Annotated in this window: 58 protein-coding genes, 1 tRNA gene and 2 pseudogenes (1 of these 61 running past the window's edge); 31 read left to right on the plus strand and 30 right to left on the minus strand. The window is 52.1% G+C overall.

The window, feature by feature from the left end; all coding sequences use genetic code 11:
• Both dnaA and ispD read left to right on the plus strand, forming a co-directional pair.
• Nucleotides 1–1362 (plus strand): chromosomal replication initiator protein DnaA, encoded by a 1362-nt coding sequence (gene dnaA / locus RHK62_RS00005; RefSeq protein WP_206200529.1) that lies wholly within the window; start codon nt 1–3, stop codon nt 1360–1362.
• 51 nt (nt 1363–1413) lie between these two features.
• A complete protein-coding gene (ispD, locus tag RHK62_RS00010; RefSeq protein ID WP_302678509.1) occupies nt 1414–2121 on the plus strand; it encodes a 2-C-methyl-D-erythritol 4-phosphate cytidylyltransferase in 708 nt (235 codons plus the stop codon).
• Here ispD and RHK62_RS00015 read toward each other — a convergent pair.
• Nucleotides 2118–2507, minus strand: a complete 390-nt coding sequence (locus RHK62_RS00015; RefSeq protein ID WP_302678510.1) for a hypothetical protein — start codon at nt 2505–2507, stop codon at nt 2118–2120. The two genes, ispD and RHK62_RS00015, sit on opposite strands and share 4 nt — an antisense overlap.
• Before the next feature lie 99 nt (nt 2508–2606).
• Nucleotides 2607–3788 (minus strand): aldo/keto reductase, encoded by a 1182-nt coding sequence (locus tag RHK62_RS00020; protein ID WP_315863536.1) that lies wholly within the window; start codon nt 3786–3788, stop codon nt 2607–2609.
• Nucleotides 3789–3943: 155 nt separating this feature from the next.
• Here RHK62_RS00020 and RHK62_RS00025 point away from each other — a divergent pair, with 155 nt between their 5' ends.
• From RHK62_RS00025 to lipA, 5 genes are all read left to right on the plus strand, one after another.
• The gene (locus RHK62_RS00025; RefSeq protein WP_310437769.1) at nt 3944–4978 is read left to right on the plus strand and encodes a PstS family phosphate ABC transporter substrate-binding protein; all 1035 of its coding nucleotides are present in this window, start codon (nt 3944–3946) and stop codon (nt 4976–4978) included.
• Nucleotides 4979–5073: 95 nt separating this feature from the next.
• A complete protein-coding gene (locus tag RHK62_RS00030; RefSeq protein WP_206200533.1) occupies nt 5074–5778 on the plus strand; it encodes a helix-turn-helix domain-containing protein in 705 nt (234 codons plus the stop codon).
• A 167-nt stretch (nt 5779–5945) separates the two neighbouring features.
• Nucleotides 5946–7091, plus strand: a complete 1146-nt coding sequence (locus RHK62_RS00035; RefSeq protein WP_206200534.1) for a sugar phosphate nucleotidyltransferase — start codon at nt 5946–5948, stop codon at nt 7089–7091.
• Nucleotides 7092–7107: 16 nt separating this feature from the next.
• The gene (locus RHK62_RS00040; RefSeq protein ID WP_206200535.1) at nt 7108–8112 is read left to right on the plus strand and encodes a permease; all 1005 of its coding nucleotides are present in this window, start codon (nt 7108–7110) and stop codon (nt 8110–8112) included.
• Between the two features lie 2 nt (nt 8113–8114).
• Nucleotides 8115–9011: a lipoyl synthase gene (gene lipA, locus RHK62_RS00045; RefSeq protein ID WP_302678512.1), complete on the plus strand. Its 897-nt coding sequence runs from the start codon at nt 8115–8117 to the stop codon at nt 9009–9011.
• A gap of 136 nt (nt 9012–9147) precedes the next feature.
• Here the strand turns inward: lipA and RHK62_RS00050 are convergent, their stop codons facing one another.
• A complete protein-coding gene (locus RHK62_RS00050) occupies nt 9148–9678 on the minus strand; it encodes a Dps family protein (RefSeq protein ID WP_310453052.1) in 531 nt (176 codons plus the stop codon).
• 105 nt (nt 9679–9783) lie between these two features.
• On the opposite strand from RHK62_RS00050, the gene RHK62_RS00055 reads away from it, so the two are divergent.
• Nucleotides 9784–10032 carry an Asr1405/Asl0597 family protein gene (locus RHK62_RS00055; protein ID WP_310437771.1) on the plus strand — a complete coding sequence of 83 codons (249 nt, stop codon included), beginning with the start codon at nt 9784–9786 and terminating at the stop codon, nt 10030–10032.
• Here RHK62_RS00055 and RHK62_RS00060 read toward each other — a convergent pair.
• From RHK62_RS00060 to RHK62_RS00080, 5 genes are all read right to left on the minus strand, one after another.
• Nucleotides 10021–11184, minus strand: a complete 1164-nt coding sequence (locus tag RHK62_RS00060; protein WP_399377858.1) for a PQQ-dependent sugar dehydrogenase — start codon at nt 11182–11184, stop codon at nt 10021–10023. The two genes, RHK62_RS00055 and RHK62_RS00060, sit on opposite strands and share 12 nt — an antisense overlap.
• 28 nt (nt 11185–11212) lie before the next feature.
• Nucleotides 11213–11548, minus strand: coding sequence for a hypothetical protein (locus RHK62_RS00065; RefSeq protein WP_206200539.1), 336 nt, complete (start codon nt 11546–11548; stop codon nt 11213–11215).
• 10 nt (nt 11549–11558) lie between these two features.
• On the minus strand, nt 11559–12728 hold the full coding sequence (rpoD, locus tag RHK62_RS00070; RefSeq protein WP_310453054.1) for an RNA polymerase sigma factor RpoD: 1170 nt from the start codon (nt 12726–12728) through the stop codon (nt 11559–11561).
• A gap of 486 nt (nt 12729–13214) precedes the next feature.
• Nucleotides 13215–13988 (minus strand): PH domain-containing protein, encoded by a 774-nt coding sequence (locus RHK62_RS00075; protein WP_310453055.1) that lies wholly within the window; start codon nt 13986–13988, stop codon nt 13215–13217.
• A 47-nt stretch (nt 13989–14035) separates the two neighbouring features.
• The gene (locus RHK62_RS00080) at nt 14036–15049 is read right to left on the minus strand and encodes a PstS family phosphate ABC transporter substrate-binding protein (RefSeq protein WP_399377843.1); all 1014 of its coding nucleotides are present in this window, start codon (nt 15047–15049) and stop codon (nt 14036–14038) included.
• Between the two features lie 749 nt (nt 15050–15798).
• Between RHK62_RS00080 and pstS the strand changes: the two genes are divergently transcribed.
• From pstS to pstB, 4 genes are all read left to right on the plus strand, one after another.
• Entirely contained in the window at nt 15799–16845 is a 1047-nt protein-coding gene (pstS, locus tag RHK62_RS00085) for a phosphate ABC transporter substrate-binding protein PstS (RefSeq protein WP_310453056.1), read from the plus strand.
• Between the two features lie 105 nt (nt 16846–16950).
• Nucleotides 16951–17919 carry a phosphate ABC transporter permease subunit PstC gene (gene pstC, locus RHK62_RS00090; protein ID WP_206200544.1) on the plus strand — a complete coding sequence of 323 codons (969 nt, stop codon included), beginning with the start codon at nt 16951–16953 and terminating at the stop codon, nt 17917–17919.
• A gap of 8 nt (nt 17920–17927) precedes the next feature.
• Nucleotides 17928–18815, plus strand: coding sequence for a phosphate ABC transporter permease PstA (gene pstA, locus RHK62_RS00095; protein ID WP_302678519.1), 888 nt, complete (start codon nt 17928–17930; stop codon nt 18813–18815).
• A 22-nt stretch (nt 18816–18837) separates the two neighbouring features.
• Nucleotides 18838–19638 (plus strand): phosphate ABC transporter ATP-binding protein PstB, encoded by an 801-nt coding sequence (gene pstB / locus RHK62_RS00100; protein ID WP_206200546.1) that lies wholly within the window; start codon nt 18838–18840, stop codon nt 19636–19638.
• Nucleotides 19639–19641: 3 nt separating this feature from the next.
• On the opposite strand, the gene gatA is transcribed toward pstB, so the two are convergent.
• Nucleotides 19642–21090: an Asp-tRNA(Asn)/Glu-tRNA(Gln) amidotransferase subunit GatA gene (gene gatA / locus RHK62_RS00105; RefSeq protein ID WP_310453057.1), complete on the minus strand. Its 1449-nt coding sequence runs from the start codon at nt 21088–21090 to the stop codon at nt 19642–19644.
• Nucleotides 21091–21293: 203 nt separating this feature from the next.
• Here gatA and RHK62_RS00110 point away from each other — a divergent pair, with 203 nt between their 5' ends.
• From RHK62_RS00110 to RHK62_RS00125, 4 genes are all read left to right on the plus strand, one after another.
• Nucleotides 21294–21677 carry a hypothetical protein gene (locus RHK62_RS00110; protein WP_302678521.1) on the plus strand — a complete coding sequence of 128 codons (384 nt, stop codon included), beginning with the start codon at nt 21294–21296 and terminating at the stop codon, nt 21675–21677.
• Nucleotides 21674–23224, plus strand: a complete 1551-nt coding sequence (locus RHK62_RS00115; protein WP_310453058.1) for a DUF697 domain-containing protein — start codon at nt 21674–21676, stop codon at nt 23222–23224. Before RHK62_RS00110 ends, RHK62_RS00115 begins: the two co-directional genes overlap by 4 nt.
• Nucleotides 23225–23303: 79 nt before the next feature.
• Complete coding sequence (locus tag RHK62_RS00120) at nt 23304–24779, plus strand: hypothetical protein (protein ID WP_310437777.1); 1476 nt, start codon at nt 23304–23306, stop codon at nt 24777–24779.
• Between the two features lie 41 nt (nt 24780–24820).
• A complete protein-coding gene (locus RHK62_RS00125; protein WP_310437778.1) occupies nt 24821–25564 on the plus strand; it encodes a hypothetical protein in 744 nt (247 codons plus the stop codon).
• Here the strand turns inward: RHK62_RS00125 and RHK62_RS00130 are convergent.
• From RHK62_RS00130 to RHK62_RS00150, 5 genes and pseudogenes are all read right to left on the minus strand, one after another.
• On the minus strand, nt 25561–26703 hold the full coding sequence (locus RHK62_RS00130; protein WP_206200552.1) for a GNAT family N-acetyltransferase: 1143 nt from the start codon (nt 26701–26703) through the stop codon (nt 25561–25563). The two genes, RHK62_RS00125 and RHK62_RS00130, sit on opposite strands and share 4 nt — an antisense overlap.
• Before the next feature lie 105 nt (nt 26704–26808).
• On the minus strand, nt 26809–27105 hold the full coding sequence (petF1, locus tag RHK62_RS00135) for a ferredoxin PetF1 (RefSeq protein ID WP_011056851.1): 297 nt from the start codon (nt 27103–27105) through the stop codon (nt 26809–26811).
• A gap of 198 nt (nt 27106–27303) precedes the next feature.
• Entirely contained in the window at nt 27304–30684 is a 3381-nt protein-coding gene (locus tag RHK62_RS00140; protein WP_302678525.1) for a glycosyltransferase, read from the minus strand.
• A 170-nt stretch (nt 30685–30854) separates the two neighbouring features.
• Nucleotides 30855–30959: pseudogene (locus tag RHK62_RS00145) on the minus strand (IS630 family transposase); the annotation flags it as partial.
• A 120-nt stretch (nt 30960–31079) separates the two neighbouring features.
• A complete protein-coding gene (locus tag RHK62_RS00150) occupies nt 31080–31538 on the minus strand; it encodes a type IV pilin-like G/H family protein (RefSeq protein WP_302678526.1) in 459 nt (152 codons plus the stop codon).
• A gap of 235 nt (nt 31539–31773) precedes the next feature.
• On the opposite strand from RHK62_RS00150, the gene RHK62_RS00155 reads away from it, so the two are divergent.
• Nucleotides 31774–32052: a hypothetical protein gene (locus tag RHK62_RS00155; RefSeq protein WP_149817044.1), complete on the plus strand. Its 279-nt coding sequence runs from the start codon at nt 31774–31776 to the stop codon at nt 32050–32052.
• 106 nt (nt 32053–32158) lie between these two features.
• On the opposite strand, the gene psaC is transcribed toward RHK62_RS00155, so the two are convergent.
• Nucleotides 32159–32404, minus strand: a complete 246-nt coding sequence (gene psaC, locus RHK62_RS00160; RefSeq protein ID WP_011056855.1) for a photosystem I iron-sulfur center protein PsaC — start codon at nt 32402–32404, stop codon at nt 32159–32161.
• Between the two features lie 314 nt (nt 32405–32718).
• Here psaC and RHK62_RS00165 point away from each other — a divergent pair, with 314 nt between their 5' ends.
• The 3 genes from RHK62_RS00165 to RHK62_RS00175 are packed head-to-tail and all read left to right on the plus strand — an operon-like array spanning nt 32719 to nt 34857.
• Nucleotides 32719–33138: a DUF4168 domain-containing protein gene (locus tag RHK62_RS00165; RefSeq protein WP_206200556.1), complete on the plus strand. Its 420-nt coding sequence runs from the start codon at nt 32719–32721 to the stop codon at nt 33136–33138.
• Between the two features lie 4 nt (nt 33139–33142).
• Nucleotides 33143–33910 carry a glycosyltransferase gene (locus tag RHK62_RS00170; protein ID WP_310453059.1) on the plus strand — a complete coding sequence of 256 codons (768 nt, stop codon included), beginning with the start codon at nt 33143–33145 and terminating at the stop codon, nt 33908–33910.
• A complete protein-coding gene (locus tag RHK62_RS00175; RefSeq protein ID WP_310453060.1) occupies nt 33865–34857 on the plus strand; it encodes a glycosyltransferase family A protein in 993 nt (330 codons plus the stop codon). The genes RHK62_RS00170 and RHK62_RS00175 overlap by 46 nt, the downstream gene beginning before the upstream one ends.
• On the opposite strand, the gene RHK62_RS00180 is transcribed toward RHK62_RS00175, so the two are convergent.
• From RHK62_RS00180 to RHK62_RS00190, 3 genes are all read right to left on the minus strand, one after another.
• Nucleotides 34849–35850: a permease gene (locus RHK62_RS00180; protein WP_310453061.1), complete on the minus strand. Its 1002-nt coding sequence runs from the start codon at nt 35848–35850 to the stop codon at nt 34849–34851. The genes RHK62_RS00175 and RHK62_RS00180 overlap by 9 nt on opposite strands.
• Before the next feature lie 101 nt (nt 35851–35951).
• Nucleotides 35952–36191, minus strand: coding sequence for a thioredoxin family protein (locus RHK62_RS00185; protein WP_190278283.1), 240 nt, complete (start codon nt 36189–36191; stop codon nt 35952–35954).
• 174 nt (nt 36192–36365) lie between these two features.
• Nucleotides 36366–36533 (minus strand): metallothionein, encoded by a 168-nt coding sequence (locus tag RHK62_RS00190; protein WP_206200560.1) that lies wholly within the window; start codon nt 36531–36533, stop codon nt 36366–36368.
• Between the two features lie 117 nt (nt 36534–36650).
• Between RHK62_RS00190 and RHK62_RS00195 the strand changes: the two genes are divergently transcribed.
• Nucleotides 36651–37043 carry a metalloregulator ArsR/SmtB family transcription factor gene (locus tag RHK62_RS00195; RefSeq protein WP_310453062.1) on the plus strand — a complete coding sequence of 131 codons (393 nt, stop codon included), beginning with the start codon at nt 36651–36653 and terminating at the stop codon, nt 37041–37043.
• Here RHK62_RS00195 and RHK62_RS00200 read toward each other — a convergent pair.
• Nucleotides 37017–37490 (minus strand): type IV pilin-like G/H family protein, encoded by a 474-nt coding sequence (locus tag RHK62_RS00200; RefSeq protein ID WP_149817058.1) that lies wholly within the window; start codon nt 37488–37490, stop codon nt 37017–37019. The genes RHK62_RS00195 and RHK62_RS00200 overlap by 27 nt on opposite strands.
• Nucleotides 37491–37566: 76 nt before the next feature.
• Entirely contained in the window at nt 37567–40896 is a 3330-nt protein-coding gene (locus RHK62_RS00205; protein ID WP_310453063.1) for a tubulin-like doman-containing protein, read from the minus strand.
• A 274-nt stretch (nt 40897–41170) separates the two neighbouring features.
• On the opposite strand from RHK62_RS00205, the gene RHK62_RS00210 reads away from it, so the two are divergent.
• Entirely contained in the window at nt 41171–42502 is a 1332-nt protein-coding gene (locus RHK62_RS00210) for a MotA/TolQ/ExbB proton channel family protein (protein WP_302678535.1), read from the plus strand.
• Here RHK62_RS00210 and RHK62_RS00215 read toward each other — a convergent pair.
• The 4 genes and pseudogenes from RHK62_RS00215 to RHK62_RS00230 form a co-directional block, all read right to left on the minus strand.
• Nucleotides 42499–42645, minus strand: a pseudogene (locus tag RHK62_RS00215) (ABC transporter ATP-binding protein); the annotation flags it as partial. The gene RHK62_RS00210 and the pseudogene RHK62_RS00215 sit on opposite strands and share 4 nt — an antisense overlap.
• A gap of 68 nt (nt 42646–42713) precedes the next feature.
• On the minus strand, nt 42714–43058 hold the full coding sequence (locus RHK62_RS00220) for a histidine triad nucleotide-binding protein (protein WP_302676923.1): 345 nt from the start codon (nt 43056–43058) through the stop codon (nt 42714–42716).
• 29 nt (nt 43059–43087) lie between these two features.
• Nucleotides 43088–44296 (minus strand): (E)-4-hydroxy-3-methylbut-2-enyl-diphosphate synthase, encoded by a 1209-nt coding sequence (gene ispG / locus RHK62_RS00225; RefSeq protein ID WP_206200565.1) that lies wholly within the window; start codon nt 44294–44296, stop codon nt 43088–43090.
• Nucleotides 44297–44417: 121 nt separating this feature from the next.
• A complete protein-coding gene (locus RHK62_RS00230) occupies nt 44418–44849 on the minus strand; it encodes a helix-turn-helix transcriptional regulator (protein ID WP_310453097.1) in 432 nt (143 codons plus the stop codon).
• 74 nt (nt 44850–44923) lie between these two features.
• On the opposite strand from RHK62_RS00230, the gene RHK62_RS00235 reads away from it, so the two are divergent.
• The 5 genes from RHK62_RS00235 (at nt 44924) to RHK62_RS00255 (ending at nt 48796) form a co-directional block, all read left to right on the plus strand.
• Entirely contained in the window at nt 44924–45163 is a 240-nt protein-coding gene (locus RHK62_RS00235; RefSeq protein ID WP_310453064.1) for a helix-turn-helix domain-containing protein, read from the plus strand.
• 144 nt (nt 45164–45307) lie between these two features.
• The gene (locus RHK62_RS00240; RefSeq protein ID WP_310453065.1) at nt 45308–46297 is read left to right on the plus strand and encodes a GGDEF domain-containing protein; all 990 of its coding nucleotides are present in this window, start codon (nt 45308–45310) and stop codon (nt 46295–46297) included.
• Nucleotides 46298–46376: 79 nt separating this feature from the next.
• Nucleotides 46377–46574, plus strand: coding sequence for a hypothetical protein (locus RHK62_RS00245; RefSeq protein WP_225901602.1), 198 nt, complete (start codon nt 46377–46379; stop codon nt 46572–46574).
• A gap of 15 nt (nt 46575–46589) precedes the next feature.
• Nucleotides 46590–47981 carry an argininosuccinate lyase gene (gene argH / locus RHK62_RS00250; RefSeq protein WP_310437790.1) on the plus strand — a complete coding sequence of 464 codons (1392 nt, stop codon included), beginning with the start codon at nt 46590–46592 and terminating at the stop codon, nt 47979–47981.
• A gap of 98 nt (nt 47982–48079) precedes the next feature.
• The gene (locus RHK62_RS00255; protein ID WP_302678539.1) at nt 48080–48796 is read left to right on the plus strand and encodes a heme oxygenase (biliverdin-producing); all 717 of its coding nucleotides are present in this window, start codon (nt 48080–48082) and stop codon (nt 48794–48796) included.
• Between the two features lies 1 nt (nt 48797).
• On the opposite strand, the gene RHK62_RS00260 is transcribed toward RHK62_RS00255, so the two are convergent.
• Nucleotides 48798–50120 carry a TldD/PmbA family protein gene (locus RHK62_RS00260; protein ID WP_399377861.1) on the minus strand — a complete coding sequence of 441 codons (1323 nt, stop codon included), beginning with the start codon at nt 50118–50120 and terminating at the stop codon, nt 48798–48800.
• A gap of 149 nt (nt 50121–50269) precedes the next feature.
• On the opposite strand from RHK62_RS00260, the gene RHK62_RS00265 reads away from it, so the two are divergent.
• Nucleotides 50270–51142, plus strand: a complete 873-nt coding sequence (locus RHK62_RS00265; protein ID WP_302676930.1) for an SDR family oxidoreductase — start codon at nt 50270–50272, stop codon at nt 51140–51142.
• Here the strand turns inward: RHK62_RS00265 and RHK62_RS00270 are convergent.
• Nucleotides 51139–52005, minus strand: coding sequence for a peptidoglycan recognition family protein (locus RHK62_RS00270; RefSeq protein ID WP_310437792.1), 867 nt, complete (start codon nt 52003–52005; stop codon nt 51139–51141). The genes RHK62_RS00265 and RHK62_RS00270 overlap by 4 nt on opposite strands.
• Before the next feature lie 69 nt (nt 52006–52074).
• On the opposite strand from RHK62_RS00270, the gene aroF reads away from it, so the two are divergent.
• Together aroF and RHK62_RS00280 are read left to right on the plus strand one after the other, a co-directional pair.
• A complete protein-coding gene (gene aroF, locus RHK62_RS00275; protein WP_310453067.1) occupies nt 52075–53106 on the plus strand; it encodes a 3-deoxy-7-phosphoheptulonate synthase in 1032 nt (343 codons plus the stop codon).
• Nucleotides 53107–53115: 9 nt separating this feature from the next.
• Complete coding sequence (locus RHK62_RS00280) at nt 53116–53616, plus strand: GNAT family N-acetyltransferase (RefSeq protein ID WP_302676933.1); 501 nt, start codon at nt 53116–53118, stop codon at nt 53614–53616.
• Here RHK62_RS00280 and RHK62_RS00285 read toward each other — a convergent pair.
• Entirely contained in the window at nt 53597–53923 is a 327-nt protein-coding gene (locus RHK62_RS00285) for a hypothetical protein (RefSeq protein WP_206200573.1), read from the minus strand. The two genes, RHK62_RS00280 and RHK62_RS00285, sit on opposite strands and share 20 nt — an antisense overlap.
• A 3-nt stretch (nt 53924–53926) precedes the next feature.
• Entirely contained in the window at nt 53927–54475 is a 549-nt protein-coding gene (locus RHK62_RS00290) for a thioredoxin family protein (protein ID WP_149817090.1), read from the minus strand.
• Nucleotides 54476–54738: 263 nt separating this feature from the next.
• On the opposite strand from RHK62_RS00290, the gene RHK62_RS00295 reads away from it, so the two are divergent.
• Nucleotides 54739–54811: transfer RNA gene (locus RHK62_RS00295), tRNA-Val, on the plus strand.
• Between the two features lie 16 nt (nt 54812–54827).
• On the opposite strand, the gene RHK62_RS00300 is transcribed toward RHK62_RS00295, so the two are convergent.
• Nucleotides 54828–55526: an OB-fold-containig protein gene (locus RHK62_RS00300; protein ID WP_206200575.1), complete on the minus strand. Its 699-nt coding sequence runs from the start codon at nt 55524–55526 to the stop codon at nt 54828–54830.
• Between the two features lie 4 nt (nt 55527–55530).
• Nucleotides 55531–55541: the 3' portion of a TIGR03943 family putative permease subunit gene (locus RHK62_RS00305; protein ID WP_302678543.1), read on the minus strand. 778 nt of this gene lie beyond the right edge of the window; 11 of the gene's 789 nt are visible here — the last part of the coding sequence; its start codon lies off the right edge, out of view — the gene reads right to left on this strand; the stop codon is at nt 55531–55533.

A 55541-nucleotide genomic window follows, 5' to 3' on the forward strand; every position in this document is an offset into this window, starting at 1 on the left:
GTGATTAGCTCTGCCGAAGATCTCTGGCACCAAATTTTGGAGCGGTTGCAACTGTTGCTCAGTCGCCCGACGTTTGAAACTTGGATTAAGACAGCAACGGTGCAGTCCTTTGATGGCCAGACCCTGACGATTTGCACCCCCAATCCCTTTGCCCGCAATTGGCTGCAAAAGTACTATTTGAAAACCATTGCCGATGTGGCACGGGAAATTGTCGGTGAGGCGGTGGAGATTGAGCTGGCGATCGCCCAAGGGGCAGAGCATGACACCAGCATTCGCCCCACCAGTCGTGCTGAAGTAGAGGCTACCACCCCGCCCGCTCGTCATCGCGGCAGTGAACTGAATCCCAAGTATGTCTTTTCCCGCTATGTCGTTGGCCCCAATAATCGCATGGCCCATGCGGCCTGCTTGGCAGTGGCGGAATCACCGGGGCGGGAGTTTAATCCTCTCTTTCTCTGTGGCGGCGTTGGCTTGGGCAAGACCCATCTCATGCAGGCGATCGGTCACTATCGCTTGGAAATTGATCCCAATGCCAAGATTTTCTATGTCTCGACCGAGCAGTTTACGAATGATTTGATTGCCGCCATCCGCAAAGACAGTATGCAGAGCTTTCGCGAGCACTATCGGGCGGTGGATGTCATGCTCGTGGATGATATTCAATTTATTGAGGGCAAGGAATACACCCAAGAGGAGTTTTTTCACACCTTCAATACACTGCACGAGGCCGGTAAGCAGGTGGTTTTGGCCAGCGATCGTCCCCCCAGTCAAATTCCCCGCCTGCAAGAGCGCCTCTGCTCCCGCTTTTCCATGGGGCTGATCGCCGATATTCAACCTCCGGACTTGGAAACCCGCATGGCCATTCTCCAGAAAAAAGCGGAGTACGAAAATATCCGCCTGCCCCGCGATGTGATTGAGTATATTGCCGCCAGCTACACTTCCAATATTCGGGAACTAGAGGGGGCACTGATTCGAGCGGTGGCCTACATTTCCATTTCTGGGTTGCCGATGACGGTGGAAAATATTGCCCCCGTTCTGAGTCCAGCCATCCGCAAAATTGAGACCTCCCCAGAGGTGATCCTGAATGTGGTCTCTGAAGCCCTGAATGTGTCTATTAGTGATCTCAAGGGCAACTCCCGCCGTCGCGAAATTAGCATGGCGCGTCAAGTGGGTATGTATCTGATGCGCCAATACACGGGCTTGAGTCTGCCGAAAATTGGTGAAGAGTTTGGCGGCAAGGATCACACCACCGTCATGTATAGCTGTGACAAGGTGGCCGAACTGCAACGTACCGATCCAGAAATGGGCAGCCTGCTGCGACAACTCAGCGATCGCATTAACTTGGCCAGCCGTCCCACAGAGCCATAGTGCGCAGAGCCTTCCTATGCCAAGATAAAAACAGTCTTGAAAGGGGTATGAATGCACATCCTCATTCCCGCCGCCGGCATGGGTAAACGCATGGGGGCAGGCCACAATAAACTGCGCTTGCAACTCTTGGGTAAACCCCTGTTGGCATGGACATTGGCAGCGGTGGCTGCTGCGGAAGCGATTGAATGGATTGGCGTTATTGGCCAGCCAGAGGATTTTCCCACTTGGGAAGCACTCCTTGGGGACTTGAACCTACGGCAGCCCGTCCAGCTCATCGAAGGGGGTGAGACCCGTCAAGCCTCCGTTTTTAATGGGTTACAGGCACTTCCCGAAAGGGCTGAGCAGGTGCTGATCCACGATGGTGCCCGCTGCCTTGCCACCCCCGATCTGATCAACCGCTGTGCCCAAGCCCTAGAGACCTATGCCGGACTCATTGCCGCCGTGCCGGTCAAAGATACGATTAAAATCGTCAACCATGAAGGGGTTGTTGTCCAAACCCCAGAGCGGGACTCCCTGTGGGCGGCTCAAACTCCCCAAGGCTTTCGCGTCGAACCCTTGCGTATTGCCCATGAAATGGCGGTGGTCAAAGGCTGGGAAGTTACAGATGATGCTGCCCTCTTTGAACGCCTAGGCTATGCCGTACATATTGTCTTGGGCGAAGAAACCAATCTCAAGATCACCACTCCCAGCGATCTCCCCCTTGCAGAACGAATCTTGCAGCATCGCCGGGAGCAAGGCCAAGGGGACACGATGCCCTAGGCCAAGGTTTCGGGACAGTAGCCCAAGCCTTGAATGAACTGCTTGCGAAACGCTTCGATGTCATCGTAGTTGGGGTAGCCGTGGGAAACAATCGCCACTTGATAACGGCGCATCACCTCCACCATTGACTGTCCGGTTTCCAGTGCCCACAGTGCCATTTTCAGCGAAATCCCCGGTGTGTAGGGGAATCCCAATTCGTTCAAGAAGGCGCGGAAATTCCCTGCTTGTTCGTTGGAGAGGGGCGAATGCATTTTAATGCGAATCACCCACCCATCCACTTGATGAATGACTGTAACAAACTGTATTGGTAGCTTGGCGTATTCATGCAAGAATTGCACAACCCGCAGGGTAAGGCTGGCATTGCTGAGGTGATAGATGAAATCCATGGTGTTGACCTCTTACCCTTGATACTTTTATTGTCGGTGGCACCTAGAGCGATCGCCTAGGGGAATTGTCCGCGATTTGCTGGGGGAACCCCCCTATCCTCAAGATTGAGATAATCGCTGCTGCGGCGTGCCACTGAGCAGATCATGGGCTGCCTGCAAAATCCTTGGAATCTTCTGCCGATGGGGACTCTTTTGCAAACAGGGGTCTAAATCCAAGTGCTTGACTTGGGCTGCATTGGCTCCAGGAAACCAGTGGCCGCCGTTGCCAAGCAAGTTATAGCGCATCCGCGCATAGTCCAGCAAATCGTAGGCCTGCACCAGATTCCACAGCCAGAGAATGGTGGGGATATTCACCTCACCGGGGGTGTGGCGATAGTCGGGCAATCCCTGATGCCAAGTGTGGTACCAGTCTTCCCCCAACCGCTCAATGGCGGCTTGCTCCAGTCGCGCCAAGATCGGCGGCAAAATTTCAGCGGCCTGATCCAACAGATCGAGCACCTTGAGATGCTCATCAAAATCACTGGGGCGAGCAGCACCGACACTCAGGGTATGCACTTGGGGATGGGAGAGGCAAAACAGATCGTTAAAGACCATTGGGCTTAAGGGGGCACACAGTTCCACTAGGCGTTGGGGTGGTTTGTAGAGCATCCCCCCCTTATCCGCAGGGCTAATGATAAAGACGCCCATATCACGGGCTTGGGCATCGAGAATCGCCGGCCAATTCTGCTGATTGATGTAGTACCAGTGCAGGTTGACATAGTCAAAGGCATCACTGGCGATCGCCCGGCGGATCACCTCCAGACTGCCGTGGGTAGAAAAGCCAATGAAGCGGATCTTTCCTGCCGCTTGCCAGTCCCGTGCCACCTCTAGGCATCCCCCCGGTCGCAGCACCTGTTCCAGATGCTCTGGCAAATTAAGGCCATGAATCGCCAGCAAATCGATGTAGTCCAGCCGCAGATTACGCAGCGAAGTTTCCAAGGTTGCCCGAAATTCCTTGGCGGTGGGTCGCGGCCCCACTTTGGTTTGCACGATCAGCTTTTCGCGAGGCAGCCGCGGCAGAATTTTGCCCAACTGCACTTCTGAGGTGCCATAGCCACGGGCGGTTTCAATATGATTAATGCCTAGCTCGACGGCTCGGCAAATCGTCGCCTCTAAACTGCGTTGATTTTCTTCTGGAATCGTACTCGGGCTGACATCCTGCCATGAAAACTGATAGCGCATGCCGCCACAGGAAAAGACAGGCATTGGTAATTGGGTACGACCAAAGCGACGGTAGCGCATGTTGAACTCAATGAACGTTTCTTCATCATTGTCGCGGAATTCCCGATCCTTCGCTAACGGGGGCATGAGGGGCTGAGGCAGCGGCACTGAAGAGAGTATCCCCAACATCCCTTGGTTTGGGCTAGGCTGGAAAAAAATGACAGCAATTATTTTGTATGTTCCAAGGGAAAAGCAATTCTCTCCTGCCTCTACTCCTTTCCTTGCTGGCCACCCTCGGCCTTTTGGGCATTGGTGCAGGGCTGGTGCTTCGCCTCATCAATAACGGCGAAATCATTGGCAATGGTGGTCTCAATCTCGGAACCAAGGGTCAATCCACGTTTACCCAAGTCAAGAATGTCCCCAGTGGTCTTTTTAATTATGGCGGTAGCACCACTTGGGCACCCATTCGCCGCGATGTGGATCCGCTGCTGCAAGCGGCTTGGCCCAATTTTCAACTGCGCTATGTGGATCCGCCCACAGGAACGCCGGGGTCGGGCAGTGGGATCCGCATGTTACTGAATCATCAATTGTCTTTCTCCCAATCTTCCCGTTCCCTCAAGGACGAAGAGCTAGCCAAGGCAGCGGCTCAGGGTATTAAATTAACTGCCATTCCTGTTGCTATTGATGGGCTGGCGATCGCTGTCAATCCGAGGCTAGAAATTCCCGGACTGACGGTGCAACAAGTGGTGGATATTTACACCGGCAAAGTAACCAATTGGCAGCAGGTGGGCGGCCCCAACCAAAAGATTACCCCCTTCTCTCGCCGTCCGGAAGATGGTGGTACCGTTGAATACTTTATTCAGGAAGTGCTAGGGAAGCAGCCTTTTGGTCGCAATGTGGTCATGGTTCGCGATACCACCGATGGCCTACGGCGCGTCGCCGCGACACTGGGGGGTATTTATTATGCCTCTGCGCCGGAGGTCGTGGGTCAGTGCAGCATCCACCCGCTTCCCCTCGGCCGCCAAGCCAATGAGTACGTGCCTCCCTATCAAGACCCCTATGTTCCCCCTGAGCAGTGTCCCCAACAGCGCAACCAACTGAATCAGCGTGCATTTCAAGAGGGGACGTATCCCATCACCCGCCGCCTATTTGTCATTACCAAGGAGGACAATAGCCTCGATGCCCAAGCAGGACGTGCCTACGCTGCACTCTTGCTCACGGATCAAGGGCAAGCCGCCATTGAAAAGGCAGGATTTGTGCGCCTGCGCTAGCGATCGCCCACTGAACAGGGTTTTGGCTGAAATCAATATTCTGGCACCGCCACCCCAGATAATAGATCTGGCCACCTGCTTCTTAATCTGAATCCATGACCTACAAGCGACTCAGTGACAGCGAACGCCAGCGTGTCTTTCAACAGTACACCGCCGGACAAACGATCAAAGCTCTAGCAGCGGAATTTGGTGTGAGTGAAAACACCATTCGGCGTGTGATCAAACAAATGGAAGAAGAAGCGGCTGCCCCTGAAGCTCCCCTATTGGCGGTGGCTGCAACGGATGACATGCCAGAGGAAGAGGATCTAGAAGATGTAGAGACGGCAGAGGCCGTTGTCCTCGATGAGGATGACTACAGTGATGCAGAGGATGACGATCTCGAAGATGACGATGACGAGGAACTTGAGGGGGATATTCCCTTACCGGATCTCGCCGATGTAGAAGTGGTGCAGTCGGTGGAGGTCATTCCCCTTGCAGAAGCAGTGCTGCCCCGTCCTTGTTATGTTGTTGTGGATCGGCGGGCGGAACTGCTCACCCGTCCCCTAGAAGCCTTTCGCGGTTTAGGTGCCCTCTCTAGTGAGGAAGCGCAACAAAGTACCCTACCCATTTTCGATAGCCGCCCCGTGGCTCTACGCTATTCCCAGCAAAATCAACGCCTCTATAAGGCCAGTGATGTCCAGTGGCGCAAGACCGTTGTTAAGGTACCTGACGGCGAAATGCTGCGGAAAGTGCGCAGCTATCTTCAGTCCAAAGGGATTACCCGCTTGCTCTACCATGGACGAGTGTATGCCCTGGATTGAGGTAAGCTAGGGGGGGACAGCCCTTTTCTAAAACGTGGGGTTCCTCAAGGAGTAGTGATCAACCATAGCTTTGGCTCTTTCCAGAGTCTTGCGTACCTTGTGAAAAGGGCTGTTATCACGAGTGGGGGTGTCTCCCTTTCAGTGTTGGTAGATTAGGTAAAACCGATATGAAAGCAATGATCTTGGCGGCTGGAAAAGGCACGCGGGTACGCCCGATTACATACACCATTCCGAAGCCAATGATCCCAATTTTGCAAAAACCGGTGATGGAGTTTTTGGTGGAACTTTTGCGGCAGCATGGGTTTACTGAAATTATGGTGAACGTTAGTCACCTAGCCCACGAAATTGAAAGCTATTTTCAGGATGGCCAACGCTTTGGTGTAGAGATTGCCTACTCCTTTGAGGGCTATATCAAGGATGGCGAACTTGTGGGCAAAGCCCTAGGCTCTGCGGGGGGAATCAAGCGAATTCAAGATTTTCACCCCTTTTTTGATGACACCTTTGTGGTGCTGTGTGGGGATGCCCTCATTGACTTGGATTTGACGGCAGCGGTGGCTTGGCATCGCCAAAAGGGGGCGATCGCTACCGTGATTATGAAAACAGTCCCCAAAGAGGATGTCTCTAGCTATGGCGTCGTCGTCACCGATAAGAGCGATCGCATTATCGCTTTTCAAGAAAAACCTAGCGTTGAAGAAGCCCTGAGCAACAATATCAACACGGGAATTTATATTTTTGAGCCAGAAATTCTCGACTACATTCCCTCCAACCAGGAATACGACATTGGCAGCCAGCTGTTCCCTAAATTGGTGGAAATGGGTGCCCCCTTCTATGGCCTAGCAATGGACTTTGAATGGATTGATATTGGTAAAGTCCCCGATTACTGGCAAGCGGTGCGCGGCGTTCTTGAGGGCACAATTAAAAATGTCTCGATTCCCGGCCATGAGCAGTTCCCCGGCATTTATACCGGGCTGAATGTGGCGGTCAACTGGGATAAAGTCACAATTCAAGGCCCTGTATACATTGGCGGCATGACCAAGATTGAAGATGGGGCAACGATTATTGGGCCGACGATGATTGGCCCCAATTGCCACATTTGCAGTGGTGCTGTCGTCGATAACTGTGTGATTTTTGAGTATTCCCGCCTTGGTTCGGATGTGCGTCTTGTGGATAAGCTGGTCTTTGGCCGCTACTGTGTTGACAAAACAGGGACAACGATTGATCTCAAGGCCGCTGCCCTCGATTGGCTAATTACCGATTCACGGCAAACGGATATTCAGCCGAGTCCCCTCGAGTTGAAGGAGATTGTGTCCTAGACCCCGCTATACACCCATGACATTTGCGAATCAGTTGCAAAGCGGTTTTACCCTTTTTCTGAGCCTACTGGTGGAGGCAGTGCCGTTTCTGCTGCTGGGCATTTTGCTCTCTAGCGTGCTGCTGCTATTTGTAGATGAGCAGGCGCTCATTCGTCGCTTGCCGCGATCGCCCCTGCTGGGAGCCTTGGTCGGCAGTTGCATTGGCTTTCTTTTTCCAGTGTGTGAGTGTGGCAATGTGCCGGTGGCGCGGCGATTATTGGTGCAAGGACTGCCTACATCCGTGGCCATTGGTTTTTTGTTGGCAGCACCGACAATCAACCCGATTGTGATTTGGGCAACGTGGACGGCCTTTCGTGATCAACCGGAAATTGTCGTCTTTCGTGTCCTCTTCTCACTGGCGATCGCCACCATTATTGGCTGGGTTTTTAGTTTCCAAAAGGATCTAACCCCCTTTTTGCAGCCCACCGTCACCAGTCTCATGCGTCGTCCCCAGCCTCAAGCAGCCACTATACCGGCCTTGCTCCAGTCAGGCACCTACCTGTTGGGAACCCCCGGCCAACCCCTTGCCATGGAAACTCTCACGCTTGCGCCACCGACTGCAACGATGCCTTGGCAGCAGCGTCTGCCCCAAGTCCTGGAGAATGTGGTGCAGGAATTTCGCGAATTGGGGGGAATTTTAGTCCTCGGTAGCCTAGTGGCGACTCTTATTCAGGTGGCGGCTCCCCGCGAACTCATTCTCAGCCTTGGCCAAGGGCCGGTGATCTCGATTGTGGCAATGATGATCTTGGGCACAGTGATTTCCATTTGCTCGACGGTTGATGCCTTTTTTGCCCTTGCCTTTGCTGCCACGTTTACGCCGGGGTCAATTCTCGCTTTTCTTGTCCTCGGACCGATGGTGGATCTCAAGGGGCTGGGATTACTGCTGACGATTTTTCGCCCCCGTGCTCTAATTTACCTCTTTCTGTTGGTGGCACAATTGACGTTTTCCCTTTGTTTGTTTTTGAATTTGCAGTGGAGTTAGCCGTGGTTGTTAAGCCAGAGTGGTTACGGGTCAAAGCACCCCAGTGGCAGCGGGTCGGTTCCGTCAAGGAACTGTTGCGGGACTTAAACCTCAATACCGTTTGCGAAGAGGCCTCTTGCCCCAATATTGGTGAATGTTTTCATGAGGGAACGGCGACATTTTTAATGATGGGGCCAGCTTGCACCCGCGCTTGTCCTTACTGCGATATTGATTTTGCGAAAAAGCCACTGCCCTTGGATGCCACTGAACCCCAGCGACTGGCGGAAGCAGTGGTGCGAATGCGGCTCAATCATGTTGTCATTACCTCGGTAAATCGGGATGACTTGGCTGATGGTGGTGCCTCTCAGTTTGTGGCCACGATTCAGGCTGTGCGGGCGCGATCGCCCCAAACAACCATTGAAGTGCTCATTCCCGATCTCTGTGGCAATTGGCAGGCCTTAGATCAAATTCTCGCCGCCAGTCCCGAAGTGCTGAACCACAACACCGAAACCGTGCCCCGTCTCTATCGGCGGGTGCGTCCCCAAGGCAACTATCAGCGCAGTCTGGAACTGCTGCAACGGGTGCGCGATCGCGCCCCTTGGATCTACTCAAAGTCAGGCATGATGGTGGGTTTGGGAGAAACCCCTGAGGAAGTGGCGGCAGTGATGGCGGATCTGCGTCAAGTGGGCTGCGACATTCTCACGATTGGCCAGTATCTGCAGCCGAGTCCGAAACACTTACCCGTGCAGGATTTTATTCCACCAGAGCAATTTGAAGCATGGCGGCAGCTTGGCGAATCCATGGGCTTTTTGCAGGTGGTCTCCTCTCCCCTCACCCGTAGTTCCTACCACGCCGAGCAGGTGCGTGCCCTGATGCAACAGTATCCCCGCCAGCGTCCTGCAACAAACCTCCTCGGATAAATTTATTGCAATTTAATCGCAACTAAGCTAGGCTAAGCAATAGGAAAAATCTGCATTAAAAAACCCCCTTGGGTGGGGGCGTTTTATGGACAACCGTGATCTTGCATTAAGGTTCGTTAACCTAAATTGCGAAAGACTACGCCTTCAGGCTGTCGTTGGCCAAGAAATGACCAATGTGGTAGGCACGCTCCTCCGTTTGCAGCAGGATTTGGTCATAGAGGTAGGCAGTGGCGCGATCGCCCAAACTCTCTGCTTGGGTAGCCTGTTGCCGCAGAACACCAATGATTGCCTGTTCGGCCTGCAAATCATTAGTGAGCATTTGGCGGCAATTAAAAGCCCCCTCCGGTTCAGGGGTAAAGCAGCAGAGCGTGGCCAACTGTTGAAAACCGGCCACAGGCACGCCCCCCAGACCATTCAGACGTTCACCCAAGTCATGGACGTGACCTTGCACCTGTTCATAGCAGTCTTGGAAAAACTGATGCAGTGGATAAAATTCTGCCCCCTCAACCACAAAATGATGCTTTTGGTACTGCAAATACAGGGCTTGAAAACTGGCCAAGAGGCGATTCATCCCCTCACAGATGGGCGTGGTGGTGGTTTTCTCCAGCAGTACAACTGTATCTTTCATCTCGCCAAAGGCTTGGCGCGGCAATGCACTGGTCGTCATAGCACGATGCTCCTTTGCGGACACTAGTGAGCTAACTAACTTAGCTCTGACAGCCCGATCCTAAACTACCTTTCTGTACATTTTCAATAGTGGAGTGCTTATTGAATGTCTATAAACCCCCACCTTATTGCAGTTCAGTGGCAATTACGCTGGCCAATCTACCAACGGTTGATTGATCTAGAGGTGCCCTGTGACTATGCTCCCTATCAACCCCTGAGGGTCGAGGTCAACTCCCCCTTAGCTGCCTTACAGGTGTGGTCAGTGGTGCGGCAGATGTCTGCTTCCCGTGACACCCTAGTCGATTGGCTAGAACAGTGTTGGAAGGTGAATTTTTTCAACTCGTTAAAGGGGTAGAATGCGCAACAATCGGCCATTTTGGGCATCGTCGGTGAGAACGTACAGGTAACCATCGGGGCCTTGGCGCACATCCCGTACCCGCTGACCTATTGGAATGCGCCCTTGGCTTACAACAGCATTGTTGGTATTGACTCGAATTTTGCGCACATCTTGGGAGACGAGACCGCCGGCAAAAAGGGCACCTTGCCACTGGGGAGCGCGATCGCCCCGATAAACTGCTAGCCCTGAAGGCGCAATGGCCGGTGTCCACACCACCAAAGGATCCACCATTCCCGGCCGGCGCCGCTCTGGGGTAATTTCTGCCCCCCAATACTCACGGCTATAGGTGACCACTGGCCAACCATAGTTGGCACCACGTTCAATGCGATTGAGTTCATCACCACCAAGGGAGCCGTGCTCCGTTGACCACACCGTTTCTGTGACTGGATCAACCACCAGTCCTTGGATATTGCGGTGGCCGTAGCTCCAGAGTTCGGGGGTGGCCGTGGCATCGCCCACAAAAGGATTGTCCTCCGGCACAGTGCCATCGTCCCGCAGGCGAATAATTTTGCCCAAATGACTGCGGCGGTTTTGGGCTTGCTCGCGAATTAATTTGCCTTCCAGTTCAATTGGGGGATTGCCGCCATCGCCAATGGCCATGAGCAATGTGCCGTCGGGGAGCCAAGCCAAGCGGGAGCCAAAATGCTGTGCCCCAGTTTTCGCTTGCGAGACTTCAAAGAGAACTGTCACCTCTTCAAGGCGATCGCCCACCAGACGCCCCCGTGCTAGGCGAGTACGATTCGCGGATGCTGTGCCATGGGCATAGGTAAGATAAACCCAATTGTTTTCAGCAAAGCGGGGGTGAAGGGCGACATCCAATAAGCCCCCTTGGCCTTGGCCAAAGACCGGCGGCACGCCACGAATAGGTGAACCCAAACGCCCTTGGTGAAATCGCCGCAACCGTCCGGGGCGCTCAGTAATCAACGCACTGCCATCCGGCAGCCAAGTTACTGCCCAAGGATGCTCTAACTCTTCAACAACGGTTTCAATGCGTACCGCCAGTGTTGGTGGTGGCTGCGATTCTAACAGGGGTTCAGCGGTTGATAAGGGTAACGGGGTATCCGACTGCGCAATGGGACTACAGCCTAGGAATACCCCGATCGCCCCCATGAGGGGGAGTAATTTGACAAATCGATAACTAGGCAATGGGTGTCACATCTTCAGAACGCTCTGCACCTTCAGACTCCGGCAAGACCACCGGCAGTTCCAAAGAGGCAGCATCAGAAGCAGGGGTCGGGGCATCCGTTTGCTGCCGCCGTTGCCAGAGGGTCACCCCCACTGCCGCTGCTGTAATTGCACCTGCACCCAGTCCAAGGGCGATCGGCAGCTTGCTGCTATCGAAGAATGAGGAATTACTCAGACTTTGATGACTTAACCCTTTGGCATAGGCACAGGCTTGGGCAGAACTGGGTTGCGGCATTGCCACCAGAGTGGCAGACAGACCAACGGTCAGGGCAATGAGGGGACGCAACATAAACGACTCCTTAACGAATGTATTCTTTGAGGACACTGTTGCGGTTGGGATGGCGCAGTTTCCGCAGGGCCTTGGCCTCAATTTGGCGAATGCGCTCACGGGTGACATTAAAGAGTTGACCAATTTCCTCCAACGTTTTCATGCGACCATCGTCCAAGCCATACCGCAGTTTTAACACATCTCGCTCGCGGGGGCTAAGGGTGCACAATACCGTTTCTAAATCTTCGCGCAGCAGGTGCTTGGACACTTGATCTTCAGGGGTTTCACCGTCGGATTCAATGAAGTCCCCCAGACGGGAATCCTCTTCTTTACCGATAGGGGTTTCTAGGGAGATGGGCAGTTGTGCCGATTTGGCAATGAAGCGCAGTTTTTCAATGGTCATTTCCATGCGATCGGCAATTTCTTCCTCAGTGGGTTTGCGCCCCATTTCCTGTGAGAGGAGTTTAGTGGTTTTCTTAATCCGCGAAATGGTTTCGTACAGGTGCACAGGCAGACGAATGGTGCGGGATTGATCGGCAATGGCACGGGTAATGGCTTGGCGAATCCACCAGGTGGCGTAGGTGGAAAATTTATAGCCCTTTTCGTGGTCAAATTTCTCAGCAGCGCGGATGAGCCCTAGGCTGCCTTCTTGAATCAAGTCCTGAAAGGATAACCCCCGGTTCATGTATTTTTTGGCGATCGACACCACCAGTCGCAGGTTCGATTGCACCATTTTTTCTTTGGCTTTGCGACCCACAAATAAGCGATGGCGAAAGGCTTGCACGGTCATACCCAGCTCTGTAGCCCAAGGCTCAGGATTGCGCTCTAGCTCTTCAGGGGTACAGCCGAGTTGTTGACACAGGCGATCGCGCACTCGCTCCATTTCTAGGAGATCGGCAATTTTGCGTGCCAATTCAATTTCCTCGTCGGCACGCAACAGACGAATGCGGCCAATTTCTTGCAAATAGAGGCGTATCGAGTCCTCGGTGTAGTGTTTCTTCTTGACCTGTGTCCGCCGTCGGCTGGCACGACCTTTTGTGGGCTTGTCGTCAAGATCGTCGCTGACCTCCTCAAAGTCTTCGCTCTCCTCCTCTTCTTCGGCTTCTACAGCATCAAGGCCATAGTCACTGAGTAGAGCCACCTCATCCTCAAGGGGGGCTGTTGCGGGGTCGTAAACGTCAAGTACATTCGCTTGGGTCATGCCGTTGTCCTCGTAAAATCTCCCTAAATGTGTATTGTCAGTGTGTTGTCGGCAACCGTTGCCTTTGGTGACGCTAGAATCGTCAGCCACATTTCAATCATGGAATGTAGCTAAGGAAATCGGTTGGACGGGGGCATAGGCTCTAGATTCCACATCCTCAGGATCTCTGCCGCTGGATCATCTTGAAAAATTTCCTGTGTGACCCACGGGGTCAGGGAGCAGGCAGTAGCGAGCGGTTGAGACTGTGCAGGAATCTTTTGACTAATTTTAACTAAAACCTCATTGATTGTAGCCTTTCTAACAGAAATCGCCCACAGCAAAGGGATAAATTTTTCGGGAATTCAGGGCTAGCGATCGCTCGCGTCAACAACCGCTAACAAATTCTAATTTGCTATTCTCAGATAAAATTTCTATCCCTGCTGAGGGAAATTTCTTGCTTCTAGCCTAGCTAATTTATTGCCGTTCCGCCGTACCCGTTACGTTTGATCACGAACGATCACGAAACGCCCGAATCGTGGCTTGCAGTGCCTGAGTGCCCCTGACATCACTGCTGTAATAAAACCGCAGGGGAATTACCTGCCCATTCTGTAACTCCAAGGCCAAACGAGCTGATACTCTGCCCTTCTTACCACGGGAGAGCTGTACGACGACATCCTTGAGGTCATGCCAAGGGAAGGTTTTCTTTTCTGTCCTGAGAAGACTGCTATATTGCAGCGATACCACGCCTGCACTTTTATCAAAAACCAGCACCAGCACCTTGGCTCCGATAAAGATTAGGGGTAAGCCTAGACTCCAGCCAATAGCTAAGATCAAAAATCCCCACCAGTGGTTGTCTTCCACTAATGTTAAAGGGGGATGTTGCGGCTGCTGCAAAAAGCGACGGATGCGTTCGGCAACGGCTTCCCGATTCTGGCGATCGCGGGTAAATTCACCAAAGGCAATAGAACCCGCGGCGGTTTGTAGGTGCACCTGATAGACACGGTAGCGTCGTCCGCGACTAGAGCGCCACTGCTCGATAATGCCCACCCCTTGGAGCCGATTCAGGGGAATTTGGGTGATCTGTACCCCCGTTGCCCCAGAGCGCACCCAGCGACAGCGACTATCAATAACGCGAACCTCATGGCGGCACACCAGCTCATAGCGGGCTGCAAACCAAATCGGTACAGCAGCACCAACACAGAATATCAGACCTGCCAGCCACACCCCCCAAGGGCGACTGCGCAAAATCAGCCGCTGCTGAGACTTCTCGATAATTTCCATGCCCCTATTCTAGGGGGTCGGATTATTGGCATGGACCTCTTGGAAAATCACCGACGCCGCAGCACCTCTTCAATCGTTACATCAGGTTCAGGTACCCCCTTGAAGGCAGTCCCCACCTCTAGGCGAATAAACTGAATGCCTGCCAAGCGATAGCCTTCGGGCGTAAGGGGAACATACCCGACCTTGGGAACGACCGTCGGTGCCTGCTGGATGTAGTACTCAACAAACTGTCGCAGCAGGGGCTTGTCTTGGGCATATTTGGCATTGACATAGAGGAAGAGGGGGCGCGAGAGGGGCTGGTATGTACTGTTTTGCACCGTTTCCACTGAAGGCGGAATTGCCCCTCGGCCATCATTGACGGGCACAGCTCGTAGCCGATTCTGGTTGGCCATGTAGTAAGCATAGGGAAGGTAACCAAGGGCATTCACATCCCCGGCAATACCCGCTACGATTTCGTTATCGTCTTCGCTGGCTTTGTAGTCGGTGCGAGAGCCGCGCTGGTTGCCAAGAATCGCCTCGTTGAAATAATCAAAGGTGCCTGAATCTTGACCCGGTCCCCAGAGCACAATGGGTGCATTGGGAAAGTCGGGACGTAATTGGTTCCAGCGAGTGAGCTTTTGCTCCGCCGCTTTTTCCCAGAGTTTTTTCAGCTCAGCCACAGAAATTTCCTTGAGCCAAGTATTTTGGGGATGGACGGCGATCGTCAGCGCGTCAAAGGCAATGGGCAATTCAATAAAGGGGACACCATTGGCAATGCACTCGTTCATTTCAGTAATGAGGATCGGGCGAGAGGCGTCACTAATATCCGTTTTGCCGCTACAAAAGGCGCGAAAGCCAGCAGATGTCCCTGAAAAAGCAACGGCAATATCGGCCTCTTGACCATTGGGCGTGGTCTTAAACCCTTCGGCGATCGCCCTGGAAATGGGATAAACCGTGCTCGATCCATCCACCCGAATCACCTTGAGCATTGGGTCATTAGATGCCGCCTCCATTGTGCAGCCCACAAAGATGATGGCCAAAAGGGGTAAAACGCCGCGCCTCAATTGCTGAAACTGCATCACTCAAGCCTCACTCTAAAAATGACGGATATTGCATCAATTAGAAAATTGGTGAATTCAACTATTTCCCCACTAAAACAAAATCACTAAAAACGATGAATAACTTGCCAAAACTATTTATAAATAAAACTTCAAAGATGAGTTATTAATATAAATCCTTCTAAAGTTAGTAACTTGAATTCAAAGAATTGAGACTTAAAAAGTCTTATCTTAAGGTATTTCGTTAGCCCTTCTCCCTAGAGAAAGTATTGTTGAGAACACCCTAGCGATAATCTTAGGCTGCCTTTGGTCTCAGGAACCTAGAGATTAAGAAAATTTTTATAAATTGCTTCCTTGAAAGTATTCCTCACTACACCCAGCGGAAAACTAAGTTTAGACTGCCCTACCCAAGCTTTGGTTCAGATCGACAGAGACTGCACAATAATAAAAAAACTTAATTAACAGATGGAGTCGTTCTTAACCTAACCTTTACATCGTTCCCGTATTATCGCCCTAGCTTGTCTTTGAGTCGCGATAGATTTGTCGTTGCTATCGAGCAAGCTGTCATACAGCCCTTGTTCTAAAAACTATGGAGCACATGAACGGGGATGAGAGCCTCGTGCCTGCTGTCAGCGCACAATCGTTCTAACTGTTTGGAGCAGTCTCAATCCTCACGAGAGGGGCTGTAACTACTGATGCATCAATGCATTCGTTCATTGTCCTTACTTGCGATCGCGCTTATGATCTTCAAACTCAGAAAATCTCGAATTCTCATGATCCTCTCCGCTATTATTACCGCTGGCATCGTTGTTGCTTGCGGTCCTCAAGGAGGGGGTGGCCCAAATCAAGCGGGCGAGACGATAAATATTAATGGTGCCGGCGCCAGTTTTCCTGCCCCCCTTTACCAAAACTGGTTCAAAACCTACGCCCAGCAGGTTGATCCCAACGTCCAAATCAGTTATCAATCCGTTGGCAGTGGTGCTGGTTTGGAGCAGTATATTAACGGCACAGTGGATTTTGCTGGTTCCGATGCACCGATAGCCGGCGATCGCCTGAAGTCCTTTCAGGAAAGATACAAGGCTGACCCCATCCAAGTTCCCATGGTCGGTGGTGCCGTTGTCTTTGCCTATAACCTGCCCGGTGTGGATGAACTGAAATTACCGCGGGCGGTCTATTGCGACATCGTCATGGGCAAAATTACCCGCTGGAATGATCCCAAGCTGGTTGCTGCAAATGAGGGTAAAACGCTTCCCGATAAACCAATTACCTTTGCCCACCGCTCTGACGGCAGTGGCACCACATTTATTTTCACAAACCACATCAACACCGTGTGTCCTGGCTGGCCGGCAGGGGTTGGCACCTCCGTCAATTGGCCTGTGGGTGTTGGTGGCCAAGGCAATGAAGGCGTGGCTGCCCAAATTCAGCAAAACGAAGGCACCATTGGCTACGTCGAGTATGCCTATGCCAAACTCAACAACTTGCCCCGCGCCCTACTGGAAAACAAGGCAGGTAACTTCGTCTATCCTTCCCCGGAAGCTGCCTCCAAAGCCTTTGAGGGCGCTGACGTTCCCGAAGATTTTGCATTGCTAGTGCCGGATCCCGAAAATCCCGAAGCCTTTCCCATCGCTGGCTTGACATGGATCTTGGTGTACCCTGAGTACCAAGATGGCAGAAAATGGCAAGCCCTTGAAAATGTGCTGCTTTGGGCACTGGGCAATGAGGGCAAAAGCATTGCCGAACAACTGGACTATGTTCCCATGCCTGACGACATCGTCGCGCGAGTCAAGGCAACCCTCGATAAGGTGAAAGTCACAGGCTAAATCATGCAACCGCAGGGGGAGTGTTTCCCCCTCGCAATCCCCTAGGATGAAAAAGAGCCAGTTATGGCAATTGAGGCAACTGGTCAATATTACCCGTGAAACCCTATGGCTGTTACCAGCACTCCCCCTGAATCACCGGATTTGGCTGCGATTGAGGCACGGAAAAACCTCCGCTACTACCTCGATCAATCCTTCTACTATCTGACAATGGTCTTTGCCTTGGCGGTGGCTGTTGCCCTGCTCTGGATTGTGATTCAAATTGGCCTTGCGGCTATACCTGCAATTACACGATTTGGTCTGCGCTTTCTGGCTAGCACCACATGGGATCCGGTGCAAAATATCTACGGCATCCTACCCCAAATCTACGGTACCCTTGTTAGTGCCCTCATTGCCCTACTGGTGGCAGTTCCCCTAGGACTGGGTATTGCCGTCTTTCTCAGTGAGGACTTTCTACCTACGTACATTCGTACCCCAATTGCCTTTGCGATTGAGCTATTAGCTGCCATTCCTAGTGTGGTCATTGGCCTGTGGGGCATCTTTGTGCTGATTCCCTTTTTGCGGCCATTTTACAATTTCCTGCACGAGTACCTCGGCTGGATTCCTCTCTTTGGTACCAGTCCTCGCGGTAACAGCATCCTCACCTTAGGTCTAGTGCTGGCGTTCATGATTTTGCCCCTGATCACCTCCATTTCACGGGAAACGCTGGTTTCTTTGCCTCCTTACTTACGCCAAGGAGCAATGGCTCTAGGCGCCACCCGCTGGGAGACGATTTTGCGGGTGCTCATTCCTGCTGGCTTCTCTGGAATTGTGGGTTCGATTATGTTGGCTCTCGGTCGGGCGATGGGGGAAACGATGGCCGCAGCTATGCTCGTGGGCAATACCAACCGCATCAGCCTCTCAATCCTTGAGCCGGGTTCGACGATCGCGTCATTGATTGCCTCCCAGTTTGGGGAAGCAGGGCGAGAGCAAGTGGCTGCACTGCTGTATGCCGGTTTAGTGCTCATGATCCTGACACTGCTGGTCAATATCTTGGCAGAAATCATTATTAAGAAGTTTCAAAACGTTGAGCGATAGGTTGCACCATGACAGAGATCAGTAACCGCCTTTCTACCGCAGAGATTCAACTAGGCAAGGTCTGGACTTCGGCACGAAACCTCTTTGGTCTGTTGATGACAGGTGTGACGGGACTGTTTGCTGTCATTGCGGTGATTCCCTTGGCAGCCATTGTCATCAATGTGGCGTCCCAAGGACTGCCTCGGATTAACTTAGATCTGTTTACAAAACTGCCACCGCCGCCGGGTTTGAGTGGGGGGGGCTTGGGAAATGCGATCGTTGGTACGTTAATCGTGCTCGCTGTTGCCATGGCGATTAGTGTTCCCATTGGCGTTTTGGGCGCTGTGTGGCTGTCCGAATTTGGGCGGGGGAGCAAAATCGCCTATTGGGTGCGGTTTTCGGCAAACGTTCTCAGTGGGGTGCCCGCTATCATTGCGGGTTTGTTTTCCTATACGATTGTGGTCATGACGATGGGCACCTTTAGTGCCTTTGCCGGTGGGGTTGCCTTGGCAGTGGTCATGCTGCCCATTGTGATGCGAACCACAGAGGAAGGCTTGGTGCTGGTACCTGAGGAGGTTCGTCTGGCAGCATTGGGATTGGGTGCCACTCGTTTTGAGACGGTAACGCGAGTTGTTCTCCCTGCGGCGTTGCCCTCTATTGCTACTGCGGTAACTCTAGCGGTGGCGCGGGCAGGGGGTGAAGCGGCACCTCTCCTCTTTACGGCTCTGAATAATAATTTCTGGTCAACGGATTTGTTTCGCCCCATTTCCACGCTTTCGGTACAGGTTTATTTCTTTGCCATCATTCCCTACAAACCCCAGCAGGAACTGGCATGGGCAGGCGCGTTGGTGTTGCTGAGCATCATTTTGATCGTCAGTATTGGCTCCCGCTTACTCACTCGTAAGAAACGCTACTAAAGACTTAAAAGGTAACTGTTCTATGACAACTTACCCTAAACCTACTCCTAAAGTGGTTTTCCAAGTGCAGAACGCCTCGATTTTTTATGGCTCATTTCGGGCAGTACGGGATGTGACGATGGACATCTATGCCAATGAAGTAACGGCTCTCATTGGCCCATCGGGTTGTGGCAAGAGCACGCTGCTGCGCTGTTTTAACCGCATGAATGATCTGGTGCCGGGTGCTCGGGTAGAGGGCAAGATTACCTACCACGGCAAGGATCTGTACGCCAAGGAGGTGGATCCCGTGGAGGTGCGGCGGCGTATTGGTATGGTGTTCCAAAAGCCTAATCCCTTTCCCAAGTCAATTTATGACAATGTGGCCTTTGGAGCGCGGGTCAATAAGTATAAGGGGGATTTGGGTGAGCTAGTGGAAACTGCCCTACGGCAGGCGGCTCTTTGGGATGAGGTGAAGGACAAGCTCAAAGAAAATGGTCTGTCGCTCTCTGGCGGACAACAGCAACGGCTATGTATTGCGCGGGCGATCGCCACCAAGCCCGAGGTCATCCTCATGGATGAACCCTGTTCTGCCCTTGACCCCATTTCTACCCTCAAGGTGGAAGAACTGATCCATGAATTGAAGCAGAACTACACGATTGTGATCGTGACCCACAATATGCAACAGGCGACTCGGGTGAGCGATCGCACTGCCTTCTTTAATGCCGAGGCCACAGAACGGGGCAACCGGGTAGGCTACCTCGTTGAGTATGACTATACTAGCATTGTCTTCAATAACCCCAAAGAGCAAGCCACGATGGATTATGTCAGTGGCCGTTTCGGCTAAGGTCTAAAGCGGCGGCTGCTGCTGGTGCCAAGGGGTCGCCTGTTCATAGGCATAGGCAACGTGAAATAGGGTCTCTTCCCCTAGGACGTTGCCAATCAATTGCAGACCAATGGGCAGCCCTTCGTGATCAAAGCCACAGGGGAGGCTCAAGCCTGGTAGCCCGGCAAGGTTGACGGGAATGGTCATCAGATCTGACAGGTACATACTCAGGGGGTCGGCGGTTTTCTCCCCAGCTTTGAAGGCAGTGGTGGGAGCTGTGGGGCAGACCAAAACATCCACCTGTGCAAAGGCTTGGGCAAAGTCTTCTTTGATCAGGGTGCGTACCTTTTGTGCCCGTAGGTAGTAAGCATCATAGTAGCCAGCGGAAAGGGCGTAGGTGCCAATTATGATCCGTCGCTTCACCTCAGCCCCAAAGCCTTGGGCGCGGGTTTTCATGTACATTTCAAGGAGATCGCTGGCTCCTTCAGCGCGAAAACCAAAGTTCACGCCATCATAGCGGGCTAGGTTTGCCGAGGCTTCCGAAGGGGCAATAATGTAGTAGGTGGGCAGGCCGTAGGCAAAGCGGGGACAGGAGAGTTCAACAATCGCGGCCCCCAATTCCTCTAGGGTTTTTAGGGCGGCCTCAAGGGCAGATTTCACTTCTGGTTGGATGCCTTCACTCACTGTTTCTTGAATAACGCCAATGCGCATTCCCTTGAGATCGGGTTTGAGGGCTTGGGTGTAGTCGGGAATCGACACGCTGAGACTGGTGGCATCCTTGGGATCATGCCCCGCGATCGCCCCCAAAAGAATCGCAGCATCAGTAACTGTCGGTGCCAAAGGCCCAATTTGATCCAATGACGACGCATAGGCAACAAGGCCATAGCGCGACACCAAACCATAGGTCGGTTTGAGGCCGACCACCCCACAAAAGGCGGCGGGTTGACGAATGGAACCGCCGGTATCGGAACCAAGGGCAGCCGCACATTCCCCGGCAGCAACGGCGGCAGCAGATCCCCCAGAAGACCCCCCAGAGACCCGCTCTGGATGCCAAGGATTGGCGGTGAAACCAAAGGCAGAATTTTCGGTGGAGCTGCCCATGGCAAATTCATCGAGATTGGTTTTGCCCACCATAATCGCGCCAGCGGCCTGCAATTTTTGGGTCACGGTGGATTCGTAGGGGGGGACAAAGTGCTCCAGCATCTTAGAGGCACAGGTGGTGCGCACACCGTAGGTGCAAAGGTTATCCTTGATGGCCAAGGGAATCCCTGTGAGCACACCAATCTCTTCACCGGCAGCAATGCGCTCATCTACAGCGGCCGCTTGGGCAAGGGCGCGATCGCCCGTCACGGTTAAGAAGCTATGGAGCGTTGGCTCCACTTGGGCAATGCGATCTAAGTAAGCTTGGGTAATTTCAGTGGCGGAGCGTTCTTTGCGAACGAGTTGACGGTGGAGCTCCTGAATCACTGACATAAATGCAGATTCCCTAGTGACAATGCAACACTGGCGATCGCGGGCATGGCCGCAAACAGGCCAATCTTAAGTTTAGCAATGTGGCTGATCATTTATTGCTCCAGATGCAGCGCTTTGGCACAGGGCTGTCTCTGAATCAATCAGCGATATATTAGGAATCAAGAAGCCCTGACGACGGTGCTCATGCCCTTGGGGAGTATTCGATGGAACCGCTCGACCCCGTGGATCGGGAAGCCTTTACCAACCCGACATTGCAGCGATTGTTGTTCTTTGTCTATTTGCTGCCCATTTTTGGCATGATTCCAGCACTGTGGCAGTTGAGTCGCCGGGGGAGCGATCGCCAGACCCGACAAGTGAGCCGCCTCGCTGTTCTCATTGGTCTCATTTGGCTGTTGGGCTATGGCCTGCTGAATGGGGCGGTCAGCGTGAGTGAAGCCCAGTCTCTGCATCATGGCCTATTACTCTTTCTCAATAGTCTCTGGGGATCCGCCTATTTTCTGGTGAACTTGGGGCTGATGGTACAGTTGTGGCAGGGGCGATCGCTGCAATTGCCCTTCCTACAACGTCTGATGAAATACCTGCCATGACCCCCAAGCGCTGGTTTTGGCCCCTGTTGGGATTCAGCGCCATTCTGGTGCTCATCCTCTGGTTGATATCGGCACTCACGTGGCTCTATGTGCAGGTGGCCTTTACTGCCCCCTTTTTGGCCAATCTCTTGGTGCTGATTTTCATTGGTCTATTGGGGGGGCTGCTCTATACCTTCTTTCGTTACCTGTACTTACTTGAGCGCAAGGGCAAGCCCGCCACCGCTACGCCCCAAGCCCCCCTCGATAAAACGGAGGCCGCCGCCGAAAACCTCAAAGCCCTACGGCAGCAACTGAGTCAAATTGAAGATGAGGTGGCACGGCAAGCACTGTTGGCACAGGCACGGGAGCTGGCGGAGGATTTTTACCGCCAAGAATTGCGCATTGTAGTCTTTGGCACCGGTTCGGCGGGTAAAACCTCTCTTGTCAATGCCCTCATGGGGGAGATGGTGGGGGAAGTGGCACCAACAATGGGCACGACGGCGGTGGGGCAAACCTATCGTTTTTGGCTACCTAATACAGAGCGGGAAATTCTGATTACCGATACCCCCGGCATTTTGGAGGCGGGTGTGGCTGGTACCTACCGCGAGCAATTAGCCCGCCAACTGGCCGCCGAAGCAGACTTACTCCTTTTTGTGCTCGATGATGACCTGCGCCAGTCGGAATATACCCCCTTGGTCAACTTGGTGGAAATGGGCAAGCGATCGCTCTTGGTGCTCAATAAAATTGACTTGCGCTCCGAGGCCGATCAACTGGCTCTTTTGCGCCATCTACGGCAGCGGGTCAAGGGGTTGATTCCACCCCAAGATGTGGTGGGTATTGCCGCCCGTCCCCAACCGATTCGCCTCGACACAGGAGAGTGGTTAGAACCCGAACCCCATATTTGGCCATTGATTCGGCGGCTGAGTGCCATTCTCCGCGAGGAAGGGGATGACCTCGTGGCAGATAATATCCTCTTGCAGTCGCAACGCCTAGGGGAGCAGGCTCGCAAAATCATTGATCAGCAACGGCGCCGCCAAGCCGATAAGGTAGTGGAGCGCTACCAGTGGATCAGTGCGGGTGTGGTCTGTGTCACGCCGATTCCCGGCGTAGATCTACTGGCTGCCGCCGCCGTGAATGCGCAAATGGTGATGGAAATTGGCAAGGTCTATGGCTGTGACCTGAATCGCGATCGCGCCCGCGAGCTAGCTCTTTCCCTAGGCAAAACCCTGGCCAGCTTGGGCATTGTTAAGGGAGCCATGAATCTCGTCGGTACGGCCTTGCAATTGAGCATGGGGGGGCTGGTGGTGGGCAAAGCCGTCCAAGGAATTACAGCCGCCTATCTCACTCGGATTGCGGGCAAAAGTTTTATGGAATATTTTCGCCACAACCAAGACTGGGGCGATGGTGGCATCAGTGAAGTAGTTCAACAGCAATTTGAACTCAATCGCCGCGATGAATTTATTCGCTCCTTTGTGCAGCAGGCGATCGCCCGCTTACCGTCGCAACTTGGCACCATGATGCCTGAAGCAATGAAAACACCCTTATCCCATGAGGAAGAGCTGCCTTAAGGTATTCTTAGGATTCCCCCAAGGGTCTTAGCAAAAACCGCTACTATGTTCAGTAACTATTTTATGTTACCGATTTCGGATGAGTCTCTCGACCCGCAGTCCCGATCTTGAGGTGGAACAACTGCCGCAGTTATTGCAGGCAGCTCGGTCTCGTTATTTGGCCGGGGAGCGATCGCCCGCTGTGACGAAGCCCCTCTCTCAAGCCCTGCGAGCCATCCTCGAGCGCAACATTGATACCCATCTGAGTCAACGCGGCGGCTATCTCCAACGCCTAGTGGAAGCCTATTTTCGCCTCTTTCCTCGCTGCCTAGAAAACTTGAGCCGCGATCAACTCCAACAGCAGGCAGTGCAAAAAACGGTGCAGCGGTTACTGCAAATTCCCGCCACCGTCATTCAAGACGAGTACGATCGCCTCAATCGTGGCCAGTACAATCAACCCCTAAAGCAACTGGTGCTTGCCTTTAGTCGCCCAGCCCTAGCCAACCGTAATCCCTCTCCCGAATTGACAGAGGCCGAGTGTTTCCTTGCCTTCTTTATCCAGTGCCTACGTCAAGAACTCGGCGCAACGGTTCTCCTATCCCCCCAGTTTCGCCAAGAGTACCGCGATCTCCTGCGCACGGTGTGTCTGGGGAGTTCTGATCCCGAGCAATGCCAAAGTAACCTCACGGGCTGGCTCTGGGAAGCAATGAAATCCTTTGACCCCCTCAAGCCCTTTGGTGCCACTGGTCATGGTCGTCCCACCTTTGAAGCATGGGTGCGCACGGTCATCAGCAATAAACTGGCGGATGAAAAACGCAAACTCCTCAAGCGCGAGGCCGATGAACTGCTCTTCTATGACAACCGCGCCCTGCAAGTCTTTCAAGATCGTTATCAAGCAGCACCCCCTGAGGTACAACGGGAGATTGATCCCAAAGCCTGCGCTCAGTTGATTACGATTGTCCAAACGGAAATTACCGATCCCCGTATCCGTGCTTCGACGGCTCGCTTGCGCCAGCACATTGCCCAACTCTTGGGCTGGACGATCGAGTACACCCGCGACATTCATCAACAGGTGCGGCGTATTCTTGGACGTTATGTGCAGTCCACTCGCTCTCTGAACATTTGCTCCACCGACAGCAACCAAGAATGGATTGACAACTATCCCGATACCCGCACACTGCCAACCAGCAATGGCCAAGGGGTGGAGTGCATAGTGGAGTTTCTCAATGATCCGCAGACGCCGACATGGGTCAGGGATTGGTGTGAGCGTCGCCGTACCCAAGCCGAAATTGCCCGTGAACTCTTTGTCAGCCAGCCCACGATTTCTCGCTGCCTCGGTCGTGAATACCGCCTGTGGCTCTACCGTAAATTCTTTCAAGATCCCCAGATTCCGCAATGGATGAGGCGATGGTATGAAACCCAATCAATCCCCAGCCCCCACCAACGACGGCAAACCCGCCGTGAAATTCACCCTGATTATGCCCGTGGCCGCTACACCGCAAAACAAATTGATGAGCAAATAGAGGCCAAACTTGCGCAGTGGTGTGAGCATAACGATATTTACTACCTTCCCTAGGCAGCCTCGCTTTTTCGTACTTGGTTTGGATGACGACGGCTATGACTTCCTTTTTGGCACCGACTGTTCCCATTCGTTCCCTGATATTGGATGCCGCCCATGCGGTGCTTCAGGGATGTCGTCCCAGTCGGCAACGGCAGGTTCTGCCCTATTTGGTTGCCCTCTACGCCTTCATTGACTGGTGGGAAAATGAGGGTGTTCCCAGTAAGCAGGATGATCTGGACGATCTGCCCGATGATCTGACCTTGAGTACCACTTGGTGTGAGCGGCCAGAGGTTCTTGACCTTGTGGACATTGCGGATCTCAACTTGGAAGGGGTGCAGTTATCTATCTATCCTGTCGAGGCGGGAGAGTCTCTGCGGATTCATTGCCCGACATTTTTGGGGGTGATCAACGCCGATTTGGCAGTTGCTGTTGGTTTGGATCGCGATCGCCGTCAGGCACAGATGCTGGGTTTTTGCGATCGCCAGACCCTTCTTGACTACTGGCAACACCATCCAGCGGATGCCCAAGGCTATGGCACCTTTCCCCTAGAGCACCTGCAACCCATCTTCTACTTGCCTGAGCAAATTAGCTTCCTCAACCCGCTGCCCCGAAGCACACCGCTGGCCACCAAGGGCAATACCTACGGTCAACCCCTCGACACTCTACCGCAACTCACCCAGCGCACGGCTGTTGCTGAACCTGAAGGGTTGCCCCTCGACAATGAAACCGCAATCCAACGCCTTTTACAAGCCCTCCAAGGCTACACTGAAACCTCGGAAATTTCCCTCTCCCAAGATTAGGATTGGGCTTCTGGGGGCGATGTGTTTTCGGGTGAGTGCTCGCGGTAGTAGGCCTGTGCTCCCTCTTTGGTATGAATCTGACCGGGTTGAGGACGGCGATGGGTTTGCAGGCCTTGCAGCACTTCTGATAAGGTCAAGCCTTCCGGCAGGGGCGATCGCACTTCCCGCACCTTGTGCCACACCGAGCGCGACATCATTAAACTGCGGCGAACCGGTTCCGCCCAGCTTTCAAGGTAGGCTTCTCGCTCCCCTTGGTAATCCGTCGAAGACAGCAGTAGAGGTACGGGCGGATAGGCCTGCACCAAGCGAGCAATGTGGGTCAGTACCCCTGGATACAGATTTGTATAGGCAGGATGTACTGTTAAGTCTAGCCAGTGGGGCGTGTGTCCATCTTGGCTGGTATGGAGTGTATAGGAGGCGATCGCCACCTTCCGCTGTGGTTCAAACACATAAGCACGATGCACTTGTACCTGTTGCGACCAACTGGCCAAACCGTGGTGTAGCCAATCCAAAAGACTCGTTTGAAAGTCCCGATAGTGGCGATTAAAGACTTGGCGCACCAGTGCCGGCATCGACATCGTATCCAACTCATGCAGCAACCGTGCATCAGCATTCGTGACCTTCAGCAAATTAGGCAAGCAAGGTGTGCCCTGTGCCAGTTCTGCCAACTGATCCGCTGAAATTTGCCAGTAGGTGAGATGCGCCAAGGGTTGAAAGCCATTTTGGCGGTAGAGGTCTAGTGCTTCACGGTGGTCAATATTGATTTCAACCATCCAAGTACGGGCTTCCACAAGGGTACTAAAACAGTGGCGCAGGAGTTGTGTCCCCACCTCCGTAAACTCTTGGGCGGCCAATTGCTGCACCTGCCATGTGGTGCGACTTTCATTAAAGGGAGCCACCTGCACAACGCCCAACACTTGGTTGTCCCGCTCCGCAACATAAATCCGCAGCTTGCTCATCCCCGTTAGCCACTGCAATAGATGCAGCGGTGAGGTCATCAGGCCACCCGCCAAGGACGGCAGACCAAAGGGTTGATCATGTACCCCTTCATGGCACAGCCGCTGTTCCACCACCTCCACATCCCGATAGGCCAAGGGACGGATAATCAAATCACCAGTGGAGGGCAAGTCGGAAACCATCAGCCGGCACCAATCACTACTTCCATCTTAAGGACTCCAGTCCCAAAATAAAGGGGCGATGCCCAACGACAACCGCCCCAGCAACATAAATTGTGCAAAATCGCCTTAGTAAAGTTCTTCCTCTTGGTTGGTGAGGATTTTGCAGTCAGAACGGGGATAGGCGACACAGGTGAGCACAAAGCCCTTCTCGATTTGGTCATCATCCAAGAAGGATTGATCCGACTGATCCACTTCCCCTTCCAGCAGCTTGCCGGCACAGGTCGAGCAAGCACCAGCACGGCAGGAGAAGGGCAGGTCTAAGCCTTGCTCTTCAGCCACATCCAGAATGTACTCATCTTCGGGCACGTCAATTGTTGTTTCGCTTCCATCAGGACGCACTAGCGTTACTTTGTAGGTTGCCATGAATCTTGTCCTCTCATGTATGGAAAAGGCAGGGAGCCATCACGCTCCAATTTAGATACTAGGGGAAAACCCTAACCTTGATGGTTGGATTCAAGTCGCTCCTTGTATCGTTTTCGTAATCTAAGGCTCCCAAGGTATCTGAAATACTTATAGACATTGAACCCTATGGAGAAAATTAAGCAAACTCGATGACTGGCTCTATTCTCCGACTCGATGGCGCGGGGGCACAACCAACTCCCCTGTCCGATACCGATTCACCATGGCCGTTAGGGCTTGCTCCATCTCACGGCTAAAGCGTTGGGGATTCCACAGGGGGGCATAGCGTTTAGCTTGGCGCAGTTTCCAGCTGACCTGCTGCCGCAGCGCTGGCTCCGTCCCGAAACGAATTCCCCAATTCACATACTCCTCATCATTGAAGGCAATCCCCTCCTCAACGCCGACATTTTTCAGGAAAGTATAGGTGTGCCGTGCCACAAACTGCTGGCCTACCTTTGTAACAATTGGCACCTCCAACCAGAGGGCTTCAAGACTCATTGCTCCCCCAGCATAGGGATAGGTATCCAGCACCACATCCACATCATAGAGATTGGCACGGTGGATCTCTGGCAGATTTGATGTCAAGAAATAGAGTTTGCTTAAATCAAATCCGGCAGCTTCCGCCACACTGCGGCACCACTCCTCAAAAATCGAGCTACTAGCGTGGTACTTGACAATGAGTACAGCATTTGGCACCGCTTCAACAATGGCAAATAGCAGCTTGAGCATTTCGGGTTGAATTTTACTGGCTCGCTGGGCACACAGAAAGATCACCGTATCGGCACTCAGCCCCAATTGATCGCGAATCCCAGTTTTGTTGGCCACCTCATAGCCATCAAGGGAGAGATAACAATCCGGCAGGCGCCACAGGGTTTCTGTGTACCATGCCTGCGCTCCCTCGGGAAGAATATACGGGTCAACAATAAAGTAATCTACTGTTGGCAAGCCAATGGCATCAAAGCCCACCCATGTCGCTTGTACAGGTGCTGGCTTGAGGGTGAGAACTTGATAGGTAAGGTCACTGGTGCAGCTATCTAAGTCAATGAGAAGATCAATTTTATCGTCATAAATCTGCTGAGCAATCTCATTGACTTTTGTGTCACAACTGCGAAAGTAATCGAAACTAGCTTGAAACCAGCGAGAAAGTTGGTCTTCCTTACTGGTACGAAACCATGGATTATAACCATAAAATTCAAACTGCTGGCGATCGTACAACCGAATAAAGGCACGAACCTGATGACCCGCAGGATGCTCGTGAAAACAATTGCCAATAAATCCAACCTTAATTTTCTCAGTAGATGAACTCTCTATAGAAGAATGTAAAGATCGTTGATAATTAGCATAGTAATTATTGACGGGTAGAAAGTACTGAGCATTTTCATAAAAGACTTTATTACGCCTGTTATAGATTGGTTTAATCTTAGAAGGTTCATCAAATTGATGTGTCAGATGAAAGTAAGAAGAGATAGCATAAAAGATGCTGCCAAAGTCAATTTGTTGACTGCTGATATTCTCTGCAAGAAATTGATTACAGCGATCGGCGTTCTCAAGCCATCTCTTCCACAGATTTGCAACTTCTTCAGAATAATTGAGATCATACTTAAACGTTTGTAGCACGTGCAGTTTAGAAGTGGGGCTGACATCCTCCCCCAAAAGTGTCAGTGGATAATCAAAGAGCTTATTTGCACAGTAAAGTGCCAACTCATGTAACTTGCTCTTAGCACAAATACGAGAAAGAAACTCGTACAATCCCCATTTTTCCTCAGCAATTTTTAGATAAACCTCAGCTAGGGAAGGAGCTAGGTTAGCAGGATGATTATTGAGCATTTCAAACACTGCCTTCTCAAGCGCAGGTTGCAGTGATGGATATTGGCCTAGCGCTTTGATAAACTCAGGCAACCCCTCTAGCTCACTGTTGTCACCCACTAAGTGCTGCACTGTATTAACAACATCATCAGGGTTAATTTCCTCTAAGCCTTCATTTGGTGGCAATAAAGCAGTGAGTTGATGTAACAAGTGAGTAATTTCTTCTGTGCCGAATCGTAATTGAAGTGAGAGGTTAATTAATTTCAACCCTATCTTGAGGTTAGGGGTAAATTCGTAGGCGTAGCTTGTGAGAGCAAATTGCAATTCTAAGGTGTTGCAGGGTAAATTTGCAAGCTCCAATAAGATGGGTGCCCATGTTGCCGTAATTTCTACTTGCTCTTCTTCAGTAAAGTCACTGAGATACGCTGACCACAGCAGCTGTGCCTCTGTCTCCTTGCCCTGAAAAATGTACGTGGCGCCTTGATAGGCAACCCAGTAGTGCTCTGCAGGAAACTGCTCGCTCAATGTCTCGCAGGCAGCTAGTACATCCTCATATCGTCCCTGTTCAAGATAATAGCGAAGTCGCTGCTGCCAGTTGCCCAACATTACCACAGACTCTGTCAACACCTGTTCTAGAAATGCTTCCCATTCGCGGGCACGAACTGACCATGTGCAGTGGCAATTGATGTAGTCCACTTGAGCACGGAGATGGGCATCGAGGGCGGCATGGGCTTGAGGGTCTTTAAACCGTTGAATCACCTGATCAAGCACGCAGCCATAGGCAGCCAGATAGTCCTCGTGGGGAAGAGGGATGAGGTCAGCAAAGCCCGCTGTTGTTTCAGGGAGTGCCCCCAGTTCACTAGTAATGACGTAGCAACCACTGGCCATAGCCTCCATTGCGGCAATGCAGGAGGTTTCAGCAAAGGCATTCGTATAAGCCCAAATGGCAGTGGATTTAAGGGCTTGAGCTAGTTCTGGTTGGGGGAGTGAGCCAATATAATTAACATTGGCCAAGTCATGGCAGCGTTGGTAAAGGTTCCCATACCGCTGTTGATCCTCAGCCTCGCTGGCTTGATAAACCTTCATGCTGGAATAAACATTGAGACGTACTGCGGGATGGCTCGCCTGCAGCGAAGGCATGAGATCAAGAAGTAGATGCAAACCGCGAAAGGGGGTACTCGTATAGGCCAGCGTCAAGGGTTGCGCCTTTGCCTTAAGGATAGATTCTGTAGGATCAAAAAGGTTTTCAAAACAAGGGGCAATGGCATTACGCAGGACAGCGGTTTTCTCAACAGGAATCTTGAATACTTCAATATATTGCTCTTGCTGCCATTGACTAATTAAGATAATCCGTTGATAGACCTCTTGATGTTCAGGGGATTGCAAAGATTCAACGGCAGGTTGATCGGCAGCGTGTTGTGTCCATAGTAATAGGGGAGTCTGGGGTGGCAACACTAAACGAAGCTGGTCAGCCGCAGCGGTACTATTTAAAATAATGGCCACATCAGGTTGCAGTTGCTCAAGGAATGGCAGCGTCAGCCAAGCTAGGGGCAGATGGGGAACCTGCCGAATACATTCAATATGCCGCGTGTTATTGAAGAGCCAGACCTCGTGCCCTCGCTGTTGCAATTGCTCCGCCAGATAACACAACGCCGACTGTGACCCCCCTAAGGGAGCTTCATAGGGTGTGTTGAGTGTGTACTGCCAACCAATCCGATCAATAAAGAGAATGCGCATAGGAGCAGAGGGTAACTGACCAGACTAATTTTCTCTTAAGGTAATAGTTTTTGGTGAAAAAAGCCAAGAATACCTCGTTTTAGCTCTAATTTGGTTTGACTGAGTAAAGCCAACTTTGACTTAAAACTTAACTTAAGACTAATATAGCTATTCCAATCAAGAATGAGACATTATCCAGCACAATACTCGCGAATCATCTCATCCATAGAACAGTTTGACCCCGCATACATCCGCGCTTGCTTCAGCGCACTAAAGTCATGCTCAATCACATTCAAAATAAAATCTAGATATAAATAAAAGGCCAAGAATACAGAATTCTTGGCACTTCAGGTTTTATCAGTAAAACTCTGCAAAAAAACTTAGGCAGTCCTACTGCATTGACCTAAGAAGGGCAGTTAGGAAGAAGGGCAGCTAGGAGCATTATTATTGGCGCCTGTCACAATTGTAGAGGTCGTGATACCGTTGTTCACCGTCACACAACCTGTGACCCCTGTCCCTTGGTCGTCAATAGAGGTCGTTTGGGCGATAGCACTTGCCCCAGCATTAACCGTAATTCCAGGCGTGTTGTATCCATCAGGTGTCGAGACCCCTAGCTTCAGGGTTGTGACATCAGGTGCAAAATTTGTGTTTTCCAAACGATAGGCCTGTTGGGCACGGTTGATGGCACCGATCGTGTTCTTGGCGCTAGAGAGACGAGCTTTAGCCGCCTGGTTGAGCATGGAGGGCAGGGCAATGGCGGCCAAGATACCGATGATGATCACCACCACCAGCAGTTCAATCAGGGTGAAGCCTTCGTTGGCTTTTTTCTTGGCCAGCAGGTGCTGGAGGAATTTCGCTTTCAGTTCGGTTTTCATATTTTTGAGACTCCTTAAGTCAAGAGATATTCGCCTCTAGGCATAACATACCCACCCCCTGCAGCAAAATTAACACCCCTGCTAAAAAGTTTCCGATTTTTTCCCCGCTACTACTGGAGTGCCCTCGGTAGGCGTCATTCCCAATCTGCTAAATTTGCGGTAGCTGGCTCGCGTGGTATCTTCGCCTCATGTGCAGTAGGCTAGTCTATAGTTATCAAGCCTGATCAGTCTCTTTATGAATAACCGTGGCAATGGCTTTGGCTGGGGATTTCTTGCAGGTGCCCTTTTTGGGGGCATTGCGGGTTCCCTTGTCACGCTTTTAGTCAAGGACAGACTGCGGCAAGCAGCTACGGGTGAATCCAGACGGCTGCGGGGGGATAAAGCCACTCCTCTCAACGGCAGTGATGACAACTTAATGGAGTCGATGCGCCTAGAGCTAGAGGCCAAAATTGCCCAAATTAATGAAGCGGTGGATGACCTGCAAAACCGCCTCAGCAACGAGGATCAGCCTTGAGCGGTAGGTAGAGTACGGCCGCTAAAACAAATAAAAGACTTGAGACGTAGGGATATTGCCTCAAGCCCAATCAAGGATTTACCGAAGGTTTCACGAAAATAGGGGACTAGTAGGCTAGACCCATGCTGCGGGTGGTTTCGGCACCCAAATAGACACGAATGCTCAAAAAGTCCGTCGGACAGGCCGTTTCGCAGCGTTTGCAGCCAACGCAATCTTCTGTGCGAGGGGAGGAGGCAATTTGACCCGCTTTGCAACCATCCCAAGGCACCATTTCCAGCACATCGGTGGGGCAGGCTCGCACACACTGGGTGCAGCCAATGCAGGTATCGTAGATTTTGACAGTGTGAGCCATGTGGTAACCGCTCCTAAAACGATCAGGATGACAGGTGGATGCCCTGCCGCCAACTCAGGAAGCCCCTAAGCTACGACAATAAGGGCAGTCTGGAGATAAATACCGAGATTTAGGATACCGCAGTGGTTGGTTGCGCGGCGGGGTGGATGAGCAAACTTCAAAGAATGTAACTTTTTTGTAAAGTCTGGTAAATTTACCTACTGTGGGGTCAATCTTAGTCATTTAATCCGTGGCGCTTGCTTGGGTTGCGGAACTTGAAAGGGTTCTAGGGATTCCAAGTACAGTGTAGTCGGATGCGTTGTGTGTGGTGGTCAATGTCTTGGAAGTGGTTGCCCCTTGCTGTGTGTAGTGCAGGCCTACTGCTGGTGCCTGTGCCTTCACCTCATTCCTTGGCTCAAACTTCCCCGCGCACAGATGCGATCGCTCCGTGGGAGATCATGAACTATGCCCGCGTGGTTCTGGAAATTGAACCCATTCGTCAAAAATACTATCGTCAAGCTCAGGTGGCTTTCCAAGGTCAAGTGCCCCGCAACTCTTGCTTTGGCATGAATCCCCAAAATATCCCCAGTGGCTTGGAGACCATCTGTGCTAACTATGTGCGTGAGGCAATGCAGGTGCTGAGGAAATATAATATGTCTTTAGAGCAATTCAATGCGATTACACTGCGAGCACAGCAGGACAGCGCCTTGAGTCAGCGTATTCAGGCCGAGATGGTGCGATTGCAGCGACCTTGAACCCATGAAACCCACTCAACCAACTCTAAGTATTATTACTGCGACCTATAATGCTGAGGAACACCTGCCACGGTTGATTGCGTCGTTGATTGCTCAAACCGATCCAGACTTTGAGTGGGTCGTTGCCGATGGTGGTTCTACAGATCGCACTTTAGAGCTAATAGAAGCAGCAACAGCTAAACTCAAGGCAGTCGTTGTCGACTCGCGACCTGACTTTGGGATCTATGATGCCCTCAACCGTGCTATTCGCCTAGCCTCAGGAGACTATTATCTGGTGATGGGTGCAGATGACGAGCTCTTTCCTGAGGCAGTTGCCCAATACAAGATCGCTTGCGAGGAAACAGGGGCGGATTTTGTTACTGCTAACTATTACATAGGAGAGCGTGACATAGCGTCTGTTTGGCAGCCAGCATGGGAATGGCGGAAGGGAATGCAGGCTCACGTAACTGGTCATGCTGTTGGCTTGGCAATTCGACGCACATTACACCAAAGGGTTGGTCAATACTCCCGCCATTTTCCTCTCCTAGCGGATCAGCTTTTTGTTATGCAAGCAATTCGTGCAGGCGCAAGGGTTGCTAGGAGAGATTTTATTGCTGGGCGTTTCCATCCCCATGGAACCAGTGGTAGCGATCTTTTGGGATTGATTGTTGAGCTGTATCGGGTTCAAGTTCGTTTAGGACACTCCCTCCTTGTCCAAACCTTGCTACTCTTTTATCGGATTATCAGATGTTGGCCCCGCATTCAACAACAGAGATCAAAATTTCTGTTGTAATTCCTTTGTATAACAAAGCTAGGCATATTGCTCATACGCTGAGGAGCGTTTTGCAGCAAGCCAGCCCAGCAGCTGAGATTCTTGTGGTTGATGATGGGTCAACTGATGCTGGAGCTGAAATTGTTCGCGGCTTTTTGGATCAGGGTGTGCGTTTGATTCAACAGCCAAACCAAGGGGTGAGCGCCGCCCGTAATCGCGGATTACAGGAAGCCAGTTATCCCTACGTCGCATTTTTGGATGCTGATGATGAGTGGTTGCCCGAGCACTTGAGTACTCTTCAAACATTAATCACGGAGTTTCCGCAAGCCGCTTTGTGGAGTACATTTTGTTTAATTCGGCAACATGGGGACTACTATTTGCCACCAAGCGGGTTGCCATATGGCTGGCGAGGCATGGTGGAGCGGTTCTTTGAAGCCCATGCCCAAGGACTAAGCATTGTTAATTCCTCAACTGCTTGTGTTTGCAAGGAGGCGCTACTTTCTGTTGGGGGCTTCCCTGTGGGTGTCAAACTAAATGAGGACTACATCGCTTGGTGGCGCTTGGGGTACAAATACCCTGTGGCTCATGCAGTAATAGTTACTGTTATCTATAATCAAGATGCAGAGAATCGCTGCAGTAAAGTCCCTCAAGCTGCACTCCCTGCTTCATTACCCTTTTTAGTAGAGTTGTTACACTCTCAGCAAACTCCTTACCACCACCGCCGAGGGATTAAGGCCTGCTTTCGCCGAATTGCCATAGCCACATTGATAAACACCAAAATTAATGCAGAGACACTGAATACGAAAACTCTTCTTCGCCTCACATGGCGCAGTGGGTGCTATGAGTTGCTCCTAATCCTTGTTGTCCTTTATTTGTGCCCCAGAAGTTTTCTTGGGTTCCTTAAGCATAGACGCCATCGGCAACAGCGACAGCAGGCTAAGGAGCGGGCTAAGGATCTGTTAGGCTGAGATAGCATTAAATAAATAACCAACCCCCACAATTCCTAAGGTAGTTAAACTAATAAAAGTACCTAATAATTTTGGTTTTAAAACCTTTCGCAAAATGATCATTTCTGGCAAAGAAAGAGCAGTCACTGCCATGGTAAAAGATAAGACTGTACCGATAGGCATTCCCTTAGAAAATAGAGCTGAGGCAATGGGTAAAACCCCTGCAATATTAGTGTAAAGGGGTACTCCAATTAAAACAGCAACTAAGACGGCAAAGGGGTTATCTTTTCCTATCCATTCGCTAATAAGTTGAGCGGGCATATAACCGTGAATTCCAGCACCAATACCAATCCCAATTATCACATAAATCCAAACCGATTTAAGAATTTCACTCGATTGAAACCAACCAACTTTGAATCTATCTTCCCAGCTCATCTGAGAGGATCTTGTTAGTTCAATATCTTCATCTTGAGATTGTTTATGCTGTTTATTTTTTAATTCCCAAATAAAAGGTTCTACCCATTTTTCTAGCTTCAACAAGCCAATAATATAACCGGTAATAACAGCTAATGTAATCCCAAAAAAGATGTAAAATAAAGTTATTTTTAGACCAAATAAAGCGAATAATAAAAATACAGCAACTGCATCCACCATCGGAGCGGAAATAAGGTAGGAGAAGGTAATACCTAAAGGTATGCCAGCTTTAACAAAACCGATGAATAAAGGCACGGCAGAACAAGAACAAAATGGTGTTACTGCTCCTAAACTTGCTGCTAAAATATGCCCGCTTAATTTGCGTTTTCCTTCTAAATAAACTCTAACTTTTTCAGGTTCTAAGAAAGTTTGCAGTGTTCCAACTACAAAGCTAATTACAGCTAATAAGGTTAATATTTTTGGCACATCGTAAAAGAAGAAGTGCAAACTTTTGCCTAGGTGTGAATCTAGGGATAAGCCAAATAACTTCGTAACTATTTGAGCAGATAACCAATCAAAGGGGTAAAACAAATCCAGCATGTCTTTTTACAGTTAAGTTTGTAGCGAGCACTTAGGCTTTTTTCAAATTGAGAAAACCTCAAGCAATTGAAACGCTACCAATAGCAATACTCTACGGAATGTTATTTTAAGAAGGATGCAATTTCTTCAGGCGTTAAGACTTTTCCTTTGCTGACCACCTTGCCATTAATGGCCAAAGCAGGTGTTGACATTACTCCTCGGTTGGCTATTTCTAGGCTATCGGTTACGTGAGTAATTTCGGCCGCCAAGTTGAGATTTTTAACAGCAGTTTGAGTATTCACTTCTAGTTGTTGACATTTTTTGCAATTTGTGCCTAAAATTTCTATTTTTAATGTCATAATCTTTCCCTCTACTTTTAGGCGACATGCACCTAGGTCTGAGCGCTTTTCGTGTTTTATCCTGAGGCGATGCTTAACTCCGCTTGCACAAGTGTAGCACCCCTTCAGCTTTCCTGCTAAGGCTTGCTAGTGGTAAAGGGCGGAGTTCCCCGCCCATTCAGCTAAAAATTGCGAGCCTTAGCTACAGCCACAGCCTGTATGGCCACAGCCACCGCTTTCTTTGCAGGTGCCGTTGGCACAGGCTTCGGAGCAGTAGGGTTTGCCTTCAACCATGATGGCCTCGCTGAGGGAGACAATGCAGAGACAGTGGGGGCAAGCGCATTTCATTTGGGTAACGGTTGTCATGGCTTTTTCTCCAAATGGGTGACACAAGGGAGGTATGCTTCACCTCTCCTTTAATATATCTGAACAGTTGTTCAAACGTCAATTAGTTAGCACCTGATCAACGCCTATGATGGAAGTATGAATACTAGAATTTTTGCTCCTTCTCATCCTCATCATCCAGAGGCTTTGGCACGGGCGAGCGATCGCCTGCTCTCTACAGAAAAAGCCCAACGGATGGCGCAATTTTTTGGCCTGCTAGCCGATGCCAACCGACTGCGGATTGTAGCCTTGCTCGCCCAAGGGGAGTTTTGTGTTGGCGATATTGCCGTGGCACTGGAAATGAGCGAGTCTGCCGTCTCCCACCAATTGCGGATGCTTAAGGCCATGCGACTGGTCAAGTTTCGTCGCCAAGGGCGGCATATCTTTTATCAATTGCTAGATCACCATGTCCTCGCTCTTTATGAGGCGGTCGCAGAACACTTAGATGAAGACGCATCAGACACTTCAGGGAGTGGGAACGGGGCAAGATGAGGGTGAGGCAATTCCTGAACCAGCGGGGGCAGCTTCTAAAATTTGGGTTGTGGTTAGTGTTGTAAACGTAGCATAGGTGCAGCCCGTAAACGCTTTCAATTCTGAACGCTCAGGGGTGGCTCGGAATTCAGCATAGTTACTATTCGCAGCGGTGATTGCGTAATCATAGTCGGGCGTATCACTAAAGCCGATTTGTAAACTTGCGATGTCAGTGGTGAATGTGGGATTGGCCAAACGGTAGGCCTGTTGCGCACGGTTGACCGCACCAACGTTTGTTTTGGCTTGGGATTCGCGGGCTTTGGTGGCTTGATTTAACATGGAGGGGAGGGCGATCGCGGCCAAAATCGCAATAATGATGACGACGACGAGCAGTTCAATCAGGGTAAAGCCTTTCGAGAGGATGAGCGATCGGTAGAACCAAGGCAAATTAAGACGGTAAGGAGACATAGGGCGGCTCTCAGGTTAGACTCGTCTTCACTCTCAAGTGTTCCCACAGATCTCCGTAAAATTACAGGCAGCTCCCCTATAGCCCCAGTAGTTTTTTCTTGGCCGCTTGGAACTCCGCTTCTGAGAGTAGCCCCTGCTGGTACATGGCCATGAGTTGTTGCAGTTGCTCTAAGCCAGAGGAACTCGCCGAAGCACTGGTTTCAGGTGCTGGTTCGGGTTGGGATGGAGGTGGTTCAGGAGCAGGGGACGTTGGTGTGGGGCTAGGGGCTGGTGTGCCTTGAGCCAATTGATAGGTTTGGATCACCTCTTGGAGAATGGCGGCTTCTCGCTTATATTCAAGGCTGTCGCGTCCCCCAGCTTTGTGGAGTTCTTCCTCGCGTCGCTTCAAGTAGTTCAGTAGATGCTCATAGAGGGTTTGCTTTTGTTCTGGGGTTTCTGCGGCTGTAAGGATAGCGGTCACTTGGCGCTGAATTTCCTCTAAGTCGGGACGGCAGGCCAACACCTCTAGGACTTGGGTTACTTCCTCCCAGTTGGCGGCAATATCCACATCTTCAAGACCAACGGCGGTATGGCGGGTGTAGCGGATGGTGGCTTCGCGGGTGGCGCGGTTTTCTGCTTGTTTAAGGACATCAAGGGCGCGAGCAATCACCACCAGTTTTAGAATTTGGGGGTTTTCTGGAAAGACATCCCAGAAGGGGGGATCCTTTTGCAGATGTACGGGGATGGGCAAATCGCGGTTTTCTCCCCGCAGGCGGGCGCGTTTGGCGGTAATCATTTGGCCTCGCCAATCTTGGTAGGACTGCCGCAGTTCGGGCATGCCCTCAATACAGCGTAGGGAAAAGCCCCCCATCTCTTGGACAAAGACAATGCGGTGGCGTTCGCGATCGCCCAAGGGCTTAATGTCATCACTGGTAATGCTCTGGCCATTCGGTTTGACGAGGTTCTTGAGCAGGGGAATCAGTTTTTTGGCAGCCAAATCGGTAGTATTTTCACCGCCGACAATGGCGATATTGGTATTCACTGAAGGAGTAAAGCCAGCATCACGACCACTCATGACCGCTTGGGAGAGCAATAGCAGTGGCTTTGATTTCTGATAGGCCATGCGCAGGACACTGAGGATTTCCCCTTCATCATTGCGATAAACCTGCAACAGGCGATCGCAGGCAGTGAGATCCCGCACAAGGCGGCTCTCTTCTGGGGCATTTTGCACGGTGCGCCGTACGGTTTCTTGGATAATCTCCCGCAGATCACTTTCTTGGACATCCGCTAGTTGTGCCAAATCCAAGAGACGCATCACCTCATTGGCGGCGCGGGTTTCCTTCCAGAGGGGACTGGCCTCCTGCAACACCGTTGCTGCCGTTGTGGTACAGAGTTGGTTCAGACCAATGGCAAATGTGGACTGCACCCCGGTATTGGCACCCGCATAGCGTTCCACCAAGTCTTGATAGAGGCCATTGAGTTCTTGGCGATCGTAGAGCTTCACCCCATTGATTCGCAGGGCATCGGCACTATCCGCTTGACTATCGGCCATCGCCTTGAAACCATCCCGTAAATTGAGGAGCCGCTGGTTGAGCTTGGCAAGACGTGCCTCCATCCCTTGCAGCCATTCCTCCAGTTTGCCCATCACCTCCTTGGCCAGAATGCGGGCTTTGGCTTGAATGATGGCATTGAAACTGCCCTCAATCCCCTCTAGAGCCTGCTGGCAAAATTCCTCCATTTTGGCTTGCTTGGAGATGCCAAAGAGAGTGCTAAAGTGCTGGATGTCCTGCAGGGCATTTTCGTATTGTCGCTGACGGTTGGTGATATTGGGTTGCCAAGTATGCTGAATTTCGCGGTCGTACTTTTCTGCTTGGCTCATAAAAATTTGGCGAATTTGCTGCAGAAAGGCGTTGGCAAACTTGGGTCCGCGATTGCGATCTTCAACAATGCGGTAGAACTCCTCCTCAAGACTTTGGCGAGCCTGCTGAATAATTTGATTGCGGTTGTCGTACATGCGCTGCAAAAAGTCACCGTGGAGACGCTCATCGGGGCTAAGTTCGCGCAAGTGGGCAGCACGGTAATTGTCCACCTGTTCACTCAGCCAAGGCACAAATTGCAAAATTTTGCCTCTTTCCGCACCAATCATGCCCCCTACCCCCTGTTGGGTACATTCAAGGCGGTTTTCACGGCTAATTTGATTGCGTAGATCGTTAACCCAGCGGGAAATTTCCTGCATGTAGGGGCGATCGCCCGCTGCTGCTAAGGCCAGTACCAAATCCACATCCAGCAAGTTCATGGGTTTCAGGAGACTCTGGGTCACCTCTAAAAGCTGGGGTGGCAATTGCACCGATTCGTTCAGCCACCAGTGAATAAAGTCTTGGCAAAGGCGATAGGTCAAGGAGGCGCGAATTTGGGCAATGGGAATTTCGACACTGGAGAGGCCAAAGGCCATAAAGCTCTTGGGATAGCCTCGCCCCCCGGCATCCTGAGAGGCCCAAGCCGCCTTAATGTTGTCGCGAATCGAGCGTTTGTGGGGCGCAAAGTCAGAAGTGAGATCCAAAAAGATATTTTGGGCAATCATCTCGCGGATCTCATCGAGCTTGAATTCATTCTCGCCATTTTTGGTGCCCACGAGGTAGGTAAAGTCAAAGGGAGGACAATTGTAGCGCACTTCGTCGCTGAGGCTGCTACTAAATTGCGCCACGTACTCGGTGCGGTAGTCGGCAAAGTAACTGAGTTCCATGAGGGCGGCATAGCCATTGGCCAGCACGCGATCGCCGACACTAATGGCGGCAAAGGCATTGGGCATGGGCACAATTGCCGTGATCAGAGGACTCGACTGCCCCTTGAGCCAATGGCGCACACAATAGCCCAAGTCAATGAGCATACCGCTACCGGTGCCCCCAGAGAGGGAGCCCGTAATAAAGACATTTAAGCTGCTGTTGTTGACCTTGACCCCATAGCGGCTTTGCATATAACTTTCGTGGCCTTTAACGCGATCGCTGGCCGCTTGGAACTTTTGTTGAATCGCATGGTAGTTGCAAAAGAAGGCAAACCGACCACAGGCACGGATTTGACCCGCCCCGGCCTCTAGGGCGGTAATGTTGCGCTCTAGTTCCTTGGGAAACCAAGAGGCAATCCACGGGTAGTTGTCGAGGTTTTGAATGATTTGCTGCACGTTTTTGCCACTGACACTGGCCCAGTGCTTTTCGTTGTCCTTGAGGGGAGAGCCAGCGGCGAGGGGGTTACTCACTTTGTAGTCGCGATCGGTGTCAATGGCAAGGAAGCTAATCACGGGAAACTGTTTCAGACTGCCGTAGGTTTCTTCCACCAGTCGCCGCACCCGCGATAGCACCTCAATGCCTGTACCTCCCACGCCAACAATTACTGTCGGAACAATGGACTTTTCCTCCACCTGTGCAGGCATGATTCCCGTCTCCGTGACCAGTCATCCCCATCCTAGCAAGGATGTCTACCAAGTCTGGAGTGGCCTGTCCATGAATACCATCCCTCAGGAGAGCAGAGAACCGTGGTAGTAGGAGACTCATTGACTGGGAACTGGTACGAATCCTCTCACGGCAGTACCCTGTGGATTTCGGGGCTGGTTCATTCCCTGATCGGCAGCAGGGAGCAGCCGCAGTTGCCAAAATTTGAGGCGCCTTCACGATAGATTGAAAGATGTTTGCGCCCTGAGTATCGTCATGACAGCTTCTTCTCCGGTTTCGACAACAACTGCCCCTTCCCTAACACCGGTGGCGGTACCCCGCCAAGATCTGACTGTGCCGCTGTGGTTAGCGCTGGCGATCGCTGCCGTTGCTACGGTGATCCTTTACATTTTCTTTTTGCCCCTTCAGGGCACCTACCTTGGCCAACTGCTCCTCAATCGTGGCTGGACGCAACCCGTGGCTGTCTTTTTTGCGTGGACAGTTTTGGTGTTTACGATTTTGAAGGCGATCGCCCTCTTTCAACAAGCACCCAGCCTGCGGCAAATCTGGATTCCCGCCAACTACCCCTTCACCTCAATGCGGGATATTTTGCAACTGCAGCAAACCCTTGCCCAACGGCGGACGCTGCTGCCCAATCGCTGTGCCCGTGTTTTAGGCGCGTTTCTCAGTAGTGGCCAGCGAGAGATTGCCGTTGAAGCCGCCGCAGAAGAGAGTGGCAGTGCCGCAGCCGCCACTGATGCCTCCTATACGATTCCCCGTGTTCTCGTCTGGGCGATTCCCCTGCTGGGCTTTATTGGCACCGTGGTTGGGATTAGCCAAGCGGTCAGTGGCTTTTCCAGCTTTTTGGAGACGGCTCAGGACGTGAACCAAATCAAGGAGGGGATTGGCGGTGTGACGACGGGGCTAGCAGTGGCCTTTGATACGACCCTCGTGGCCTTGGTGCTGAGTGTGCTGGTGATGATTCCGATGGTGATCGTTGAACGCTGGGAGAATAAGCTGCTGCTGCAAATTGACACCTACATTAACGATCAACTGCTGCCCCGCCTCCCCGTTACGAATACGTCCGCAGGGGTGGATCGCGACACTCTCCAAGACGTGATTCAGGAAACGATTCGCACGGAGCTGCCCACGGAGGAACGGCTGCAACAACTCTTGGACAACTTAAATCAACTGGCTCGTGCCGTGGTCAGGGATCGGCAGCAATTTGTGGCCACACTGGAGGAGCGCCAGCAACAGTCCATTGAGCAGTTTGAGCGCCTCGTGACCCAGATTCAGCACAGCCAAGGGGAACTACTGGCGCACGTCAATCAGGAACAGACCGCCATTGCCCAAGAACTGCGGCAACAAAGTCAGTACATTGCTCAACTCTTGGCCGAGAGCGATCGCACCCTACAACAGCGGTTACAACTGTTAGAAACCCTCAACCAAGCCCTGCAAGCCCTCGCCGATACGGGTAATCTGCAACTGCTGCTCGATCGCCTCAACCACACGCTGGGGAATTTGCAACCGGTACTACGGCAACTGGCGCAACCTCGACGGGTGACGCTGGTGGAGCAGCCCAGTTCCTTGGAGGGGGGCAATCCCTAGACTGCGAGGAACCGCTGAATCCCGTCTTGGCTGAGATCACCGGTGGGGTCAGAGGCCACAATGCCCCCCTTTTGTATCGCATAGCACCAGTCTGCCCCCCGCACAACGTGGAGGTGCTGCTCCACTAGAAGGACCGAAATGCCTCTTGGCTGAGATCTGCACCCATGGGGTAGAGCATTTTCTTCAGCACAGGAAAGAGTTCAAAATCTCCTTAACCCGGTGGCCATTGCATGGCTCGCCCGCCCAACAGGTGCAGGTGCAGATGATAGACGGTTTGACCGCCATCGGGGCCATTGTTAATGACAATCCGATAGCCATTGTTTAAACCCTCTGCCTCAGCAATGCGTTTGGCCGTCAGCAGCAGGTGCCCCAGCACACGGTGATCTTCCGGTTCTGCCAAGCTCAGTTGGGGAATCGGCTTTTTGGGGATGACCAGAATATGCACGGGGGCTTGGGGGTTGATATCACGAAAGGCCAAGCAAAGGTCATCCTCATGGACAATATCCGCTGGGATCTCGCGGCGAATGATGCGGCTAAAAATGGTTTCCGTGGTCATGGTTTCACTCCTCACAGAGGTCTAATGGTTTAGGGATCCACCCAGCGGCCATCGGCTTTGATTAATTCCACAAGGGCAGCCACCCCTTCAGATTCCGGCACCTTTTTCACTTCCTCACGACCGCGATAGAGCGAGATATAGCCGGGTTGTTTGCCCACATAGCCATAGTCGGCGTCGGCCATTTCCCCTGGCCCATTGACAATGCAGCCCATGACAGCAATATTCAGACCCGTGAGGTGTTTGGTGGCTTCGCGGACTTTGTGCAGGACTTCCTCAAGGTTAAAGAGGGTACGGCCACAGGAGGGACAGGCCACATACTCCACCATGGTGCGCCGCAGACCCAAGGCTTGCAAAATGCCGTAGCAGACGGGAATTTCTTTTTCGGGGGCTTCGGTGAGGGAGACACGAATCGTATCGCCAATACCTTCGGCAAGGAGGGTGGCAATGCCAGCAGTGGATTTGATGCGGCCATACTCGCCATCGCCGGCTTCAGTGACTCCCAAGTGGAGGGGGTAGTCCATGCCCAGTTCATCCATGCGCTTGACCATAAGGCGGTTGGCGGCAATCATCACGGGTACCCGTGAGGCCTTGAGGGAAATTTCAAGGTTGTAGAAATTCAAAGACTCGCAGATGCGGATAAATTCTAGAGCCGATTCCACCATGCCTTCTGGGGTGTCCCCATACGTAAAGAGCATCCGCTCAGCAAGAGAACCGTGATTGACGCCAATGCGCATGGATTTGCCCTGATCCCGCAGCGAGATCACCAGTGGCTCAAGGGTTTCGCGAATTTTGGCACCAATTTCCTCAAACTCGGCTTGGGTGTATTCAGTGCGATCGGGCTTGGGTTTCTCAAAGACGTATAGCCCCGGATTGATGCGTACATTGTCCACATACTTGGCAACTTCGAGGGCAATTTTCATGCCGTTGTGGTGAACATCGGCAACCAAGGGCACAGGTTTGTAGGTTTGGTAGAGGCGATCGCGAATCTCTTCCATGGCTTTAGCATGGGCAAGGCTAGGCACTGTCACCCGCACAATTTCACAGCCAATTTCATGGAGACGACGAATGGCGGCTACTGAGCCTTCAATATCTAGCGTGTCTTCATTGATCATCGATTGCACCGCCACAGGATGACCGCCCCCAATGATGACAGAGCCAACGGGCACAGGACGGGTTTTGCGACGGACAATGGCGGTTTCTGTCGGAGTAGCTTGAACAGGACTCGGCAGCGTTTGCATAGGATGTAAGTGGCCAAATTGCGCAACTTCTCCCTTTCAGGATGCCATAGAAGCGGCAAGCTGCGGCAGGCGATCGCCTCCCAAGAGATTTGCTATAATTTTCTCGGAACCTAAAAAATACTCAAATGTCCCCTTCATTGTTAGCGGCAGCCTTTAACAACCCTAACGCTGTTTCTAGCACCCGAACTGCTGTCGCCGGAGGTAAGTGACGCAATTTGCCAAGAATCTCAGTCACCAGTTGTTCTTCTTCGCGGTTGGTGACATCCGTTTGGTCGAGGTAGGCGATAAAACTTTCTAAATCCTCAAAGCCAAAAACACGACATAACTTTAATAGATTTTCAGCATTTGGAAATGAAGCCATATTTTCCCATTTTTGCAAGCAGGTATAGGAGATTCCCAGCTCGGCGGCAAAGGCACGTTGACTGCGTATCCCCCGTTTTTGGCGTAGCAGCCTAGAGAGTTGTTTTCGAGAGAGTGGACTAACCATGCGGAACCTAAATAGACCCTTGGAAAGGGCACTGCGTCTTTCAATAACTTTACATGTCAAGCTCATCAATGAATACCGCCACTACCTTGTCAAAAGTTGTCGCTTGACAACCTTATTGCCCGCAATTAACATTGAATTGCTTGGCACAGATTTATAACAGCACTATGCATCCTGAGGACATTAAGGCAGAATTGCGGAAACGGGGCTGGAATGGCGCTAAAATTGGCCAAAAGCTAGGGGTTTCGCGTCATTGTGTATCGGCAGTGATTCGTGGCTGCTCCCGCTCGGCAATGATTGAGAAAGAAATAGCAACGATTCTTGAAAAGCCCCTTTACGTTGTTTTCCCCGACTACTACAGTTGTCGATCGCCCTCGGATTAACTTTTCGCTCTAATTATCTATTTTTTAGTATAGCCTAACAATTATAAAAATTTTACTTTGACAACTAACCTTTAATTTTTTGGTGTGTTCCTGAAATATTTCTTATTAGTACAACCATTCCTTTGATAGGCTCAAACGAAACAAATGAGGGGGACACTTGCTGAATATATTTGCCTTTTCCCTGAGCCGATCGCGATCGTGAACAGTAGCGGTGAAATTCTAGCAATCAACGATGGTGCCTCGCTCTTTTGGCAACAGGATGCAGAAGCCTTAATTGGTAAATCCCTCGCAGCGCTGCTGCAACAATCGCCGGAGCAGGTACAGGCATGGTTAAAGCTCTGTCAAAGCAATGCCCAGATGTTGGCTGCCCATTTTCCGATTCCCAACCCTGAGACGGATCAGTGGGTTATTGAAGGCATTGGCGTCAATCTGGATGATGAACCTGCGATTTTGACGCGGATTGTTCCTAGCTTTTGCCACAATCAGCAGTTACTCGCTGCCCAGTTGCAACAACTACAGGCCGAACTGGCTCGGCAAATTGCCCTTGTGACGGAATTGCAACAATGCCAACAAGCCCTAGAGCAGGAAAAACAGCACCTCCAGATCCTTGCGGAACGGGATCCCTTAACGGGGTTAGGCAATCGTCGCTTTTTTGACACAGCATTGAATCAGCTCTGGCAGCAGGCTCAAGACCAAGGCCATACTTTGACGCTGGCTATCATTGATATTGATGACTTCAAGGCCTATAACGACTGCTGTGGTCACTTAGCGGGCGATCGCGCCCTGCAACAGGTGGCTCAAACCCTTAAGACCCATCTGCGCTCCAACGATATCATTGCTCGCTACGGCGGTGAGGAGTTTGCCCTTGTGCTCTCCCATGTTTCTGCTGATACGGCTCTACACATTGTTGAACGAATGCTCCATCATGTCCGAGAGATGAAAATCCCCCAAGGGGAGAGGGCACACCATCCCTACATAACAGTCAGTGCTGGCTTATGCTTTGTTCCTGCCAAGGCAAGTGAGGGCACCTTAACGGAGATTTTTGCCATTGCTGATGCCGCCCTTTATCAGGCCAAGCAACAGGGGCGCGATCGCTGTATTCTGCTTGAGTGGTCACACAATGGGTCTTCATAATCTTGGGGGTTGTGATACCAGTTGGCGATCGCCCCCGCCTCCGCTAGGATAAACTTGAGTTGCGTTTCCGCCAATGGCTATGAATACTGCACCGAACTACTTTATTGCCAGCCAAATGACGATTGAGCCGCAGATTATTGTGGCGCAGAAATTCAAAGATACCTTGGGGGAAGACGTTTCTAAGGCGTGGGCAAACTTTGTCGATTCTGGCCAACTGTGGGCACTGATTATTGGTCTGGCCATTGGCTGGATCTTTGGCAAGCTCCTGAATTTTTAGTCCTGAGAATCGCCCGTGACTGCCCAACCTCAGCCTTGGAGCCAGCGCTTTGAACAAGCCCTCCATCCGGCGATCGCCCGCTTTAATGCCAGTATTGGCTTTGACATTCGCCTCATTGAATACGACCTCAGCGGCTCCCAAGCCCATGCCCGCATGCTGGCAAAAACGGGGATTATTTCCCCTGAGGAAGCCGAAACGCTGATTCAAGGCCTAGAGCAAATTCGCCAAGAATACCGGGATGGCCAGTTTACCCCCGGTATTGATGCCGAGGATGTGCACTTTGCCGTCGAACGCCGCCTCACAGAATTGGTTGGGGATGTGGGTAAGAAACTGCATACGGCGCGATCGCGCAACGATCAGGTGGCCACCGATATTCGCCTCTATTTGCGAGCGGAAATTGATCAACTCCTTCAACAACTGCGACAGTGGCAGCGCACGCTTCTGGATCTTGCAGAGTCCCACATTGAAACCTTGATTCCTGGCTACACTCACCTGCAACGGGCACAACCCCTGAGCTTGGCGCACCATCTACTGGCCTACGTGGAAATGGCCGAGCGGGACAGCGAGCGACTGCGGCAAATTCGTGAGCGGGTGAATGTCTCTCCCTTAGGAGCTGGGGCACTGGCGGGCACAACGTTTCCCATCGATCGCCACTACACAGCAGCATTGTTGGGTTTTCGTGAACCCTATCGTAATAGCCTCGATGCCGTCAGCGATCGCGATTTTGCCATTGAATTTCTCTGTGCCGCTAGCTTGATCATGGTGCATCTATCGCGGCTCTCGGAGGAGATTATTCTGTGGGCCTCTGAGGAATTTGCCTTTGTCAAGCTCACCGACACCTGTGCCACGGGTTCTAGCATCATGCCCCAAAAGAAAAATCCCGATGTGCCGGAGTTGGTGCGGGGCAAAACAGGACGGGTGTTTGGCCATTTGCAAGCCCTCTTGGTGATTATGAAGGGGCTGCCCTTGGCCTACAACAAAGACTTGCAAGAGGATAAAGAGGCGCTTTTTGATGCTGTGGATACCGTCCGTGCCTGCCTAGAGGCAATGACGATCTTGATGGCCGAGGGGGTGGTGTTTCAACCGCAACGCTTGGCGGCGGCTGTGGAGAGCGATTTTGCCAATGCCACCGATGTGGCGGATTACTTGGCCAGTAAGGGGGTGCCCTTCCGTGAGGCTTATAACTTGGTGGGGCAGGTGGTGAAAACCTGTCTTGCTGAAGGGAAATTCCTCAAAGACCTCACCCTTGAAGAATGGCAAGCCCTGCACCCCGCCTTTGCAGCGGATATTTACGAACGCATTGCACCGCGACAGGTGGTGGCTGCCCGCAATAGCTACGGGGGCACAGGGTTTGATCAGGTGCGCCAAGCCCTCGCAGCGGCTCGCGATCGCCTTAATGATTTTTAATGAAAAATGGTCTCATTTACCCTTAGTCTGAAAAATAGACTGTACTGACGGTCGCTTTTAGAAACAAAACGTTGCAAATTTTTAAGAAGGATCTCGTGATGACGACGTCTCTAGCGACGAAATTGCGCGAAGGCACCAAAAAAGCCCACACCATGGCCGAGAACGTTGGCTTTGTGCGCTGCTTCCTCAAAGGCACCGTGGAAAAAAGCTCCTACCGCAAACTCGTTGCCAGCCTCTATCACGTTTACAGTGCCATGGAGCAGGAAATGGAACAGCTCAAAGACCATCCCATTGTTGGCAAAATTTACTTTCCGGAGCTGAACCGCAAAAATAGCCTTGAGCGAGATCTGACCTACTACTTTGGTTCCAATTGGCGGGAAGAAATTACGCCCTCGCCAGCCACACAGGCCTATGTAGCCCGCATCCATGAAGTGGCCAATACCGCACCCGAACTGTTGGTGGCGCACTCCTACACCCGTTACCTTGGCGATCTTTCGGGCGGCCAAATCCTCAAGGGGATTGCTGAGCGGGCGATGAACCTACAAAATGGCGAAGGCACCGCCTTTTATCGCTTTGAGGCCATTAGTGACGAAAAGGCCTTTAAGCAACTCTATCGCCAACGCTTGGATGAATTGGCCGTAGATGAAGCAACAGCGGAGCGGATTGTGGATGAGGCCAATGCCGCCTTTGGCATGAATATGAAGATCTTCCAAGAACTGGAGGGCAACCTCATCAGAGCCATTGGCCAGTTGCTCTTTAATAGCCTCACCCGCCGCAGACAGCGCGGCAGTACTGAACTTGCCACCGCTGAGTAGCCTAGAGGGTAAAGTTAAAGGCCTTGACGAGCATCCCCGGCACCGTAATACCTCCAAGGGAGCGGCGTTCATAGGTGTCGGTGTTGGCAATCCAAAGCGGGGTATCTGTCAAGGCTTCGAGGTTGTCTCCCCAAAACTCATAGAGACTGTCATCAAAGCGCAGGTCTGTAATGGGTGCAACGATTTTGCCCTGCTCTACCCAAAAGCAGGCGTAGCGGGTCATGCCGGTCATGCGGCCATTGGGGCGATCGCTCCAGTTGAGGTAGTGTAAATTGCCCACATAGAGACCCGTATCGAGGGCAGCCAGCACCTCCTGCTCTGGTAGCGTGCCCGGCAAGAGGAGGGGCGATCGCAGAGTTTCTTGGCGGTTGGCACCATTGGCCACAAGGTGGTATTCCTGAGCGGTGCGCCGACTAATGAGTAACGTTTGCAATTTGCCGCGCTCAATCAATGCCAAGCAAGGGGGCGCAATATCGCCATCGGCATTAAAGCGGGGCACCGTTCCGGTGGTAAAGTCCTCCTGCAAACTAAAGAGGGGAGAGAGGGTTGCCCCTTCCCGTAATTTGGCGAGGGCACTGCCGCCTTGACGATAGGCCGCTTCACTCACAGCTCCCCAAGAGAGCATGCCCACCAGTTCAGCCACCGCTGCCGGGGCAAAGTAGGTGCGATAGCGTCCCGCTGCTAACTGACGGGGAGGCTGTTCCAATTGTGCTAACTGCTGGCGATCGCCCTCAATTTGAGCTTGATAGATGACAGTGTCCCAATGGGTACTGGCATAGCTATTTTTCACCGCCTTGCCCGCCGCTGTAAAGAGAGAATAATCCAAGCAAAACGTTTCCGTAGCAAACCAGTGCTCCTGCCCAGCGGAGTTAAAGCTCCCACGAGCGATCGTCCCCCCACTGTAAATGCCCACAAAATCAAGGCCTTGAACGGGTGTCAGAATTGTCTCTACCACTGAGTCAGGATCAGGTAAGCGGCCAAGGTAAGTGTCTTGAATCGAACCGGTATCCGTTGGCGGTACAAGGTAAGGATCCACAGGGAGTTGCACCGTTTCTGAACGCAATGCGGCCAACTGCTCTAGGGCAGCCGCTAGATCCGTTGTTCCCGTATAGGGAAACGAGGTGCTTGCCGTCCGCTGCTGCGATTGCAACCGCAGGGTCACCACCGTATCTTCTACGGTGCCAATTTGCCGCACCCGCGCCCGATTGAAGCGAATAAACTGGCTGGATTCACTGGCAATTTCAACGAAAAGCGCCTCTGTCGGTTTCAGGGCAGCAAACAGCTCATGGCTCAGGTGCTGAGCAGCAGAAAAGTCAAGGGTCATGCGGCGCAGAGTTTTTGTGAAGATTCTCAAAGGTATTCCTTGGTATTCCTTAGGTTAGCGCATTCCCCCCCTGCATATTCTTCAAGCGTCTTGCATTGTGGCTCTGCCTAGGGCACGCTGAGACAAGAATCCCTTAATAGTTCCGCTGCATGTACTTGGTCACGGGTGCCACAGGACAATTGGGTTTGCGGGTGGTGCGCCGCTGTATCACGTTGGGGCTGCCGGTACGAGCCTTTGTGCGCCTGACGAGCCAATACGATCTCCTCAAGGAATGGGGTGCCGAGATTTTCATTGGCGATCTGCAACAGCCCCGCGATATTCAGGCTGCCATGGCGGGCGTGGAGGCGGTGATTTGCTGCCATGGTAGTCAGTTACTCAGCCGTGCCATTCAGGCCATTGATTACCGTGCTACGTTGGATGTGATTCAGGCGGCTCAGGAACAGGGGGTACGCCATATAACCTTGATTTCTCCTTTGGCGGTGACGGGCGATCGCCAGCAGTCCCCCTTTCTCAAGGCCAAGTACGAAGTCGAGCAGGTGCTCATCAGCAGTGGCCTCAACTATGCCATTTTCCGCTGCCCCACCCTTATGTCTAGTTTGCTGCCCCTTGCGGAGCGCTTTCAGCAGACGGGGGTTTACATTGTCCTTGGAGATCCCCAGCACCGCCTGCAACTGCTCAGTCCCGAGGATTTAGCCCGCTGTATTCTCGTGGCTAGTCAAGCCAGCCAACCGGCCATTTTTAGCTTGGCACATCCAGAGGTCTTAACCCGCCAAGAGATTGCCGATCGCCTTGGTCGCTTTTTCAATAAACGCCCCTTTGTCATGACGGTTCCCCTAGCCGTGATTGACGGCGCTCGTCAGTTTTTGGGAGTGATGAATCGGGATCTTGAGGCCAGCCTAGGAACGCTGCGAACCCTATTGGCCTATGAAAGTCTCTGCCCTGCCAGTGAAATTGAACGTGCCCAAACCTATTTTCAACTCTCCTTTGAGTCTTTAGAGACATTCTTGGATCGCTACTTCTAGCCGCGAATATCCCCACAGGGGCGATCGCGATAGGCCTGCCAATAGCGATTAAACGTGGCCCAGTCAAAACTACGCGGATCCATGCGCTCGCCAGAACGATCCACCGCCGCATGGGTGGTTACCCGTTGGAGATCAATGCCCGTTTGCGCCACCAGCCATGCCAAGGTACGGTACTGAGCATCGGTATAGCCCGCATGGGTAGAACCATTATGGCGACCTTCAGGAGGGGTTTCTAGGGAAAAGTGGAGGGCAAAATTGTTCACCGAAGGGGCAAGGCGGAGGTTGGTCTGCACCGTTTCCCTGCCAAAGACAGAGTTGCCCGCACCATAGGCACGCTTGGACCAAGGCACTAAGTGCAGCAGCCAACCCCTGAGGGTAATCAGTTCATGGTAGCTGGCTTGATCTTCATCGCGGGGATGCGGTGTTTGGAAAAAATCCAGCGTAGATTGGGCAGAGGCCACAGTTTCATGCAAAACAATCAGCGGTGCATTGTCCACCACTTGACCCCGAATATCGGTACGGTAGCGATCGCCAAAATTGGTGCGGTCGATGGGGACACTGTACCAAGGGGGCGTAAATAAACACTGTTGATGAACTTGGCGAACCTGAGCAAAAAGGCGTTCATAGGCGGCGCCATCACTGCGTTGTAGAGGCAGCAGGGTATTCTCTGGCAGCGGGGGTGAGGGCGATGAGTCCGTTGGCGGGTCAAATTGGGGATCATCAATGGAGACCGCTTGACTCAAATCAAGGGGGCGATCGCCACTGGGGATAGAGCCAATCATCACACTCCACAGGGACAGCACAACCACGGTAGCGATCGCCAGCGAAATCATCAACCGCAGGCCTCGGAAACGACGCAGCATAGGCAGAACGGAACCAATTTGGCACAATACAATCAAACCCTAAGCCAAAAATTTGGGATCAGCAAGCGGATGATTATTGTTCTAAAAAGTGGCACCCCCGGTGAAGAGATTGAGCGGGTCAGCGCTGAGATGCGCACTTGGGGACTCACCCCCGAAAAAATTGTGGGCAAGCACAAAGTCGTTATTGGTCTTGTCGGCGAAACTGCGGAACTCGATCCCCTGCGAATTCAGGAAATTAGCCCTTGGATTGAACACGTTCTGCGAGTTGAGCAGCCCTTCAAGCGAGCCAGTCGCGAGTATCGCCACGGTGAACCCAGTGAAGTGGTGGTGCCAACGCCCAACGGCGAAGTTATTTTCGGCGAAGGCCATGAGGTAGTGGTGGTGGCAGGACCTTGCTCCGTTGAAAATGAAGCGATGATCCTTGAAACGGCGCAGCGGGTGAAAGCGGCGGGTGCCAAGTTTCTCCGCGGTGGTGCCTATAAACCCCGTACCTCCCCCTATGCCTTCCAAGGCCATGGTGAAAGTGCCCTTGATCTGTTGGCAGCAGCAAAAGAAAAAACGGGCTTGGGCATCATTACCGAAGTCATGGACGCAGCGGATCTAGACAAAATTGCTGAAGTGGCCGATGTGCTGCAAATTGGTGCCCGTAACATGCAAAACTTTTCGCTTCTCAAGCGGGTGGGTGCCCAACCCAAACCCGTGCTTTTGAAACGGGGGATGTCTGCCACCATCGAGGAATGGCTGATGGCTGCTGAGTACATTTTGGCGGCAGGGAACCCCAATGTAATTCTCTGTGAACGGGGCATTCGCACCTTTGACCGTGAATATACCCGCAATACCTTGGATTTAGCAGCGATTCCGGTGCTGCGCAAGCTCACCCATCTGCCGATTATGATTGACCCCAGTCATGGCACCGGCTGGGCAGAATTTGTTCCGCCGATGGCCAAAGCCGCCGTGGCCGCGGGCGCCGATGCCCTGATGATTGAAGTGCACCCCAACCCAGCAAAAGCCCTCTCCGATGGTGCCCAATCCCTCACGCCCGCTCAGTTTGATGAGTTGATGCAAGCCTTGCAACGTCCCCTTGTGAGTCTCAGTCGATAGGCTGCCCAAATGACCGATATGCTGGTCAAGCTCTACGAGCTAGCGGTGGATTGGCCCGCCGTCATGGCGCATCAGCAGCAGGGGATTCACTACCGCCAGCCTTTGGGGTCAGAAGTGGATGGCATCGTCCAGTGGGTGGGCGATCGCTTTAGTGCCGGTTGGCGCAGTGAAGTGGCTCTTGCCTTGAGTCAGCGTCCGCCACGGGGACTGATTGCCGTTGAAAATGGCGAACTTCTAGGCTTTGCCTGCTACGATGCAGCCGCCCTGGGACTGTTTGGGCCAATGGCTGTGGCCGAACCCTATCGCGGGCGGGGGATTGGTCGCCTGCTGTTGCAGTTAACCTTGGCTCAGATGCAGGCAGCGGGCTATGCCTATGCCGTGATTGGCTGGGTTTCCTCAGAGGACTTTTATGCAAAGACCGTTGGTGCCATGCCGATTCCCAATTCGCGGCCCGGACTCTGGCAAACGGCCTTAAACCTTGGGCAGTTGACTAACCCGTCAGGCTCTTAACGAGGAGGCCAAGGACAAATCCCAAACCAGCAAAGCGGACAAAGTGCCAAAAGTTTTCTTGAGCCAGAATGTCCTGCCAGCATTCCCGCGCTGCTTCCCCTAAATGGAACAGGAGGGTCAGGCCAAACTCCGCCTCTAGTTGCCGCAGCTCTTGGACGAGGCGATCGCGCTCTTGATCTAGGGCAGCCTGATTACGTCCTTTTAACCGTGCTTGGGTGGCTTTGATCTGCTCGTACTCACGGTAAAGCTCTGCCATCCGTGTTTGCGTCTCTTCATAAACCTGACGCACCTCATCTTGGGGTTCCACAACCTAGCCCCCATGACTGCGGGGATCATCACTGCGTTGGCGGGCGAGGGAACTCGTGAGTTGGGACATTTCACCCGTCAGTTGACCGTAGGGCAAGGGGAGGTTATTGCTGAGGGCTTCAAGATTTTTGGCCATCACTTCCTTGGGTTGGAGGCCAATCGCCACTGCTTGGGGTTCCAATTGCCGATTCAGAAAGACAAAATGGGGAATGCCATCCACATTAAATTGCTCAATTTCCGGTAGCCACTTAGTGTTGTCCACATTCAGCATGACGAAGTTCAGGCGATCGCGATATTGCGCCTTTAATTCCCCCAAATCCTTGGCCATCGAACGACAGGTGCTACACCAGTTGGCGTAAAACTCCAAAAGTGTCGGCTTGCCATTGACTTGAGCCTCCTCCCAAGGGGTGGCTTGGCGGGCTTGCTCGGCGAGGGTGAGGGGTTGATTGCTACTGCGCAGACCCGCCAATAGGGCAAGACTAATGAGAATGGCGACAACAGCAATCACAAAATTCCGTAACCGTTGACCACTGGCTGCCGTTGCTGCTCCCATAGGGCATTCCTTGCACGTCTTAACACGTTGATCCTAGCGGATTTTCTTCCCAAGAGTTGCCCCATGTTGACGTAACACAGCGCTTTTCACAGGGATTGAACGGCTTTGAAAGGTTCAAACTTCTTTGACACTCATCCCGCTAACGCTAGGCGTATAGCAGGAGATTCCCCGTTCACAGAGTCATAGAACAAGCTCCTATCCGCTTTGTGTACCGTTTTTTAGAAACAGGCTATACCTTTGCTATGATAGATATTCTGGAGCTTGGGCGGTTAACTCAGTTGGTAGAGTATCTCGTTTACACCGAGGCTGTCGGGGGTTCGAGTCCCTCACCGCCCATCCCAAAATCAATGCCTCAGGAATCTTCGCTATCTTTGATCTGAGATTGCCGCTGCTGGCGTAACCATGTGGCTTCATCCAAGCTGTCTTTGGCCACGACGATGTACTCATTCTCTTGGTGATCAATAATTAAAATCTCCTGACCATGCTGGGGGGTGACCGTTGCCCAAGGGGGGAGCACTGCCGGCAGAATCAGCCGATTGCGATTGGCATCCAAAACACTCACTTGGCCAATACCAGTACCACTGTGGGGAATATGGGCAGAACTGACGTGGCCACTGCACCCCAGCAGGCGATCGCGACTGGTATCTTCACTAAACTGCGCAAAAATTTGCCCCAAAGGCCGTGAACACAGCCCCCCAATTGTTAGCGCCAACAGCAGTGCCGCGATCGCAATCACCCCAGACCACACCACCCCCGGCCAACTGCCACTCAGGGTGTAAAAGAGAACATTAAAAAACCAGCCCAGCACGCCCAAAAGGCTAAAGTCTAAGGCGAGCAAGAGAATGAGGGGCGCTCTCCCCACCCCCAACCAATGCAAAATTGTCAGAAATGAGATGCCCTCCTCTAGATCGACCTCCACTTCCAAGGGATCGGCATCTCCCTCTAGCTCGACCTCTTCAGCGCCCACATCGCCAAAGATCACCGTCAAAAAGAGCAAGACCCCCATGCCCAAGACAATCCAGTAGGGAGTGTGAATCAAGTGAAATAGCATTGCCTTAGTACATAA

The organism is Thermosynechococcus sp. HY213 (genome assembly GCF_031460975.1).
In the GTDB taxonomy this organism is placed as follows: Bacteria; Cyanobacteriota; Cyanobacteriia; order Thermosynechococcales; family Thermosynechococcaceae; genus Thermosynechococcus.

Excerpts from the sequence above, each read along its gene's own strand:
- ispD (WP_302678509.1), top strand. The coding sequence starts at position 1,414 with ATGCACATCCTCATTCCCGCCGCCGGCATGGGTAAACGCATGGGGGCA.
- RHK62_RS00015 (WP_302678510.1), bottom strand. The coding sequence starts at position 2,507 with ATGGATTTCATCTATCACCTCAGCAATGCCAGCCTTACCCTGCGGGTT.
- RHK62_RS00020 (WP_315863536.1), bottom strand. The coding sequence starts at position 3,788 with ATGCGCTACCGTCGCTTTGGTCGTACCCAATTACCAATGCCTGTCTTT.
- RHK62_RS00025 (WP_310437769.1), top strand. The coding sequence starts at position 3,944 with ATGTTCCAAGGGAAAAGCAATTCTCTCCTGCCTCTACTCCTTTCCTTG.
- RHK62_RS00030 (WP_206200533.1), top strand. The coding sequence starts at position 5,074 with ATGACCTACAAGCGACTCAGTGACAGCGAACGCCAGCGTGTCTTTCAA.
- RHK62_RS00035 (WP_206200534.1), top strand. The coding sequence starts at position 5,946 with ATGAAAGCAATGATCTTGGCGGCTGGAAAAGGCACGCGGGTACGCCCG.
- RHK62_RS00040 (WP_206200535.1), top strand. The coding sequence starts at position 7,108 with ATGACATTTGCGAATCAGTTGCAAAGCGGTTTTACCCTTTTTCTGAGC.
- RHK62_RS00050 (WP_310453052.1), bottom strand. The coding sequence starts at position 9,678 with ATGACGACCAGTGCATTGCCGCGCCAAGCCTTTGGCGAGATGAAAGAT.
- RHK62_RS00055 (WP_310437771.1), top strand. The coding sequence starts at position 9,784 with ATGTCTATAAACCCCCACCTTATTGCAGTTCAGTGGCAATTACGCTGG.
- RHK62_RS00060 (WP_399377858.1), bottom strand. The coding sequence starts at position 11,184 with ATGGGGGCGATCGGGGTATTCCTAGGCTGTAGTCCCATTGCGCAGTCG.
- RHK62_RS00065 (WP_206200539.1), bottom strand. The coding sequence starts at position 11,548 with ATGTTGCGTCCCCTCATTGCCCTGACCGTTGGTCTGTCTGCCACTCTG.
- rpoD (WP_310453054.1), bottom strand. The coding sequence starts at position 12,728 with ATGACCCAAGCGAATGTACTTGACGTTTACGACCCCGCAACAGCCCCC.
- RHK62_RS00075 (WP_310453055.1), bottom strand. The coding sequence starts at position 13,988 with ATGGAAATTATCGAGAAGTCTCAGCAGCGGCTGATTTTGCGCAGTCGC.
- pstS (WP_310453056.1), top strand. The coding sequence starts at position 15,799 with ATGATCCTCTCCGCTATTATTACCGCTGGCATCGTTGTTGCTTGCGGT.
- pstC (WP_206200544.1), top strand. The coding sequence starts at position 16,951 with ATGGCTGTTACCAGCACTCCCCCTGAATCACCGGATTTGGCTGCGATT.
- pstA (WP_302678519.1), top strand. The coding sequence starts at position 17,928 with ATGACAGAGATCAGTAACCGCCTTTCTACCGCAGAGATTCAACTAGGC.
- pstB (WP_206200546.1), top strand. The coding sequence starts at position 18,838 with ATGACAACTTACCCTAAACCTACTCCTAAAGTGGTTTTCCAAGTGCAG.
- gatA (WP_310453057.1), bottom strand. The coding sequence starts at position 21,090 with ATGTCAGTGATTCAGGAGCTCCACCGTCAACTCGTTCGCAAAGAACGC.
- RHK62_RS00110 (WP_302678521.1), top strand. The coding sequence starts at position 21,294 with ATGGAACCGCTCGACCCCGTGGATCGGGAAGCCTTTACCAACCCGACA.
- RHK62_RS00115 (WP_310453058.1), top strand. The coding sequence starts at position 21,674 with ATGACCCCCAAGCGCTGGTTTTGGCCCCTGTTGGGATTCAGCGCCATT.
- RHK62_RS00120 (WP_310437777.1), top strand. The coding sequence starts at position 23,304 with ATGAGTCTCTCGACCCGCAGTCCCGATCTTGAGGTGGAACAACTGCCG.
- RHK62_RS00125 (WP_310437778.1), top strand. The coding sequence starts at position 24,821 with ATGACTTCCTTTTTGGCACCGACTGTTCCCATTCGTTCCCTGATATTG.
- RHK62_RS00130 (WP_206200552.1), bottom strand. The coding sequence starts at position 26,703 with ATGGTTTCCGACTTGCCCTCCACTGGTGATTTGATTATCCGTCCCTTG.
- petF1 (WP_011056851.1), bottom strand. The coding sequence starts at position 27,105 with ATGGCAACCTACAAAGTAACGCTAGTGCGTCCTGATGGAAGCGAAACA.
- RHK62_RS00140 (WP_302678525.1), bottom strand. The coding sequence starts at position 30,684 with ATGCGCATTCTCTTTATTGATCGGATTGGTTGGCAGTACACACTCAAC.
- RHK62_RS00150 (WP_302678526.1), bottom strand. The coding sequence starts at position 31,538 with ATGAAAACCGAACTGAAAGCGAAATTCCTCCAGCACCTGCTGGCCAAG.
- RHK62_RS00155 (WP_149817044.1), top strand. The coding sequence starts at position 31,774 with ATGAATAACCGTGGCAATGGCTTTGGCTGGGGATTTCTTGCAGGTGCC.
- psaC (WP_011056855.1), bottom strand. The coding sequence starts at position 32,404 with ATGGCTCACACTGTCAAAATCTACGATACCTGCATTGGCTGCACCCAG.
- RHK62_RS00165 (WP_206200556.1), top strand. The coding sequence starts at position 32,719 with ATGTCTTGGAAGTGGTTGCCCCTTGCTGTGTGTAGTGCAGGCCTACTG.
- RHK62_RS00170 (WP_310453059.1), top strand. The coding sequence starts at position 33,143 with ATGAAACCCACTCAACCAACTCTAAGTATTATTACTGCGACCTATAAT.
- RHK62_RS00175 (WP_310453060.1), top strand. The coding sequence starts at position 33,865 with ATGTTGGCCCCGCATTCAACAACAGAGATCAAAATTTCTGTTGTAATT.
- RHK62_RS00180 (WP_310453061.1), bottom strand. The coding sequence starts at position 35,850 with ATGCTGGATTTGTTTTACCCCTTTGATTGGTTATCTGCTCAAATAGTT.
- RHK62_RS00190 (WP_206200560.1), bottom strand. The coding sequence starts at position 36,533 with ATGACAACCGTTACCCAAATGAAATGCGCTTGCCCCCACTGTCTCTGC.
- RHK62_RS00195 (WP_310453062.1), top strand. The coding sequence starts at position 36,651 with ATGAATACTAGAATTTTTGCTCCTTCTCATCCTCATCATCCAGAGGCT.
- RHK62_RS00200 (WP_149817058.1), bottom strand. The coding sequence starts at position 37,490 with ATGTCTCCTTACCGTCTTAATTTGCCTTGGTTCTACCGATCGCTCATC.
- RHK62_RS00205 (WP_310453063.1), bottom strand. The coding sequence starts at position 40,896 with ATGCCTGCACAGGTGGAGGAAAAGTCCATTGTTCCGACAGTAATTGTT.
- RHK62_RS00210 (WP_302678535.1), top strand. The coding sequence starts at position 41,171 with ATGACAGCTTCTTCTCCGGTTTCGACAACAACTGCCCCTTCCCTAACA.
- RHK62_RS00220 (WP_302676923.1), bottom strand. The coding sequence starts at position 43,058 with ATGACCACGGAAACCATTTTTAGCCGCATCATTCGCCGCGAGATCCCA.
- ispG (WP_206200565.1), bottom strand. The coding sequence starts at position 44,296 with ATGCAAACGCTGCCGAGTCCTGTTCAAGCTACTCCGACAGAAACCGCC.
- RHK62_RS00230 (WP_310453097.1), bottom strand. The coding sequence starts at position 44,849 with ATGAGCTTGACATGTAAAGTTATTGAAAGACGCAGTGCCCTTTCCAAG.
- RHK62_RS00240 (WP_310453065.1), top strand. The coding sequence starts at position 45,308 with ATGAGGGGGACACTTGCTGAATATATTTGCCTTTTCCCTGAGCCGATC.
- RHK62_RS00245 (WP_225901602.1), top strand. The coding sequence starts at position 46,377 with ATGAATACTGCACCGAACTACTTTATTGCCAGCCAAATGACGATTGAG.
- RHK62_RS00255 (WP_302678539.1), top strand. The coding sequence starts at position 48,080 with ATGACGACGTCTCTAGCGACGAAATTGCGCGAAGGCACCAAAAAAGCC.
- RHK62_RS00260 (WP_399377861.1), bottom strand. The coding sequence starts at position 50,120 with ATGACCCTTGACTTTTCTGCTGCTCAGCACCTGAGCCATGAGCTGTTT.
- RHK62_RS00265 (WP_302676930.1), top strand. The coding sequence starts at position 50,270 with ATGTACTTGGTCACGGGTGCCACAGGACAATTGGGTTTGCGGGTGGTG.
- RHK62_RS00270 (WP_310437792.1), bottom strand. The coding sequence starts at position 52,005 with ATGCTGCGTCGTTTCCGAGGCCTGCGGTTGATGATTTCGCTGGCGATC.
- aroF (WP_310453067.1), top strand. The coding sequence starts at position 52,075 with ATGATTATTGTTCTAAAAAGTGGCACCCCCGGTGAAGAGATTGAGCGG.
- RHK62_RS00280 (WP_302676933.1), top strand. The coding sequence starts at position 53,116 with ATGACCGATATGCTGGTCAAGCTCTACGAGCTAGCGGTGGATTGGCCC.
- RHK62_RS00290 (WP_149817090.1), bottom strand. The coding sequence starts at position 54,475 with ATGGGAGCAGCAACGGCAGCCAGTGGTCAACGGTTACGGAATTTTGTG.
- RHK62_RS00300 (WP_206200575.1), bottom strand. The coding sequence starts at position 55,526 with ATGCTATTTCACTTGATTCACACTCCCTACTGGATTGTCTTGGGCATG.